This is a genomic window from Streptomyces sp. NPDC002926 (assembly GCF_053591755.1).
In genome coordinates, this window is the sequence record NZ_JBSFUK010000008.1 from 173,015 (window position 1) to 230,685 (window position 57,671).

General features: G+C 70.6%; 39 protein-coding genes and 6 pseudogenes (2 of these 45 running past the window's edge). 25 read left to right on the forward strand and 20 right to left on the reverse strand.

Annotated elements, in window-relative coordinates:
• Positions 1-1,019: the 3' portion of an AMP-binding protein gene (locus tag ACWDZ6_RS16665; RefSeq protein WP_451503426.1), read on the forward strand. 241 nt of this gene lie to the left of the window's left edge; 1,019 of the gene's 1,260 nt are visible here — the last part of the coding sequence; its start codon lies beyond the left edge, outside the window; it ends in the stop codon at positions 1,017-1,019.
• 96 nt (positions 1,020-1,115) lie between these two features.
• Here ACWDZ6_RS16665 and ACWDZ6_RS16670 read toward each other — a convergent pair whose 3' ends face one another.
• Entirely contained in the window at positions 1,116-2,588 is a 1,473-nt protein-coding gene (locus ACWDZ6_RS16670; protein ID WP_451503427.1) for an aldehyde dehydrogenase family protein, read from the reverse strand.
• A gap of 234 nt (positions 2,589-2,822) precedes the next feature.
• Between ACWDZ6_RS16670 and ACWDZ6_RS16675 the strand changes: the two are divergent.
• A pseudogene (locus ACWDZ6_RS16675) lies at positions 2,823-3,314 on the forward strand (IS110 family transposase); the annotation flags it as partial.
• A 158-nt stretch (positions 3,315-3,472) separates the two neighbouring features.
• Here ACWDZ6_RS16675 and ACWDZ6_RS16680 read toward each other — a convergent pair.
• From ACWDZ6_RS16680 to ACWDZ6_RS16725, 10 genes are all read right to left on the reverse strand, one after another.
• A complete protein-coding gene (locus ACWDZ6_RS16680) occupies positions 3,473-5,209 on the reverse strand; it encodes a thiamine pyrophosphate-binding protein (RefSeq protein ID WP_451503428.1) in 1,737 nt (578 codons plus the stop codon).
• Positions 5,206-6,570: a (3,5-dihydroxyphenyl)acetyl-CoA 1,2-dioxygenase DpgC gene (gene dpgC / locus ACWDZ6_RS16685; protein WP_451503429.1), complete on the reverse strand. Its 1,365-nt coding sequence runs from the start codon at positions 6,568-6,570 to the stop codon at positions 5,206-5,208. The genes ACWDZ6_RS16680 and dpgC overlap by 4 nt, the downstream gene beginning before the upstream one ends.
• 26 nt (positions 6,571-6,596) lie before the next feature.
• The gene (gene dpgB, locus ACWDZ6_RS16690; RefSeq protein ID WP_451503430.1) at positions 6,597-7,304 is read right to left on the reverse strand and encodes an enoyl-CoA-hydratase DpgB; all 708 of its coding nucleotides are present in this window, start codon (positions 7,302-7,304) and stop codon (positions 6,597-6,599) included.
• Positions 7,305-7,382: 78 nt separating this feature from the next.
• Positions 7,383-8,468, reverse strand: a complete 1,086-nt coding sequence (gene dpgA / locus ACWDZ6_RS16695) for a 3,5-dihydroxyphenylacetyl-CoA synthase DpgA (RefSeq protein ID WP_451503431.1) — start codon at positions 8,466-8,468, stop codon at positions 7,383-7,385.
• 129 nt (positions 8,469-8,597) lie between these two features.
• Positions 8,598-11,420 carry an AAA family ATPase gene (locus ACWDZ6_RS16700; RefSeq protein ID WP_451503432.1) on the reverse strand — a complete coding sequence of 941 codons (2,823 nt, stop codon included), beginning with the start codon at positions 11,418-11,420 and terminating at the stop codon, positions 8,598-8,600.
• A gap of 183 nt (positions 11,421-11,603) precedes the next feature.
• Positions 11,604-13,124 carry an MFS transporter gene (locus tag ACWDZ6_RS16705; RefSeq protein WP_451503433.1) on the reverse strand — a complete coding sequence of 507 codons (1,521 nt, stop codon included), beginning with the start codon at positions 13,122-13,124 and terminating at the stop codon, positions 11,604-11,606.
• 60 nt (positions 13,125-13,184) lie between these two features.
• Positions 13,185-13,844 (reverse strand): isochorismatase family protein, encoded by a 660-nt coding sequence (locus ACWDZ6_RS16710; protein WP_451503434.1) that lies wholly within the window; start codon positions 13,842-13,844, stop codon positions 13,185-13,187.
• Positions 13,845-13,868: 24 nt separating this feature from the next.
• On the reverse strand, positions 13,869-14,396 hold the full coding sequence (locus ACWDZ6_RS16715; RefSeq protein ID WP_451503435.1) for a flavin reductase family protein: 528 nt from the start codon (positions 14,394-14,396) through the stop codon (positions 13,869-13,871).
• A gap of 220 nt (positions 14,397-14,616) precedes the next feature.
• Positions 14,617-16,302 carry an NAD(P)/FAD-dependent oxidoreductase gene (locus tag ACWDZ6_RS16720; protein ID WP_451503436.1) on the reverse strand — a complete coding sequence of 562 codons (1,686 nt, stop codon included), beginning with the start codon at positions 16,300-16,302 and terminating at the stop codon, positions 14,617-14,619.
• Positions 16,303-16,338: 36 nt separating this feature from the next.
• The gene (locus ACWDZ6_RS16725; protein WP_451503437.1) at positions 16,339-17,616 is read right to left on the reverse strand and encodes an NAD(P)/FAD-dependent oxidoreductase; all 1,278 of its coding nucleotides are present in this window, start codon (positions 17,614-17,616) and stop codon (positions 16,339-16,341) included.
• A 294-nt stretch (positions 17,617-17,910) separates the two neighbouring features.
• Here ACWDZ6_RS16725 and ACWDZ6_RS16730 point away from each other — a divergent pair, with 294 nt between their 5' ends.
• Both ACWDZ6_RS16730 and ACWDZ6_RS16735 read left to right on the forward strand, forming a co-directional pair.
• Positions 17,911-24,441, forward strand: a complete 6,531-nt coding sequence (locus ACWDZ6_RS16730; protein ID WP_451503438.1) for a beta-ketoacyl synthase N-terminal-like domain-containing protein — start codon at positions 17,911-17,913, stop codon at positions 24,439-24,441.
• Positions 24,442-24,463: 22 nt separating this feature from the next.
• A pseudogene (locus ACWDZ6_RS16735) lies at positions 24,464-28,342 on the forward strand (type I polyketide synthase); the annotation flags it as partial.
• Here the strand turns inward: ACWDZ6_RS16735 and ACWDZ6_RS16740 are convergent.
• Positions 28,331-28,876 carry a 4'-phosphopantetheinyl transferase family protein gene (locus ACWDZ6_RS16740; protein ID WP_451503439.1) on the reverse strand — a complete coding sequence of 182 codons (546 nt, stop codon included), beginning with the start codon at positions 28,874-28,876 and terminating at the stop codon, positions 28,331-28,333. The pseudogene ACWDZ6_RS16735 and the gene ACWDZ6_RS16740 sit on opposite strands and share 12 nt — an antisense overlap.
• Before the next feature lie 209 nt (positions 28,877-29,085).
• On the opposite strand from ACWDZ6_RS16740, the gene dpgD reads away from it, so the two are divergent.
• The 3 genes from dpgD to ACWDZ6_RS16755 all read left to right on the forward strand — a co-directional run bounded on the left by dpgD (position 29,086) and on the right by ACWDZ6_RS16755 (position 31,715).
• Positions 29,086-29,889, forward strand: a complete 804-nt coding sequence (dpgD, locus tag ACWDZ6_RS16745; RefSeq protein WP_451503440.1) for an enoyl-CoA-hydratase DpgD — start codon at positions 29,086-29,088, stop codon at positions 29,887-29,889.
• A gap of 167 nt (positions 29,890-30,056) precedes the next feature.
• Positions 30,057-31,361, forward strand: coding sequence for an MFS transporter (locus ACWDZ6_RS16750; RefSeq protein ID WP_451503441.1), 1,305 nt, complete (start codon positions 30,057-30,059; stop codon positions 31,359-31,361).
• Between the two features lie 195 nt (positions 31,362-31,556).
• Positions 31,557-31,715, forward strand: a complete 159-nt coding sequence (locus tag ACWDZ6_RS16755) for a hypothetical protein (RefSeq protein WP_451503442.1) — start codon at positions 31,557-31,559, stop codon at positions 31,713-31,715.
• A gap of 542 nt (positions 31,716-32,257) precedes the next feature.
• On the opposite strand, the pseudogene ACWDZ6_RS16760 reads toward ACWDZ6_RS16755, so the two are convergent.
• Positions 32,258-32,762: pseudogene (locus ACWDZ6_RS16760) on the reverse strand (GNAT family N-acetyltransferase).
• Positions 32,763-33,080: 318 nt separating this feature from the next.
• Between ACWDZ6_RS16760 and ACWDZ6_RS16765 the strand changes: the two are divergent.
• The 4 genes and pseudogenes from ACWDZ6_RS16765 (at position 33,081) to ACWDZ6_RS16780 (ending at position 38,643) form a co-directional block, all read left to right on the forward strand.
• Positions 33,081-34,494, forward strand: a pseudogene (locus ACWDZ6_RS16765) (NF041680 family putative transposase).
• 674 nt (positions 34,495-35,168) lie between these two features.
• Positions 35,169-35,693 (forward strand): hypothetical protein, encoded by a 525-nt coding sequence (locus ACWDZ6_RS16770; protein WP_451503443.1) that lies wholly within the window; start codon positions 35,169-35,171, stop codon positions 35,691-35,693.
• A 281-nt stretch (positions 35,694-35,974) separates the two neighbouring features.
• Positions 35,975-36,805 (forward strand): hypothetical protein, encoded by an 831-nt coding sequence (locus ACWDZ6_RS16775; protein ID WP_451503444.1) that lies wholly within the window; start codon positions 35,975-35,977, stop codon positions 36,803-36,805.
• Between the two features lie 1,586 nt (positions 36,806-38,391).
• On the forward strand, positions 38,392-38,643 hold the full coding sequence (locus ACWDZ6_RS16780) for a hypothetical protein (protein ID WP_451503445.1): 252 nt from the start codon (positions 38,392-38,394) through the stop codon (positions 38,641-38,643).
• Between the two features lie 215 nt (positions 38,644-38,858).
• Here the strand turns inward: ACWDZ6_RS16780 and ACWDZ6_RS16785 are convergent, their stop codons facing one another.
• The 5 genes from ACWDZ6_RS16785 to ACWDZ6_RS16805 all read right to left on the reverse strand — a co-directional run bounded on the left by ACWDZ6_RS16785 (position 38,859) and on the right by ACWDZ6_RS16805 (position 44,546).
• Entirely contained in the window at positions 38,859-41,543 is a 2,685-nt protein-coding gene (locus tag ACWDZ6_RS16785; protein WP_451503446.1) for an ATP-binding protein, read from the reverse strand.
• A gap of 83 nt (positions 41,544-41,626) precedes the next feature.
• A complete protein-coding gene (locus ACWDZ6_RS16790; RefSeq protein WP_451503447.1) occupies positions 41,627-41,977 on the reverse strand; it encodes a YciI family protein in 351 nt (116 codons plus the stop codon).
• Positions 41,974-42,909 (reverse strand): Vgb family protein, encoded by a 936-nt coding sequence (locus ACWDZ6_RS16795; RefSeq protein WP_451503448.1) that lies wholly within the window; start codon positions 42,907-42,909, stop codon positions 41,974-41,976. The genes ACWDZ6_RS16790 and ACWDZ6_RS16795 overlap by 4 nt, the downstream gene beginning before the upstream one ends.
• 117 nt (positions 42,910-43,026) lie before the next feature.
• Entirely contained in the window at positions 43,027-43,968 is a 942-nt protein-coding gene (locus ACWDZ6_RS16800) for a GNAT family N-acetyltransferase (protein WP_451503449.1), read from the reverse strand.
• A gap of 8 nt (positions 43,969-43,976) precedes the next feature.
• Positions 43,977-44,546, reverse strand: a complete 570-nt coding sequence (locus tag ACWDZ6_RS16805) for a dihydrofolate reductase family protein (protein WP_451503450.1) — start codon at positions 44,544-44,546, stop codon at positions 43,977-43,979.
• A gap of 268 nt (positions 44,547-44,814) precedes the next feature.
• Here ACWDZ6_RS16805 and ACWDZ6_RS16810 point away from each other — a divergent pair.
• Positions 44,815-45,365: pseudogene (locus ACWDZ6_RS16810) on the forward strand (DNA glycosylase AlkZ-like family protein); the annotation flags it as partial.
• Here the strand turns inward: ACWDZ6_RS16810 and ACWDZ6_RS16815 are convergent.
• Positions 45,366-45,518 (reverse strand): hypothetical protein, encoded by a 153-nt coding sequence (locus ACWDZ6_RS16815; protein WP_451503451.1) that lies wholly within the window; start codon positions 45,516-45,518, stop codon positions 45,366-45,368.
• Between the two features lie 342 nt (positions 45,519-45,860).
• On the opposite strand from ACWDZ6_RS16815, the pseudogene ACWDZ6_RS16820 reads away from it, so the two are divergent.
• The 6 genes and pseudogenes from ACWDZ6_RS16820 to ACWDZ6_RS16845 form a co-directional block, all read left to right on the forward strand.
• Positions 45,861-46,438 (forward strand): annotated as a pseudogene (locus tag ACWDZ6_RS16820) (DNA helicase); the annotation flags it as partial.
• A 279-nt stretch (positions 46,439-46,717) separates the two neighbouring features.
• A complete protein-coding gene (locus tag ACWDZ6_RS16825) occupies positions 46,718-47,578 on the forward strand; it encodes an SDR family oxidoreductase (protein ID WP_451503452.1) in 861 nt (286 codons plus the stop codon).
• A 274-nt stretch (positions 47,579-47,852) separates the two neighbouring features.
• On the forward strand, positions 47,853-48,080 hold the full coding sequence (locus ACWDZ6_RS16830) for a methyltransferase (protein ID WP_451503453.1): 228 nt from the start codon (positions 47,853-47,855) through the stop codon (positions 48,078-48,080).
• A 253-nt stretch (positions 48,081-48,333) separates the two neighbouring features.
• On the forward strand, positions 48,334-49,539 hold the full coding sequence (locus ACWDZ6_RS16835; RefSeq protein ID WP_451503454.1) for a beta-1,3-glucanase family protein: 1,206 nt from the start codon (positions 48,334-48,336) through the stop codon (positions 49,537-49,539).
• A gap of 54 nt (positions 49,540-49,593) precedes the next feature.
• Positions 49,594-50,010: a cysteine/serine endopeptidase inhibitor gene (locus tag ACWDZ6_RS16840; protein WP_451503455.1), complete on the forward strand. Its 417-nt coding sequence runs from the start codon at positions 49,594-49,596 to the stop codon at positions 50,008-50,010.
• Positions 50,011-50,097: 87 nt separating this feature from the next.
• Positions 50,098-50,826: a chitinase gene (locus tag ACWDZ6_RS16845; protein ID WP_451503472.1), complete on the forward strand. Its 729-nt coding sequence runs from the start codon at positions 50,098-50,100 to the stop codon at positions 50,824-50,826.
• Positions 50,827-50,953: 127 nt separating this feature from the next.
• Here the strand turns inward: ACWDZ6_RS16845 and ACWDZ6_RS16850 are convergent, their stop codons facing one another.
• Complete coding sequence (locus ACWDZ6_RS16850) at positions 50,954-51,178, reverse strand: hypothetical protein (RefSeq protein ID WP_451503456.1); 225 nt, start codon at positions 51,176-51,178, stop codon at positions 50,954-50,956.
• Positions 51,179-51,180: 2 nt separating this feature from the next.
• Between ACWDZ6_RS16850 and ACWDZ6_RS16855 the strand changes: the two genes are divergently transcribed.
• The 7 genes from ACWDZ6_RS16855 to ACWDZ6_RS16885 all read left to right on the forward strand — a co-directional run.
• Positions 51,181-51,531, forward strand: a complete 351-nt coding sequence (locus ACWDZ6_RS16855) for a hypothetical protein (RefSeq protein ID WP_451503457.1) — start codon at positions 51,181-51,183, stop codon at positions 51,529-51,531.
• 279 nt (positions 51,532-51,810) lie between these two features.
• Complete coding sequence (locus ACWDZ6_RS16860) at positions 51,811-53,229, forward strand: sulfatase family protein (RefSeq protein WP_451503458.1); 1,419 nt, start codon at positions 51,811-51,813, stop codon at positions 53,227-53,229.
• Positions 53,230-53,389: 160 nt separating this feature from the next.
• Positions 53,390-54,877 carry a sensor histidine kinase gene (locus ACWDZ6_RS16865; RefSeq protein ID WP_451503459.1) on the forward strand — a complete coding sequence of 496 codons (1,488 nt, stop codon included), beginning with the start codon at positions 53,390-53,392 and terminating at the stop codon, positions 54,875-54,877.
• 180 nt (positions 54,878-55,057) lie between these two features.
• A complete protein-coding gene (locus tag ACWDZ6_RS16870; RefSeq protein WP_451503460.1) occupies positions 55,058-55,933 on the forward strand; it encodes a helix-turn-helix domain-containing protein in 876 nt (291 codons plus the stop codon).
• Positions 55,934-56,030: 97 nt separating this feature from the next.
• Positions 56,031-56,435, forward strand: a complete 405-nt coding sequence (locus ACWDZ6_RS16875; RefSeq protein ID WP_451503461.1) for a winged helix-turn-helix transcriptional regulator — start codon at positions 56,031-56,033, stop codon at positions 56,433-56,435.
• A gap of 103 nt (positions 56,436-56,538) precedes the next feature.
• The gene (locus ACWDZ6_RS16880) at positions 56,539-57,237 is read left to right on the forward strand and encodes a response regulator transcription factor (protein ID WP_451503462.1); all 699 of its coding nucleotides are present in this window, start codon (positions 56,539-56,541) and stop codon (positions 57,235-57,237) included.
• Positions 57,238-57,362: 125 nt separating this feature from the next.
• Positions 57,363-57,671, forward strand: partial view of an ROK family protein gene (locus tag ACWDZ6_RS16885; RefSeq protein WP_451503463.1) — the 5' end (the start) only. The gene runs 912 nt beyond the window's last position; the window shows 309 of its 1,221 coding nt (coding positions 1-309); it begins with the start codon at positions 57,363-57,365; its stop codon lies off the right edge, out of view.

Consider the following 57,671-nt stretch of genomic DNA (forward strand, 5'->3'; position numbering starts at 1 on the left):
ACTGCGCCGACCACCGGCAGGCGGTCGTGGCCCAGTTGGCGGTCCTCAAGGCGGGCGGTGTGTGCGTCCCGGTGCCCCGCGGCGTACCGGCCGGACAGACCCGCCGGATCGCCGACGTCAGCGGCGTCGACACGGTGCTCTGCAGCCGGGAGACCCAGGAGGCATGGGACCACGGCGGGTGTCGGCGGCGGTTCCTCCTGGACGACCCCGAGCTGTGGAAGCGGATCGGAGTCCGCCCCCTCGACCGGGCGCTGCCGCGCTCCGCACCCATCGAGCCCGCCTACCTGCTGACGGCGGAGGAGGGCGGGGCGTGGAGCTCCGGCCACCTCGTGGACCACCGGGCCTGGCATCTGGCGATGGCCGCCAGGTCCGCGCAGATGGGCCCGGCGGGACGGACGGTCACTGTCGCCGAGCACCCCACGGGACCCGCCACCCTCTCCGCGATGTGGTGGGCCTTCGGGTCCGGCAGCAGTCTGCACGTACGGCCCGGCGGACTCGTCGCGGGCCTGGAAGGGGTCGTTGCGGTGTTCGAGTCGGGGGAGTACGCACGCGTACTGGACTACCTGACGGCGGAGCCCCGCCCGCCGCGGCCTCGGACTGTCCTCCTCGTGGGCGCCCCGTGCCCGCCCGACGTGGTGGCCCGGCACGTCGAGATCCTGCCTGCCACCCCCCTGCGCGCCGAGTTCGCCCCCGGGGGAAGCGTGCTGCCCTGGGCGGTGAGCACGTACCCCGCCGGCCAGGACACGTCCGCCGGTGGGGGCCCCGTCGTTGGGGCGGCCCCCGGCGTACGGCTGAGCGTGCGCGGTGCCCTGGGGGAGAACCTCCGCACCGGGCAGGCGGGGGAGGTGTGCGCGCGGGGACGGACGCTGCCCTTCGACGTCATCGGTCACCGCTCCGACCCGGGCCGGGGAGGGATCCTCCTTCGCTCCGGCTTCGCTGGACGGCGGAACTCGGACGGGGGCGTCGAACTCACTGACCCCCGCCCGGGAATCGTCTCCCTGACTCGGTCTGTACGGTGAACGGGTCCTACAAGATTTTCGTAGCAGGTGATCGTCTCTACCGGGGCATGGGGGTGTCCGGCCCACCCCCTGGGGGCCGGTGCGCGCCCGGCGGCGCTACGTTCCGGATGCGGCCGGGTCCGGCTCGTCGTTCCGGGACGTGACCCACTGCCACTGGGTGTACGCGTCCCAGGCGAACTGCGCCCCGTGCCGGGCGCCGTTGCCCGAGGCGCCGAAGCCGCCGAAGGGCACCACCGCCTGGTGGTTGACGGTCTGGTCGTTGACGTGGACCATGCCCGTCCGCAGACGGTCGGCCAGGCGGAGCCCCCGCTCGACTGAACCCGTCCGCACCGCCGCCACCAGGCCGTACTCGGTGTCGTTGGCGACGGCCACCGCCTCGTCGTCGTCCCCGACGACGACCACCGGCGCCACCGGACCGAAGACCTCCTCGGTGAACGCGGGCATCTCCGGGGTGATCCCGGTGAGGACGGTCGGCGGGTAGAACGGCCCGTCCGGTATGCCGCCCGAGCGCAGTTCGGCGCCTGCCGCGACGCTGTCCCGGACGATCCCGTGGGTACGCCGCAGCTGACGGGCGTCGATCATCGGGCCCAGGTCGACCCGGGCGGTCCACGGATCGCCCATGGTGAGCTGCCGGGCCTCCTCGACTAGCAGGCGCACATACGCCTCGGCGACCGACGCGTGCACGATGTGCCGCCCCGCCGCCATGCAGATCTGGCCCTGGTGGAAGAAGGAAGCGAAGGCCCCCGCCGCTGCGGCCGCTTGCAGTCCGGCGTCATCGAGCACAATCAGCGCGTTATTCCCGCCGAGCTCCAGCGAGACCCGCTTGAGGGTGCGCCCCGCCGTGGCTCCCACCTCCCGGCCGACCGTGGTCGAGCCGGTGAACGACACCATCGCCACCCCCGGTTCGGCCGTCAGCGCGCCGCCGGCGACCGCGTCACCCGGCAGCACGTGCAGGACACCCTCCGGGAGCCCCGCCTCCTCGAAGAGCCGCGCCACGACCAGGCCGCCCGAGACCGGCGTACGGACATCCGGCTTGAGGATCACGGAGTTGCCCAGGGCGAGCGCGGGAGCCACCGACCGTAGGGCCAGCAGCAGCGGCACGTTCCACGGGCTGATCACCCCGACCACGCCCAGCGGCACCCGGCGGGCGAGGCTCGACCGGCCTGGCTCGGAGGGCAGGACCTGCCCGTGCGGCCGGGTGGGCAGGGCCGCCGCCTGGAGGAGCTCCTCGACCGTGTCCGCGATCTCGGTCTCCGCCTTCGCTCGTACGGCACCGCCCTCGCGGATCAGCCACCGGACGACCTCGGCACGGTGTTCCTCCAACACGGCCGCCGCGCGCCGCAGCACCGCCGCACGGGCGGCGGCGGGCAGGGCGCCCCAGGCCCGCTGGGCCCGTGCCGCCCCGGCCGCGGCACGCGCGACGTCCGCAGCGTTGGCGACACTGACCTGGGCGAGCGTCTTCCCCGTCGCCGGTTCGACGACGTCGACGACGGCCCCCGAGGCCGGGGCCCTCCGGCCGTCACTGAACAGCGACCCCGCGAACCCGTCCACGTCGACCAGGCTTGTCATGTGATCCATACCTTTCTTGGTGGGTTCGTTTCCGGTCATTCGTAAGGTCGGGAAGCCCAGGGGCTCTGGGTGTGGCTGTCATGTGGCTGCCGCTTGTGGCTCAGGAGGACTGGCCGCCCGGAGCCCCGCGACGACTCGGCCGCTCATTGGGATGCGCGAACTGAATCGCTGTGTATGGACACGTCGGCGAGGTCGTCTGCTGGGACTTGGAACGGAACGACTTGGGAGGTGACCGTGCCTGACCTCTGGGCCGGTACGGACGCGGGCAAGGCCGAGCATCACTGCACGGTGATCGATGCAGACGCCACGGTGGTGCTCTCGCGCCGGGTGACGAACAACGAGCCCGAGCTGCTGGAGCTCGTCGCGGATGTCCTCGACATCAGCGACGATGTGACCTGGGCTGTTGACCTGAACGCTGGTGGTGCGGGTCTGCTGATCACGTTGCTGGTCAACCACGGGCAGAAGCTGCTCTACATCCCCGGCAGCGCTGTCCATCACGCCTCCGGCGCCTACCGCGGCAACGGGAAGACGGATGCGAAAGACGCCTTCGTCATCGCCGACCAGGCGAGGATGCGCCGGGACTTGCAACCCTTGGCGGCGGAGGAGGAGATAGCGGTTGACCTGCGGATCCTGACCGCCCGCCGCTACGACCTGACCGCCGACCGCACCCGGGCGATCAACCGGATGCGGGCCCAGATACTGGAGTACTTCCCGGCCCTCCCGCGCCGTTACAGTCGGCGACTCGAGATCAGCCCACCCGAACAGGGCGCCGCAGCGGCATAACTCACTCACGATGCGTCACCAGCCTCTCTTGACAACATCATTGGGAGTCCTCCTGATGTTCTGACGGTGTCTTCGGCGCCGGGCCACGCGCCGCGCGCCGGTCACGCCCTGTCAGCATGGCTCGTGACGGGGACGTCGATGAGGACGGGCTCCGCCCGCCCGGCCGCCCACGCCACGGTCTCGGCGAGATGGTCCGTCGAGCGGGCCCGTACCGCGGTGATGCCGAAGAACGCCGCGACCCGGGTGAAGTCGAGTTCAGGCGGCGCGAGATCCAGGCCGTCGGGACGGCCCGCCACACCGTCCGTGAGGCCCAGGCAGTCCCTGGCGGGCGGCAGATCGAGCCGCGGCGGCGTGAGCTCCTGGCCACCGGCACGACGGCGCGCCGCCCGGCCCCGTTCCCGCCGGGCCGCCGTCTCTTTGAGGGTGCGGTACTCGCCGTTGTTCATCACCACGAAGGTGACCGGCACGTCGTAGCGGGCGGCGCTCCACAGCCCCTGGAGCCCGAACAGGGTGCAGCCGTCGCCGAGCACGGCGACCACCGGGCGCGTGGGGTCACCCATCCGGGAGCCGATCGCGGCGCCGATACCGGAGCCCAGCCCGCCGCCCACCGTGTGCACATAGGAACGGGGGCGCTCCAGGGGCAGGACGGAGCGGAGCAGTAGCCCGCTGGTGATCGCCTCCTCCACCACGACGGCGTCCACCGGGAGCCCGGAGACGACTGCGTGCACGGCGGCCAGCGGATCCATCGGGGCATCGCCGTAGCCCGCGAGGGCGCGCTTGCGCACCTGGGCACGGGTGGCCTCGTGGACACGGCCGATCGCCTCGACACGCCCCGGTGCCGCCGGCACCTTCCCGGCGAGCTGGGCGGCGAGCGCCGCGAGCGTGCCCCGGATCCCGCCGGCGAGACCGAGCGCCACGGGGAAGTTCCGCCCAGGCTCGCCCGGGTCGTCGTCGAGCTGGATGACTTCGGTGCCGGCGGGGATCGGTGACCCGGGCTCGTAGTGGTGCGCCATGAACGCCCGCGTGCCCGCGATGAACACCACGTCGTGGCCCTCGAGAGCGGCCCGGATCGCCGAGTTCCGGGCGTCGAGCATGCCCGCGGAGAGGGGATGGACGGTGGGGAAGTCCACGCCGTCGTGCATTGGCTGGTGGAAGACGGTCGCCCCGATTGCCTCGGCGAGCGCCACCATCTCGGCCATGGCGCCGTCGCGTCCCACCCCGTCGCCGGCGACGATCGCCGGTCGCCTCGCGGCGGCGAGCCGCTCGGCCGCCTCCGGCCACCCGGCGGCGGGGCCGAGCCCGCCCCGCACCGACCTCGGCACGGGCGGGTCGATGGGCGCCTCCTCCTCCAGGAGGTCCATCGGGATCGAGAGGAAGACGGGGCCCGCGGGCGGCTGGGCGGCCAGCGCGAAGGCTCGGCGCAGCATCCCCGGGAGGTCGTGCGCGTGCTGGACGTCGAAGGTGTGCTTGACCACCGCCCGGGCGATGCCCACCAGGTCGCCGGAGAGCATGGGGTCCTGTGCCAGATGGCGGCGGTCCTGCTGTCCCGCGGTGACCACGAGCGGCGTACGCGAGCGGCCGGCGTTGAGGAGTCCGACCATGCCGTTGGCGAGGCCGGCGGCGATGTGCAGGCTGACGAAGGCCGGGCGGCCGGTGGCGCGCGCGTACCCGTCGGCCATCGCGACCACGGAGGCCTCCTGGACCCCGAGGACGTACTGGAGGTCGGGGGCCGCCGTGACCGCCTCGACGAAGGGCAGTTCCGTCGTGCCCGGGTTGCCGAAGACCCGGGTTACACCCTCGTCGCGCAGGATCTCCAGCATCGCGTCGACGGGCCTCACGAGCCGCTTCCCGTCCGCCCCGCCGAGGACGTCCCGGCGCTGAACCGGTCCACCTTGTCGATGACGTCGGCGCTGTACAGCCGCAGCGCTTGTTCCAGCGCGAACTCCGCGGCGTACGCGCGGAGGTGGTCCACCGGCTCCTCGGCGAGATTGATCATGTGCCGGTTCGGGACCACGGCCGGGCTCGCGAGCCGGGCGACTGCGGCCTCCACGCTCGCGTCCATCAGCTTGGGGTCGACCACCTCGTCGCAGACCAGCCGCGCCTCGGGCTCGCGCGCCCAGAGCTTGCGGCCGGACAGGATGACCTGCCGCGAAAGACGTCCGCCCGCGAGCGCGGTCAGCCGGAGGTTCGCCATGCCCGGCACGATGCCCTCCTGGGCGGCCGGAAGGCTGAAGTACGCGTCGGCGGCGGCGATGACATGATCGACGGCAAACAGCAACTGCATGCCGCCGCCGATCGCGAAGGTGTCGACGGCGGCCACCCACGGCTTCTCCACCAGGGGCCGGGGCCAGGGGTCGTCTACCCGGACGCCGCGGATCAGCTTGTGGAGATAGCCGAGTTCACGGCGGAGCAGGAAGTCCACGAACGAGATCCGGCCCTGGTGCAGATCGACCAGGTTGATCCCGGCGCAGAAGACCCGGCGGCCCTGGTAGCGCGGATGGGTCATCTTCCCGCCGCGCAACACCCCCACCTTGACGCGGTCGTCGAGCAGCGCGAGGTCGACCGCCGTCTCCAGGTCGTCGACGAGCTGATTGTCCTCGGCGTTGAGGAACCGGCCGTTGCACAGGGTGATGTGGGCCGCCCCGTCGATCCGCTCCAGCCGGACCGTGCCCAGTTCGAGGCTCCCCGTCCGGCCGAACTCGCCGAGGAGCGACCGGGCGCGCCGGGTGGGCCGCAGCAACGCGTCCATCAGATGGGGACCGGCCTCCGGCGACCGCAGCACCTCGTGGAAGAAGATGCCCTGGTCGATCTCGCGCCCGTCCTTGTCGGCTTGCGCGCACTCCCGCTCCGCCGCCATCTGCGCCTCGGTCGGGGTCAGCCCCGGGAAGGCCTCGGAGGCCGCGAACATCAGTTCGGACAGCGAGAGTTGCTCCCGCAGGCCACCGGTGAGCACATGGTAGACCCGCTCGGCGTGCAGCCTCAGGAACGCGCTGCGCACCCGCCGCTGGTCGGCGATCACGTCGGCGGCGAGCCGCTGCTGGTCGGGATTCCGCCCGGACTTGGGGGGCAGGTCCGCGAGGAGCTTCTCCGCGTCGGCCGTGTACGCCATCAGGGCGCCGGCATCGGCCGGCAGCGAGCCGCTGAGGACCGGCACCGGAGCGGACCACCGCTCCGCGCCGGCCACGGGGCGCACCGTCATGTTCCGTGCTCCTTCCGTAGCGGTCATCAGGCGTTGCCGCGAGCGATCGCGAACTCGTCCCTGGTCCGGCGCAACGTCCGGTCACAGGCGGCGAGATGCTTGCCGAGGGCCTCCTCGAAGGCGGTCACACCGGCGTCGAGGACGAGCTGCCGCCGGATCGCGAGCTCGGCGGGGTCGAGCCGGGCGAAGCGCGTGGCAAGCCGCGCGGCGACGGCAGCCGGATCCTTGGCCGTCTGGTCGATCAGTCCGACGTCCAGCGCCCGCTGTTCCGAGAGCTCGGCGCCGAACAGGACGAGCCGGCGGGCGAGGAGGCCGCCGAGCTGGTTGGTGAGGCGGTGCACGGCCATGCCCGCCCAGACGCCGCCGTTGTTCACCGGCACGGTGATACGCAGCCCCGGCGCGCCGATGCGGTGGTCGGCGGTGAGCAGGACGTCGAGGGCGGGACCGCTGCAGGCCCCCTCGACGGTCACGATCTTGGCGTACCGGCCCTGTTCGAGCCGCCGCAGGGCCCGCTCCCAGTGGCTGACCACATCGATGCCCACATCGCCGGGCCAGTTCTCCGCCGGGCCCGTGCCGTGCAACCGGATCACGGCGCTCGCCGTGCCCCCGGCGTCCTCCAGGCGGTCGCAGAGTGCGGTGACGTCCGCGACCAGCAGGGGGCACAGCGGACGTGTGCTGTCGATGTCGAGGAGAGTGTCGGGGGACTGGGCCTGCGCGAGGTCCGAGGAAGGCATGTGTGAGTCCTGATCGTCGGGACGGAAAGGGCGAGTTCGGTGCGGGGATGCGCTGCGGGAGTTCGGCCCTGGGGTCGGTCAGTAGCGGACGAGTGCCGTCTCGAGGGTCGAACCGGGGCCCATCGTCATGAGGACGCCGTAGTCGCCGGGGCGCGTCACGCCTTCCCGCAGCAGCTGCTCGTACGAGAACAGGAAGGAACCGCTGGAGAGGTTGCCGTAGTCGCGCAGCACATCGGTGGTGTGCCGCACGTTGTGCCGGGTGAGGCCGAGGTTGACCGCCACCGAGTCGATGACCTTCTTGCCTCCGGAGTGCACCAGCCAGTGCGCGATCTGACTGCGCCGCAGGCCGGTCCCCTTGAGCAGGTCCGTGATGACCTCCTCGGCGTGCGCGCCCACCACGTAGGGCACGTCGCGGTCGAGGAAGAAACTGAACTTCCCCTGCTCGTCGTCCCAGTCGTAGCGCATGGCGTCGACCGCGTCGGGGACGATGCGACTGGCGTACTTCAGTACCTGCGGGCCGGGCTGCTCCGGGGCGTGCGAGACGGCGATCGCCGCGGAACCGTCGCCGAAGAGGCTGTTGACGACCGAGGTGCGCATCGTGCCGTCGAAGACGTACGCGGCGGAGCACACCTCGATGCACACCATCATGGCGATCTTCCCCGGGTTGGCCGAGGCCCAGCCGGTGGTCGCGTTGAGGGCGTTGAGGCCGGCGTTGCAGCCCATGCCGACGATGTCGAGTCGGCTGCAGTCGGTGGGAATGCCCAGCTCCCTGATGAGGAGGGCGCTGAAACCGGGCGTCAGCAGACCCGTCGAGGTCACACAGACCAGATGGTCGATGTCGCTGACCGCGGCGCCGATCCGCTTGAGGCAGGACTGCAGCGCCCGGGCGCCCATCTCCGTGCCCCGGACCTTGTGCTTGGTGAGCAGTGCGCCCTGGGTCTCCATCCGGGGCCGACCGTCGTCACCGTACGGCGGAACGTTCAGAAAGCGCCGGTCTATCGCGCTGTTGAGGAAGACCGAACGGATGCGCCTGTCCTGGATGCCGTACAGGTCGAGGATATCCTCCTGGGAATAGGAGGAATCCGGGTTCGCGGTGCCAACTCCCAATACGGTCGGTCCGCTCCGCGTGGCGGCCCAGGGGGCCGTACGTTCACTGAGGATCATTCTGACTGCCCCTCGCTCAAGTCGGTGGAAAGGCTCTCGATGCTCTGTGAAAGAGTCGCTGAGTCAGCCTAGTCACGGAATGCGAAGCAGTGGACACCCCTCCCTCTGTGAAGGTGGTCACCGCACTCTCTAGGGGGAATAGGGGGCGGAATTCGAAAAGGCGTCGGCGAGTAAGGGGTCCGCCCCGGAGTTGACGCCGGGATTCGCCCCAAACGCGTTTTCCTCTTCCTCCAGGAACACCGGAAGGTCGGTACGGTTCCGCACCCCGAGCTTGCGATAGACCTGCGTCAGATGCTGCTCGACCGTGCTCACCGTGATGCACAGCCGCTGCGCGATCTGCCGGTTGCTGTGCCCCTGTGTGGCCAGACCCCCTACCCGCCGCTCGGCGGCGCTCAGCTCCGCCGTCTGATTGCCGCCGAGGAACGGTCCACCGGAGACCCCGGAGGGGGACCCTGCCGACGGCGTACCCGCGGCGCCGGGTCGCAGAGTGCGGGCGAGCCGCTCCGCGTGGCACTCCTGCGCCGCCCGCCACGCCCGGCGCAGGAGAGGCCTGGCCCGCCGTGAGTCGCCGGTCGCCGCAAAGGCGTTGCCGAGGTCGGCGAGCGTGTGCGCGAGCTCCACCCGGTCACCGGCTGCCTGCAAGGCCTCCACGGCGTCGCCGAGCAGCGGCGGCCGCTCGTGCGGCTCCAGGGTCGCCGCCAGCTGCCGCAGTGCCCGGCCCAGGGTCCGCTCGTCGTCGACGGGAAGGCCGTCGAGCTGCTCCTCCAGGAGCGTGTGCGCGTCGCCCCGGCGGCCGAGGCGCACCATGGCTTGGGCGGCGTCGATCCGCCACGGCAGCTGCCGTGGGCCGTCGGCCTTCCAGTCCCGCAGGAGCCGGCCGCAGGCCCTGAAGTCGCTCAGCGCCGCGTACGGCCTATCGATCGCCAGGTGGTACTGCCCGCGTGCCCGCAGGTACCGGAGTCCGAACGGTGTCTCGAGCAGCGCGCCCGGCAGCGGAATGTTCAGATACGTGGCGGCGTCCTCGTACCGCCCGGTCTCCACGGCGGTGACGAGCAGACAGGCCAGCGGCGCGCCGGCCAGCACACCCCAACTCGCCGCGGAGGTCTCGTCCAGGGCCTCCGACGCGAACTCGCCCGCGGTCGGCAGCTCACCCCGGAGCAGCGCCGCGTCGGCCCGCGCCGCCGTGACCAGGCCCCGCCAGTCCGGGCCTTCGTGTCCCGCGGCGTCCGCGAGCACCGGCAGGCACCAGGGCGCCACCGTCGCCAGCCGCTCGGGCCTGGCCAGGGCAAGGAGGCCCAAGGCGATCCGGGAGAGCGGCTCGTCCGTGCGCAGGCCCTGCCAGAGGTGGTCGCCCGACACCGCCCCCTCGCCCCGCACAGCCGCGAGCACGGTGGTGACCAGCGAAGGGGCACCGGAGGGCGGGTCCACAGGCGTGGGTGCCGGGGCGCGGGTGCTCCGGTGGTGGCGCTGGGCCGGGTAGCAGAGTTCCAGACAGGCGCGTACGGCACCGAGCTCCGCCGCCTCCCGTCCGGTCGCCGTCGCGGCGAGCCGGTCGAGCGCCGTGGCCGCCTCGTCCACCCGGCCGTGCCAGAGGAGGTACTCGAGCACAGCGAGGGAGTGGCGGCTTGTGAGCAGTCCTCGGTTCAGCGCGTCCGTGAGCTGGCCGAGATGGCGTACGGAGCGTGCGGGATCGAGGCGCCATTCGGCCTCGGCGAGCACCGCGCGGCTCACGGCGCGCTGCTGCCCGTCGTCGGCGAGGGAGTGGGCCAGTTCGAGGCAGTCGAGGGCGAAGTCGACCTGGCCGCCGGCGGTCGCGCGGGCGGCGGACTCCCGGAGCACGGCTGGCGCCCATGGTTCGTCGGTCTCTCCGGCGGCGATCAGCTGGTGGGCGATCGAGGTGGAACGGCCGCCCTCGGCGTGCAGCATCGCGGCGGCCCTCCGGTGCCACGCGATGCGCCCGGAGGCCTCGAAGTCCCTGAGGACGGCGGCTTGCGCCGCGGGGTGCCGGTAACGGCCGTGGTGCAACAGGCCCGATGCTTCGAGGAGTTCGACGAGCGCGCGGGTCTCGATCGTGCCGAGTCCGCCGAGCCGGGCGACAAGATCCGTGTGGGGCGTCTCGCCGACCACGGCGATGGCGCGGGCCACGGCGAGCGCGTCCGGTTCGAGTCGGTGGAGGCAGCTCACGACCCGTTCGGCGAAACGGTCGCCCACCACCAGCGCGGTGGGGGGCTCCGTCCCCGCCGATCGCGCGTACGCCTCCCAGTCCTCCGCAAGGGCTCGTACGAGCAGCGGATTGCCGCCGGTGACGGCGAAGGCGCCCGCGGCAAGACTGTGCGCCACATGGGCGTCGAGGTCGTGCGCGAGCAGGGCCGCGACGCCGTCGTAGGAGAGCGGGTCGAGCCGGATCTGCGTGCAGTACGGATGGCGCGACAGCTCGCTGTGTACCTCCGCGTGCCGCGAGCCGGAACGGTCCTGGTCGCCCAGGACGAGCATGATGCGGGAACGGCGCAGCCGCCGGGCGAGGAAGAGCAGACACCGCAGCGAGTCTGCGTCCGCGTGGTAGACGTCGTCGATCCCGATGAGCAGCGGCTCGCCGGCGCTCATGTCGAGAAAGATCCGTGCGACCCCTTCGAGGACCTGGGGCCCGGCCGCGCTGTCCTGACGGGCTTCGCCGCCGATGAGGGCCGCGGCCCGCTCCGCGTACAGGGCGTCGGCGCCGTGCAGGAGCTGACTGAGGAGGCCGAAGGGCAGGTGCCGCTCTTCCGGCGAGGCAGAGGCTTCGAGGAAGCGTACGCGGGCGCCCGCCACCCGCTCCGCGAAGGTGTGCAGCAACTCCGTCTTGCCGACCGTCACCGGCCCCCGGAGCACGACGATGCTGCCGGCTCCGTCCAGACACTTCTCCAACAGGCCGGAAAGCTGCGTGAGTTGAGGCTCCCGCTCGACCAGCACCATCCCTGTGCACCTCCTCGGGCCACGACGGCTCCAGTGTGCGCACGGCCGTCTGAAGGAGTGCTGGACGTTCTCTCCCCGAGGCCGGGGCGAGGGTGACGGGTGGCGGTGCGCGGGGAGGCTGCGCACATGACGGACCGGCCGCGCGGGAGAGCCCGTTCGCGGCCGGTCGGGTGGTGGGTGAGGTCAGTTGCGTCCTCCCCTCTCCGCCGGAGTCGCCTCCCCGCTCCATCCGTCGTGCCGTGCGCCGGGTCCGGCGTCCGGGCGGGGCGACGGGCCCGGCACGGGGCTCGGGTTCCGGCGGGGGAGGAGGAACAGGGCGACGAGGACGGCGAAGATCAGCAGGGCGCTGTTGGCCGCGAACACCATGCCGTACCCGGAGGTGAGCCGTTCGCCCACCGAGTCCGACACGGCGGCGCTCGACGTGGCGGCGGCCGCGACCGCGCTCATCGAGGCCAGGCCGATGCTGCCACCCAGCTGACGCGCGCTGTTGAGCAGGCCCGACGCCATGCCGGCCTCGTTCGGGGCGACCCCCGCGGTCGCCGCGTTGGCGATCGGGACGAGGAGCGGCCCGATGCCGAAGCTGGTCACGAGGGACGGCCCCAGGATGTCGACCAGGAAGCTGCCGTCCGGCCTGATCTGACTGAACCAGTACATCCCGAGAGCGCCGATGATCCCGCCCACGATGAGCAGCTGGCGGGCCTCGAACCGGGCGAGCAGCTTCACCGCGTACAGAGACCCCACGACGAGGCCCAGGCAGAACGGCAGGAACGCGAGGCCGGCGCTGAGCGCGCCCATCCCGAGGACCTGCTGGAGGTAGAGGGAGACGAAGTAGAAGGAGGTGAAGATCGTGATGGAGACCATCATCATGTAAAGGTTCGCGCCGGACACCGACCGGTTGGTGAGCACACCGAGCCGCAGGAGGGGTTCCTTGGCGTAGGTGCCCTCGTAGACGAAGAATCCGGTCAGCAGGATCGCCGCGACGATCAGACTACCGATCGTGGTCGTCGAACCCCATGGCTCGGTGTCGGTCCTGACCAGCGCGAAGACCAGTAGCGATGTGCCCAGGGTGGCCAGGATCGCACCGACCACATCGAGTCGGCGTGCGGTGTCGCCCACGCCGGCCGCCGGGACGTGACGGCCCGCGAGCCAGGCGCCGACGAGCGCCATCGGGACGTTCACCAGCATGACCCAGCGCCAGTTGATGTACTCCGTGAGCAGACCGCCCACCACGACGCCGACGGCGGCGCCGCCGGCCGTGACGGCGCTGTACACGCCGAGGGCCTTACCGCGCTGTGGCCCCGCCGGGAAGCTCGTCGTCAGGACCGCGAGCGCGGCCGGTGCGATCAGCGCCGCACCTACGCCCTGCGCGGCGCGCGCGGCGATCAGCTGGCCCGGGTCCTGCGCGAGACCGCCCAGGAGCGAGGTGATGCCGAAGAGCGCGAGGCCGATCAGGAGCAGTGGCCTGCGGCCGAATCGGTCGGCGGCCCGCCCGCCCAGGAGCAGCAGTCCGCCGAAGGTGAGTGTGTAGGCGTTGACCACCCAGGACAGTCCCGCCTCGTCGAAGCCGAGCGCCGTCCGCATCGACGGCAGGGCGACGTTCACCACCGAGACGTCGAGCGAGACCATCAGCTGGGCGACGGAGACCGTCGCCAGGATGCCTCTGGGGCTTACGGCCCGTTCCTCTCGTGCCGAGTTTTTATACATGTAAAAATAGTAGCCACGCGGGATGTCCTTGTCGAGCGACAAGGGCGCGGGCGGGTGGTGTCAGCCGCCGTGCGTGCGGGCTCCGCCGAGCAATTCCGCCGTCAGCTCGGCGGTGGCTTTCGCGACCGCGCAGCAGCTCGTGGCCCAGGTGAGGGCCGCCCGGTGCTTGTGGGCGCTGAAGTCCGCGACCGCGTCGGCCGCGAGGAATACCTCCAGGTTGTGGCTGAACGCGTCCAGGGCCGTGGCGACGCCGCTGAGATGCGCGTACACACCGCAGATCACCAGCTGGTCGCGGCCCTCGGACCGCAGCTGTCGCTCCAGGCCCGAGCCGAAGAAGGCGCTGTAGCGCCAGGCGGACAGGACGCAGCCGCTCGCGTCCGGGGCGACTTCGTCCGCGATGGCCGCGTCCTCCAGGGCGTCGTCGAGGCCCTTCCCCCAGAAGTCCGTGAGCAGGCCGCGCTCACCCGGCGCCTGGGTGCCGGGCTGCACGGTGTGGACGACCGGTACGCGCAGCCGACGGCATGTCGTGAGGAGGGCCGAGCAGTTGGCCAGCAAGGGCGTGAGCGGCGACGTGCCACGGGTGTACGGCCGGAGGAAGAAGCCCTGCATGTTCAGGACGAGCAGGGCGGACCGCTCGGGGTCCACGGTCCAGTCGACCCGGTTCTCGGCGAGCAGGTCCGGGCCGGGCATCGGGTAGGGATCGATCACGGTGACGACCATGGTCCGCCGTTCCCTCTGTCGCCGTCAGGAGATGAAGTCGTACGACAGAAAGCCATTCTCCGTGTCCTCCGCCCAGGACCCGTACCGGCGCATGCCGTACAGCAGGGGCATCGGCCCGCGCAGCGCGGTGACCAGGGTGACGCGCGCCATCACCACCGTGTGGTCTCCGACGGGCTGTTCGGCGGTGACCGTGCAGTCGGCGATCGTGTGCGCCGCCTCGACCAGATGGGCGCCGCCGTTCGGCGCCGGCACCCATGGCAGGCGGTCGAACCGGTCCACGGCCCCCGAGCCGAACAACTCGGCGGTGGAGCGGGCGTGTTGGTGCAGGAGATTCACCGAGAACGACCCGCTGTCCAGCACTGCGCCGAGGGTGGGGCTGCCGGCGCGCAGGCAGACGAGCAACGTCGGCGGGTCGAGGGCGACGCTGCACAGGGAGGTGCACGTCATCCCCCAGGGGACACCGTCCGGGGCCAGTGCCGTCACGACCGAGACGCCCGTGGGGAATCCGGCCATCAGACGGCGCAGATCGGCTTCGTACCGCTGGTGCGACATGGGTCCTCACTCGCCTCGGTCACGGGGACGCGGACAGGGAACGGACAGAGAAGGGGCGGGGCAAGGGAACGGACAGGGAAGGAAGGGGTTACGGACCCGGGCCGCCGGACGGCCCCGCGACGCGTGGCCGCGTACGCGAGGTCGTCCGGCGGGGGAGCACGGGGTTCAGGACCGCTTCAGGAGACCTGCCCGGCGGACCGGGCAGGTCGGTGCACCGGGATCAGTAGCCCCCGGAGCCGCTCCCGGACTCCGACTCCTTGGCGAGCGCCATTCCCCGGGCGGCGTTGAGCATGCGCTTGCCGATCTCCGGCGGGGCCTGGGTGCGGGACCACTCCTCGGCCGCCTCCATCCGCTCCCGCGTCATGTTGAAGAGGCGGTTCTCGGGCAGTCCGAACTTGTCGGCGTGCGCGATGAAGTTCACTTCCTTCTGGATGTACTCGTGGATGCGCGCCGCGGCGTCGGCCGGTTCGACGGTCCCCGCCTCGACGGCCTCGCACAGCTCACGGGTCAGCGAACCCATCCGGACGAAACTCTCGCTGATCGGGAGGGGGGATCCGGGGTGACCGGACCGCTCGGTCTCCAGGAAGACCTCCGGGTCGCCGGTGTTGCTGAACCGGTAGTAGGCGTCCTCGACCATCATGTTGCCGCTCATCGTGCCGAGCATCCAGGTCCGGTTGACGGCGTTCCACAGCTCGTAGTGACCGAAGCCGACGAACGAGCTGTAGACCAGGTCGTCGTGGAAGTCGAACAGCCCCTGCTGCAAGGCCTCCACGTGGGCGAACCGCTCCTTCGACCAGTCACCGTCGCGGGAGGCGGCGATGAGCCGCCAGCCCAGCGCGTTGACGAGCTCGAGGGTGTTGGCCAGGCCGCGCGAGTACAGCGCGTCGATGAACCCGGCGGCGTGCGACGTCAGGCAGTAGCGGTCGCCGACGACCGTCTCGGCCGAGTACTGGAGCCGGCCGGTGGAGACCCACGGGCGGACCGCCTTCGCCCCCTCGAACTGCCAGGCGATCTCGGGGAAGCGGGCCAGGAAGTCCTCGAACTCCTGCTCCGGGGGCGTGTCGCCCTTCGGGTACTTCCTCGGGTCGAGGGTGAGGCCGACGCTGCACAGCGGGTTGCGGGCCGCGTCGTGGTTGTCGAACGGGATCACCCAGAGCCAGCCGCCGTCGAAGACGTGGTGCAGCGTGCCGTGGTGCCACGGACTCGGCTGGTCGTGGTCCTGCGCGGTGGGTGAGTCGTCGAACGGCTTCACCCCGATCATGTGCGTGAACAGACAGCGCGAGTGGGTCCGGGCCCGCGTGGGCGTCTCGCGCAGCTCGAACTTCTCCGCGAGCGGCGAGCGGAACCCGCTGCCGTCGACCACGTAGGAGGCCCGGAACTCCTCGCCGTGCTCCGTGCGCAGGACCGCGCCCTCGTCCGGGTCTATCTCGATGTCGGTGACCCGGGTAGCGAGCCGCGCGTCGGCACCGTACGTGATCGCCACGTGGAACAGATGCGCGTCGACGTCCTGCCGGAACAGATGGGTCTCGGTGCGCAGGTCGACGGGGACGACCAGCTGGTTGATCTCCCGCGGATTCTGCGGCTGCCCCTCGCGGTGGTAGACGAAGCCGAAGTTCTGCTTCTGGCCGCAGTTGGGGGAGATCTCCTCGATGGTCCCCTTGTAGTTCGACAGGGCCTTCAGCTCGGGCACGTCGTAGCGCTTGGAGATGAGCCGCGCGAGGCCCGAGGTGTACGGGATGGTCGACTCGCCCACCGCGAAGCGCGGGTGGGTGCCCGCGTCGAGGATGAGGGTCCGCACCCCGTTGCGGGCGAGCACCGCGCCCAGCATGCCCCCGGCCATGCCGCTGCCGAGAATCGCCACGTCGTACCGGTCTGCCGCCTCGGAGGCGGAGTTCTTGCCTGGCACCAGTTTTCCCTTCCCTTTGACGTTCGGCCGGTCGGCTCAGTTCTCGGCAGTGGCGGAGAGCTGGGTCTCCGGGACGAGGTCGTCGACGGTGATGTTCAGTGCGAGGTGCTTGCCGCGCAGGCCCGCCAGGAGCGTGACGAAGTCGTTCGCCGGAGTGTTCTTCTCTTCCGGGTCGATGATCGACTGGGCGAGCTTGTGGTATTCCTCCTTCTTCAACGACCGGTCGTAGAAGCGCTCCACGAAGGAACGGACCTCGTTGAAGAAGCTCAGGTAGGCGGTGGCGTAGCGCTTGAGTGCCACCTCCTCGATCTCCGGGTACTGAAGGATCTTGTCGATGACCCGGGACAGGATGCTGCCCGCGGTCGTCGCCAGCGCGACGCCGGTCGAGATCAGCGGGTCGACGAACGCGGCCGCGTCACCGACGGCGGCCCAGCCCTGCCCGTACACCGTCTGATTCGTGTACGACCAGTCCCGGGCGCTGCGGAATCCGGCCGACTGACGCGCGTCCCGCAGCATGTGCTTGAGCTTCGTGGTCTTCTCGACCTCGTCGCGGAAGAGCTGTTCGAGATTCTGGTCGCTCTCGCCGGCCACCGAACTCGGCGTCACGAAACCGACGCTGACCGTCCCCTTGTCGAGCGGAATTCCCCAGAACCAGCCGTTCTCGATGCCCTCGATCAGGATGTTGGTGTACTGGTCGCCGGGCAGCCGCTCGCAGTTGTCGAAGTACGTCCACACGGCGACGTTGCGGAGATTGTCGTGCCAGTGGATCTCCGAGTATCGGCGGGTGAGGACACGTGCCTGGCCCGAGGCGTCCACCACCATGGCGGCCTTGACCTCGTACGTCTCCTTTCCGCCGCGCACGGCGAAGCGCACGCCGGTGACCCGGCCGTCCTCCTCGACGGGCTCCTTCACCGTGGCGTCCTCGACGACGAACGCCCCCAGCTCCCGCGCCCGGTCCAGGATCATCGCGTCCAGGTCGGCGCGCCGGGTGTGGTACGCGAACGGATAGTCGCCGCCGTCGACGAAGGAGAAGTCCCAGGCCGCTTGTTCGCTTCCCCAGACGAACGTGCCGCCGTACTTGCGCTCGAATCCGCGCTGTTCCATCCGCTCGGTCAGCCCCATTTCCGCCATGGGGGCCATCACGACCGGAATCAGGGATTCGCCCACGTGGTATCGGGGAAAACGCTCGCGGTCGAGAATCAGCACCTGGTGTCCGCGCTTGGCGAGAAGCCCGGCGGTGGTGGCACCGGCCGGCCCACCACCGATAACGATGACATCGAATTCAGTGGGTATGCCGGTGAGAGTGGACGGCATGCTCGACCTTCCCGGTCCGAAACGTGCCACATCCCGCTGGAGCGGGAATCCGTGGCACTGCGTTGGCTGGACTCAGCCAGGTTCGAGGAGACGGGCTGAACGCCTTCTGCATAACCTCTGGACGACTTCTTGGGGAATCGGGAATTGGCGCTGAATCGGGGGAAGAATTAGGGGTTGTATTCGTCGACCCGCGCTTTCTAGCGTTACGCCAGGTGTGCTCGCCGGCCAAGGCCACGACAGGGGCAGGGGCAGGGGCAGGGGCAGGGGCGAGCTCGAGCAGGCAGGAGCGTACGAGTGACGCAAGTCGATGACATCCGGCCACTTTCAGCGGTACTACGAGCCCATGCGCTCGACCGCCCGGACAAGGTCGCGTTCGCCGACGAGGAGCGCCACGTCACCTACGCCCGGCTCGCCGAGCGTACGGGGCGGCTGGCCGGCCACCTGGCCGGGCACGGGCTTGGGCACGGCGACCGGGTCGCGATTCTCCTCGGCAACAGCGTCACGACGGTGGAGAGCTACCTTGCCGTCACCCGTGCCGCGGCCGTGGGCGTACCGGTCAACCCCCAGTCGTCGGACGCCGAACTCGCGCATCAACTGGACGACAGCGGAGCCCGGTTCGTCATCACCGACGGTGCCCACCTGCAGCAGGTCGAGCGCATGCGGGCGACGCGTGAGGGGCTGCTCGTCGTCCTCGCGCGGGGGAGCGGGCCGGGCGCCGGGACGCTCGTCTTCGAGGAACTCGCCGAGAGCGAGCCGGCGCAGGGACCCCGGGACGACCTCGGCCTCGACGAACCGGCCTGGATCCTCTACACCTCCGGCACCACCGGGGCGGCCAAGGGCGTAGTCTCGAACCAGCGGGGCTGCCTGTGGTCGGTCCACTCCGCCTACCAGGGGGTCCTCGGTCTCGGGCCCGACGACCGGCTGTTGTGGCCGCTGCCGCTCTTCCACAGCCTCGCGCACATCCTCTGCGTCCTGGGCGTGACCGTCACTGGCGCCACCGCGCGCATCCTCCCCGGCTTCGGCGCCCGCGACGTGCTGGAGGCACTGCGCGCCGAGCCGTTCACCGTGCTGCTCGGCGTCCCGTCGATGTACGTGCAACTGGTGGAGGCGGTCGAAGCCGTCGAGGAAGCCGGCGGGCCCGTCCCCAAGCAGCGGATGTGCGTGGTCACCGGCGCGGCGACCGGCGCGGGGCTCGCCTCGGCCGTCGAGCGGGTGCTGGGCGCGCCACTCGTGAACAGCTACGGCTCCACCGAGACCTGCGGCGCGATCACCCTGAGCCGCCCCGACTCCGTGCGGCCACCCGGCACCGTCGGGACCGCGGTGCCCGGCAGCGAGCTGCGTCTGGTCGACCCGCGCACTGGCCTTGACGTCCGGACCGGCGACGAGGGCGAGGTCTTCGTCAGGAGCCCGGGCCTGCTGCTGAGGTACCACGACCGGCCGGAGGAGACGGCGGCCGCGCTGCGCGACGGCTGGTACCGCACCGGAGACCTGGCCCGGCGCGACGCCGAGGGGCGCCTGACGATCACCGGCCGCGTCAAGGAGCTCATCATCCGGGCCGGCGAGAACATTCAGCCCGGCGAGATCGAGGACGTCCTGCGGACCGTCCCAGGCATCGAGGACGCGGCGGTGACCGGCCGCCCGGACGAGGCACTGGGCGAAGTCCCCGTCGCCTACGTGGTACCCGCTGCCGAGGGATGGTCGCCCGCAGAGGCGCTGGCGACGTGCCGGGAACGGCTCAGCTACTTCAAGGTCCCCGCGGAGCTCTACGAGATCGCCGCCCTGCCGCTCACCGGATCGGGCAAGGTCAGCCGCCGCAGGCTGGTGCGAATCCCGGCGCGGCTGCGGGGCGTTGGCACCAGCCACCACGACCAACTGTGGCACACGAGGTGGGTTCCGTGGGAACCGGCCGACTCCGAAGGAGCGCCCCCGGCGCCGGCGGACGCCCCGGCGCCGCGCTGGGCCGTGATCGGAGCCGGGCATCCGGCGTTCGCGGAGGCCGTCCGCAGGTCGGGCGGCGTCACCGAGACCTTCCCGGACAGAGCGGCGGCGCGGGCCGCCGGGCCGTTCGACGGCTACCTGCTCGCGGCCGACGGGCCGGACACGGGCTCGCTGTCCGCCGTGTGCGCCGCGCCGCCCCCCTGGACGGCGGACGGATCACCCGAGGCCCGGACCGTCGTCCTCACCCGGGGCGCCGTGTCCTGCGGCCCCGGGGAGCCGGCGGATCCGGTCGGAGCGGCCTCCCGCGCCCGGCTCCTCGCCCAGAGTGCCGGTCACCGTCGCACGATCCTGGTCGACCTTGACCCGGGAGACAGGCCCATGGACGACAGGCCCATGGACGACACGCCCATGGACGACACGCCCACGGACGACGCGACCGCATACGTCACCGCCTGGCGCAGGCTCCTGGAAGCACCCACGGGCGAGACGGAGTTCGCCGTCCGCGCGGGGGAGGTCCTCGTACCGCGGCTCGTCCGCGTACGGGCGACGACCCAGCTCGCCGTGGTCCCGCCGGAACCGGGCGGCACCGCGCTCGTGACGGGCGCGGCCACCCCCCTTGCACGCGTCCTCGCGACCCATCTCGTCGTCGACCACGGTGTCCGCGGCATCGCACTGACCGATGCCGATCACGCGGCGGCCGCCTCCTTGGCCGCGGATCTGACAGGGCTCGGCGCCACCGTGACCGTACGCACCGAGCTTCCGGACACGCCCGAGGGCGCCGCCGCCCTGCTTGCGGCCCTCGGCCCGGACCGCTCGCTGGACACGATCGTCCACCCGGTGATCGTCCCCAGCGACGCGAAGGTCGCGGGCCGGTTGCTCACCCTGACCCGTGACAGCGGCCGCACGACGCTCACCCTCTGCGGCACGCTCACCCACCCCGACGCCCAGCCCGTCGACTCCTCCGCGGCGGCGGCCACGGCCTACGCCGCGGCGCTCACCCACGACGCCCCCCACGCCACGTTCCTGGCCTTCGGCCCGATCGCCGCCGACGGGGCCGCCCCCGACGCCGGACCGCCGGGCCTCGCGACGCTCACCGCACGGGAGGCGGTCGACGCCTTCGATGCCGCGCGGACCACGGCGGGCGGCCCGGCGCTCGTGATGCGTACCGATCCCTGGACGCTGCGGTCCCCCGGGGCCGCCCGGCTTCGCCAGCTGCTTCCCGCGTACGGGGACGGTGGGGGCGCGACCGCCGACGAGGGCCTGCGGGCACGGCTTGGCGGGCTGCCCGGCCGGGCGCGTGAACGGGCGCTGACCGAACTCGTCCGGGAGGAGGCGGCACGGGTGCTCGGACTCGACGAGTCCGAGCGGATCGATGCCGGTCTCGCCTTCACCCACCTCGGGCTCACCTCGCTCACCGCCGTCGCGCTGCGCGACCGGCTGGCCGCTCGGACCGGCCTGCACCTGCCCGTGACGCTCGCCTTCGACCATCCGACACCCGCTGCCGTGGCCGCCGTCCTGGACGGCGAACTGTTCGGCGTACGGCCCGACGCCGACGTCACCGGGCAACGGCCCCCGGGCGCCGACCACGACCCCGTCGTCGTCATCGGCATGAGCTGCCGCTACCCCGGCGGCGTCGCATCCCCAGAGGACCTGTGGCGGCTCGTCGCCGAAGGACGCGACGCGATCGGCGCGTTCCCCACCGACCGCGGCTGGGACCTAGAGCGGCTGCTGCGCGGAGACGGGACAGAGCCCGGCACCTCGGCCACCGGCTCCGGCGGATTCCTCGACGCGCCGGGCGACTTCGACGCCGCGTTCTTCGGCATCAGCCCGCGCGAGGCCCTCGCCATGGACCCGCAGCAACGCCTGCTTCTGGAGGTCGGCTGGGAGGCGATCGAACGCGCCGGCATCGACCCGACCGTCCTGCGGCGGACGGACACCGGCGTCTACGTGGGGCTGATGTTCCACGACTATGCCAAGAACACCGCCGACCTCCCTGAGGACCTGGAACGACTCCTCGGCACCGGCACTGCCGGCAGCGTCGCCTCCGGACGCCTCGCCTACACCCTGGGCCTCAACGGCCCCGCCCTCACGATCGACACCGCCTGCTCCTCCTCGCTCGTCGCAGTCCACCTGGCCGCGCAGGCGCTGCGGCGCGGTGAGTGCTCGCTAGCCCTGGCCGGCGGCGTTGCGGTGATGGCCACCCCGAGCACCTTCGTGGAGTTCAGCCGGCAGCATGGCCTCGCGCCCGACGGCCGGTGCAAGGCCTTCGCCGCGGGCGCCGACGGCACCAGCTGGTCCGAGGGCGTCGGAGTCATCGCCCTGGAGCGCCTCTCCGACGCACGCCGCAACGGCCACTCCGTGCTCGCCGTGATCCGGGGGAGTGCGGTCAACCAGGACGGCGCGAGCAACGGCCTGACCGCGCCCAGCGGACCGGCACAGCAGCAGGTGATCCGCCGGGCCCTGGCCGACGCGGGCCTGACTCCCGGCGACGTGGACGCCGTCGAGGCGCACGGCACGGGCACCGTACTCGGCGACCCCATCGAGGCCAACGCCCTCCTCGCGACGTACGGCCAGGGCCGGAACCCGGAACGCCCGCTCCTGCTCGGCTCGTTCAAGTCCAACATCGGCCACGCCCAGTCCGCGGCGGGCGTCGGCGCTGTCATCAAGATGGTGCAGGCGATCCGGTACGGCGAACTGCCCCGTACCTTGCACGTCGACCGGCCGACCACGGCCGTGGACTGGTCCACCGGCGCGGTCCGTCTCCTTCAGGAGCACACCGCCTGGCCCGAGACCGGAGACCGCCGTCGCGCCGCGGTGTCCTCCTTCGGCGTCAGCGGTACGAACGCCCACCTCGTCCTGGAACAGGCCCCCGACCCCGACACCTTGTTCGCCGCCCCGCCGTCCGCCCTCCCCGACACCGTGCCGGTCCTGCTGTCGGCCCGTACCGGACCGGCGCTGCGCCGGCAGGCCGAGCGCCTCCTCGACGTGGTCCGCGCGGACCCGGGACTGCCTGTCCCGGACCTCGCGGCCGCCCTGGCCACCACCCGCACCGCCTTCCCCCGCCGCACCGCGTTCGTCGTGGAGGGGCGCACGGAACTGGAGCGCCGCCTGCGGCCCTTCGCCGCCGGCGAGGACACGGCCGCCGAGCCGGACAAGGCGCCCGCGGAGGCGTCACTGGCCATCGGATTCACCGGGCAGGGGAGCCAATACCCGGGAATGGGCAAAGAGTTGTATGCCGCCTTCGCCGTCTTCGCCGAAGCACTCGACTCGGCCTGGGCCGCCCTCGACCCGCACCTCGACCGCCCACTGCGCGACGTCATGTGGGCCCCCGGAGGCACCTCGAGGGCCGCGCTCCTCGACCGTACCGACTTCACACAGGCCGCGTTGTTCGCCCTGGAGAGCGCCCTCTTCCGCCTCGTCGAGTCCTGGGGCCTCGTCCCCGACCTCGTCATGGGGCACTCCGTCGGCGCGCTGACCGCCGCGCACGCGGCCGACGTGCTGTCCCTCCAGGATGTGGCCGCGCTCGTCGCCGCTCGCGGCCAGCTGATGGCCGCGCTGCCGCCCGGCGGCGCCATGGCCGCGCTCGAAGCGAGCGAGGAGGAGGTCCGTACCGCACTCGCGTCCACGGCCGGAGCCCTGGCCGTCGCCGCCGTGAACGGCCCGCGCTCTGTCGTGGTGTCCGGTGACGAGAAGGCGGTACGGGCCGTGGGGGAGGCGTTCCGGGCGCGGAAGCGCCGGGTCACCGGACTCCGGGTCAGCCACGCCTTCCACTCGCCCCTCATGGACCCCATGGTGGACGAGTTCAGGGCCGCCGCGGGCAAGGTGTCCTACCGGCCGCCACTCCTCCCGATGATCTCCGACCTCACCGGACAGCTCGCCGACACGGCCCAACTCCGCTCACCCGACTACTGGGTTCGCCACGTCCGGGAGACCGTGCGCTTCGCGGACGCCGTACGCGCCCTGCCGGCCGAGGGGATCACCTCCTTCCTCGAACTCGGACCCGACCGGCAGCTCACCACGATGGCGCGCGCCTGCGTGTCCGGCTCCGGGCCGGCGCTGTGCGGAGGACTGCGCCGTGGACGCTCCGAGGTGCGCTCCCTGCTCGACGCGGTGGCCCAGGCCCATGCGGGCGGCGTCCCCGTCGACTGGCGGGAGTTCTTCGCCGGAGGCCCCAGGCGCCCGGTCGAGCTGCCCGTCTACCCCTTCGAGCACCGGCGGTACTGGCTCGCGTCCGGGCCGGCGCGGACCGGCACCCCCGCGTCGGCCCCGGCTCCGGTACCGGCCGCTTCGTCCTCGCCGGACGAGCCCTCGGCCGCGGAACGGCTCCGTGCCGACCTGGCACGCCTCTCCGACGAACTGCGGGAACGGAGGCTGACCGATCTCGTACGAGGGGAGATCGCCGACGTCGCGGGCTTCGACGGCCCACACGAGATCGAGGCGCACCGCAGCATGACCGACCTCGGGCTCGACTCCGTCTCCGCCGTGGACCTGAGCAATCGCCTCGGCTCACGGACCGGACTCGACCTGCCCGTCTCCCTGGCCTTCGACCACCCGACGTCGACGTCCATCGCACGCCACCTGCTCACCGCGCTCCACACCTCGGGCCTCGCTGGTGAAGGCGGGGAGGGCGGGGAGGTCCGGGCCGCGGAGGGCACGGTCTTCGGCGAACTGGCCCGCCTCGAAGCATCCGTGGAACGCGACCGCCCCGACGCCGCCGCGCGCGACCGGCTCGTCGAACGACTGCGCGCCCTGACCGCGCTGCTCGCCGAAGACGCGGCCGGGTACCCCGGGAGCGCGGAGGAGACCTCGATCGGCGACCGGATCGGGGAGGCCACGACGGTCGACCAGCTCTTCGACCTCATCGACAACGAACTGAAGGGACCGTGACGTGACGGGTACCGAGGAGAAGCTGGTCGACTACCTCAAGAAGGTTACCGCCGAGCTGCACGAGACCCGTCGGCAGCTGCGCGGCGCCCTCTCGGCGAGCCGCGAGCCGATCGCCATCGTCGGCATGGCCTGCCGCTACCCCGGCGGCGTCCGTTCGCCCGAGTCACTGTGGCGGCTCGTCCTCGAGGAACAGGACGCGATCTCCGGATTCCCGACGAACCGGGGCTGGGACATCGACGGCATCTACCATCCCGATCCCGACCGGCCCGGGACGTGCTATGCCCGTGAGGGAGGCTTCCTGCACGACGCCGCCCTCTTCGACGCGGAGTTCTTCGGGGTCTCGCCCCGCGAGGCGCAGGCGATGGACCCGCAGCAGCGGCTCCTTTTGGAGACCGCCTGGGAGGCGTTCGAGCGGGCCGGGATCGACCCGACGTCGCTGCGCGGCAGCGACACGGGCGTGTTCACCGGTGTCGTCCACCACGACTACGCGACCGCGCAGGTGCCGGACGCGCTGGAGCCCTATCTCGTCACCGGCCTCTCGGGCGGTGTGGCCTCGGGCCGTATCTCGTACACGTTCGGCTTCGAGGGGCCTGCGGTCACCGTGGACACCGCGTGCTCGTCCTCGCTGGTCGCCCTGCACTCGGCGGCGCACGCGCTGCGCTCCGGGGAGTGCGAGCTGGCGCTGGCCGGCGGAGTGACGATCATGGCGACACCGCGCGCCTTCCTCTCCTTCAGCCGGCAGCGCGGCCTGTCGCCCGAGGGACGGTGCCGGGCGTTCGGCGCGGGGGCCGACGGCACCGGTTGGGCCGAGGGCGCCGGGATGCTGCTCGTCGAGCGGCTGTCGGACGCCCGGCGCAAGGGCCACCCGGTGCTCGCCGTCCTCCGTGGGTCGGCGGTGAACCAGGACGGCGCCTCCAATGGCCTCTCGGCACCCAATGGCCCCTCCCAACAGCGGGTCATCCGCAAGGCCCTGGCCCACGCGGGCCTCACGGCGCGGGATATCGACGTCGTCGAGGGGCACGGCACCGGCACGAAGCTCGGGGACCCGATCGAGGCGCAGGCGCTCCTCGCCACGTACGGCCAAGGACGCGATGCGGGCCTGCCACTCTACCTAGGGTCGATGAAGTCGAACGTGGGCCACTCGCAGGCCGCGGCCGGGGTCGGCGGCGTGATCAAGATGGTCGAGGCGATGCGGCACGGCATCCTGCCGAGGACCCTCCACGCGGACGAGTCGACCCCGCACGTCGACTGGTCGGCGGGAGCCGTGGAACTCCTGACGCAGCGGCGCGCCTGGCCCGAGACTGGCCGGCCGCGCCGGGCGGCGGTGTCCTCGTTCGGGATCAGCGGCACGAACGCTCATGTGATCCTGGAGGCCCCGCCCGAGGCGCCCGAGCAGGACACCGCCACCCGACCCGCCACCGGCCGCGACCCGCGGGACGTCGTACCGGCCCCGGTGCCCTGGCCGCTCTCTGGGCGGGACGCCGGCGCGCTACGGGACCAGATCACCCGGCTGCGGGCGCGCCTCGACGAGGCGCCGGCCGACCCCATGGACGTGAGCCTCTCGCTCGCGAGGCGCGCGGTCTTCCGGCACCGGGCCGTCCTCCTCCCGTCCGCGTCGCCTGGCGGCGCCACCGTCCGGGAGATCCGGGGCGTTGCCCGGCCCGGCGGCACCGCGCTGCTGTTCTCCGGCCAGGGCAGCCAACGCCAGGGGATGTGCCGGGAGTTGTACGAGGCCTACCCCGTCTTCGAGGAGTCGTTCGACGCGATCGCGGAGCACACCGGGCTGCCACTGAAGGACGTGGTCTTCGGTGAGGCGCGGGACGGGCTCCTCGACCGGACGTGCTACGCACAGGTGGCGCTCTTCGCCGTGGAGGTGTCCATGTACCGGCTGGTACGCGCCTTGGGCGTCGACGTCCACGCCGTGGTGGGCCACTCGGTGGGTGAGGTCGCCGCCGCCCATGTGGCGGGAGTGATGTCCCTGGAGGACGCCTGCCGCCTGGTGGAGGCGCGCGGCCGTCTGATGGAGGCGCTGCCGCCCGGCGGCGCCATGGCGGCGGTGGAGGTCTCCGAGGCCGAGGCGTCGGCGGCACTGGTCGGCCTGGAGGACCGGGTGGCGCTCGCCGCGATCAACGGCCCGACGTCCACGGTGCTGTCCGGCGAGGAGGCCGAGGTCCGGAAGCTGGTGGACGCCTGGCGCGAACAAGGCGTACGAACCACTCGTCTGACGGTCAGTCATGCCTTCCACTCGCCGCTCATGGACCCCATGCTGGATGAGTTCCGTGAGGTCGTGACAGGTCTGGAACTTCATGAACCCGTGCTGGCCGGGCTGCCCGCCGAGGTCGTGGACCCCGAGTACTGGGTACGGCATGTCCGCCGCCCGGTACGGTTCGCCGACGCCGTGGCACGGGCCCGCGAGGCCGGAGCCGTACGCTGGCTGGAGGTGGGCCCGGGTGGGGTCCTGACCGCCCTGGCGCAGAAGATCGTGCCCGACGCCGAGGACCAGGTCTTCGCCGCGGCCCTGCGCGCGGACCGCCCCGAGGCCGACGCGCTTCTCGCGGCCCTGGCCCAGGTGCACGTCGACGGAGCCACGGTCGACTGGAGCCCGCTGTCGGACGGCTGCGGCAGGCTCGTGGACCTCCCCACGTACCCCTTCCAGCAGCGCCCCTACTGGATCGAGGACCGGCCCGGCCCCGCGACCACCTCGCCGCCCGAGCAGGGGGGCGCCGAGCTTACCGGGAGGGCGACGAACGACGTCAGCAGCCCTCTCACCGGACCGACCGGATCCGAGCACCTCTCCGATCTGACCGGGTCCGAGCGTCTGGCGGCCGTGCTGGAACTCGTACTCTTCGAGGCTTCGGAGGCCCTCGGCCACACCGGCACGCTGATCACCGCGGACCGTACCCGCCAGGAGTTGGGCTTCGACTCGCTCACCGCGATCGAACTGCGCAACCGGATCAGCCGCACGCTCGGCGTCCGCCTGCCCGCGACGCTCGTTTTCGACCACGACGACCTGGGCGCGATCGCGGCCTTCGTCGACGCCCGACTCGAGGACGTCTCCTCCGGACGCTCCACGGGCCACGGCCAGTTTGGCGAGGACGGCTCGGGCCTGCTCACGGAGCTGTTCCGGGAGGCAGCCGGAGCCGGACGCCTGGACGACGCCGTGGCCTTGACCGAGGCGGCCGCACGGATGCGGAAGACCTTCACCGACCCCGCGGACCCGGCTGTCCGGCGCGCCCCGGTCTGGCTCGGCCGAGGGCCGGCGCGCCCGACGGTCGTATGTCTGCCGTCCTTCAGCGCGATCGCCGGCGTGCATGTGTACGCCCACTTCGCGGACGGGTTCAGCGACGCGTGGAGGGTGGCCGCCCTTGCCCATCCGGGGTTCGTCCCGGGCGAACCGCTGCCCTGCTCGGTGGACGTCCTGGCGGAGATGCATGCCCGCACGGTGCTGGAGATGGTGGGGGAAGCCCCGTTCCTCCTGGTCGGCCGCTCCGCGGGCGGCTGGGTGGCCCACGAGGTCGCGGCCGTCCTGGAACGGATGGACAAGGCGCCCGACGGAGTCGCACTGCTCGACACTCCGGGACGCGCGGACGACCCGCGCGGACACGCGGTGATGGTCGGCGGCATGCTGGAGCGCGACCGGCTCGTCATGATCGACGACTACCGGCTGACCGCGATGGGGGCCTACTCGCGTCTCTTCCGGGAGTGGAAGCCCGAACCGATCGCCGCCCCCACCCTGCTGGTGCACGCCGCCACGCCTTACGGGGCCGACGAGGCGCAGATCGCCTCGTGGCATCTCCCGCACGAGGCGGCCAGGGTGACGGGTGATCACTTCACGATGCTGGAGGAGCACTCCACGACGACGGCCGAAGCGGTCGAGAGGTGGTCACGGTCACTGCTGTGACGTGGCGACGGCCGCCGCGGCCGACGCGAAGGAGGGCGCGACCCACACGTCGGTCAGCGACCAGCCCGGCCCGGCGGCCGGGACCGGCCCCATTTCCATGTACGTCCGCTCGAGCCCGCCCGCCAGCCCTTCTTCCGTTCCCTTGAGGTAGGCCTTCTTGCATACCCAGCACCGCGCGAACGCGGCCGGCCGGACCTCCGGTGGCAGCCGGGCGAACTCGTCCCGCTCCAGCGGGTGCAGGTTGTCCGTCACGAGATGCGACACCTCGGCCTCCGGATGCGCCTCGATGTCCACGCCCACCGGCCTCGCGGCGAAACCTACGAGCACCAGGTCCTGGCTGTGCGAGAGCGAGAAGTGAATCCCGCCGCCCCGCACGGCCGGCCAGCCGTGCGGCCCTCCGCAGCGGGGACAGTCCTCCCTGACGAACACCACCTCGTCCGCCCGCATCCCCAGGTAGTGCCCGAGCAGCCGCCGCAACCCCCGTGCACGGCGCGGTACCGCGCCCGGTGGTCCTCCCGTATCAGCGCCCTCCACCGCCGCCGTTCCTCGGCGTCCAGGAGGCCGTACGCCTCGGGGTCTTCCGCCACCCGCATCAGCCACAGCGCCACCGTCCCGTCGGCGAGGGGCGGCACGGCCGACTCCGGCACATCGCCGGCTCGCAACACCGGCACGGGGATGATCTCCAAGGTCATGCCGCCAATGTCACCGACCCGCACCCGACCGGGATAAGAGAGGAACGACGGATGCTTGACGCCTTGCGATGCGTTCGCTACGAGAAGCGCGATCACGTCGCGTACATCACCCTGGACCGTCCGCGGGTGCTGAATGCCATGGACCTGCGGATGCATGCCGAACTGGTCGACGTCTGGGATGATTTCGAGGCCGACGACGACATCTGGGTGGGGGTCCTCACCGGCTCCGGCGGGCGGTCGTTCTCCGTCGGCCAGGACCTGAAGGAGCTGGTCGACCGGGTCGGCGAGGGCGGCGCACCCGCCACCTTCGGCAGCCGCGACAAGCCCGGCTGGCCCCGACTGACGGAGCGGTTCTCGCTGTTCAAGCCGCTGATCGCCCGGGTGAACGGATTCGCCCTGGGCGGCGGCTTCGAGCTGGCCATGGCCTGCGACATCGTGATCGCCGCGGAACACGCCGAGTTCGCGCTGACCGAGGCGAAGCTGGGGCTCATGGCGGGTGCCGGAGGCGTGTTCCGACTGACCCGGCAGGCGCCCTTTCGCATCGCGATGGGGCACTTGCTGACTGGGCGCCGCATGACCGCGTCCCGCGCGTACGAACTGGGCCTGGTCAACGAGGTGGTGCCGGCCCATAGCCTCGACGACTGCGTGGAGGGCTGGCTGGAGGACGTACTGAGCTGCGCGCCGCTGTCGCTGCGCGCGGTGAAAGAGGCCGCGACCGTCTCGGCCGGCATGCCGCTGGAACGGGCTTTCGCCACGCGGTACGTCTGGGAGGAGCGGCGCATGGTCAGCCGGGACGCGGTGGAAGGCCCGCGCGCCTTCGTCGAGAAGCGCTCCCCGAAATGGACCGGAACTTGACGGAACCACCCCGAGGAAAGGTCAATGCCATGCGTCTCGATTCCGCACCGGGCTCCGGACGGGCCGAGTCACCACAGCCGAGCGTTCAACAGAAGAGCGTTCAACAGAAGAGCGTTCAACAGAAGAGCGGTCGACTGAGCGTTCAGGAATTCATCGACTCGACCCCGATGGGGCTGAGGCAGCGGCTCGTCGCCCTCCTCGGGCTCACGGTGATGGTCGCCGAAGGACTCGACATCAGCATCGCGAGCTTTGTCTATCCGCACTTCATACGCGACTGGGGTACGTCGATGAGCGCGGTGACCACCACCGTGACTGCCGGCGTGCTCAGCATGGCGGTCGGCGGTGCGGTGGCGGGACCGCTGGCCGACCGGTACGGGCGCAAAGGCGTGACCGTCGCCGGCATCCTTGTCTTCGGGGTGGCCACAGCGGCGATGGCACTCGCCACGACCATCGCACTCTTCGCGACCCTGCGCGTCGTGGCGTGCGCCGGACTCGGTGCGGTGGCCCCGGGCGTCATGGCGATCGTCGCCGACTCGACGCCGGCCGCGCGCCGCGCACCGGTGGTGGCCCTCGCCTTCTCGGGCGTCGCGGCTGGGACGGTGGCGGGGGGACTCTTCGCATCGACCGTCATTCCGGCCCTCGGCTGGCCGGCGGCGCTCGCGCTCTGCGGCCTCGCGCCTCTCCTACTCGTTCCCCTCGTCGTGGCCTACGTCCCGGAATCGGTGAGCGTCCTTCTCGTCCGCGGCCGACCGGCCGAGCAGATCCACGAGACCCTCGCCCTCCTCGCACCGGGCCGGGACACCTCCCAGGTCGACCTGACCGGCGCCCGGGACGAGGAGCGGCAACCGAGACAGAAGGTCAGCGCGATCGTGCTGTCCCGCTCCTTCGTGCTGACGACGCTCCTGATCTGGCTCTGCTACTTTGTCCTGCTGGGCGTGGTCTTCCTCCTCCTCAACTACCTGCCGCTGATGGGGGAGCGCGCGGGTCTCACGGCGGCCCGCACCGGAGTCGGTGTCGGTCTGTTCGGCGCGGGGACCCTATGCGGCCAGCTCCTGGCGTCGTTCGGCCTCAGGAAGTACGACCGCTTCCGCGCCCTCGCGCTGGCGTCGGCGCTCAGCGCCCTGGTCGTCGGTCTCACGGCGGCCGCGGACACGGGCCATGCCGGGATGTTCGCCCTGTTCTCGGTGCTCGGAGTGTGCCTGGGCAGCGCCATGGGCGCACTCCAGGCGGTCGGGGCGCTGGCCTATCCGGCGACCTTGCGTGCGACGGGCATGGGATGGATGAGCGGAATGGGTCGTCTGGGCACGCTCGCCAGCGGCCTGCTGGGCGGTGTGCTGATTGGTGCCGGATGGGGCATCTCGCAGATCTTCTTCCTCCTGTGCGTGCCCCTCGCGTTCACCGGCACGGCGGCGCTGGCGCTGCGCAAGGAGGTCGCCGCGAGAGGCGGAGGACCTGACGTTCCACGTACCTGAGCGTGTGCCGGAGCGGCACACAGGGCGTGCGACGATCCGCGGCGCTCGTATGCCTGCCGTACGCCGAGGCGCCGTGCGCAACTGGTGCGGCCGCCAGTGCTGCTGGTTGCGGTACCCCGCTGCTGTACCCCAGCCTTGACCGCTGCCGCAACGCCTGCGCGAAACATCGCCCGCACCGACCATCACACGGCACGAATGACGGCCGCAGCACAGAACCGGCGGGTCCAGGCATCCTCCCCACTGATCTCCGAACCACTGGCCGAGCGGCTGCGGTCCAAGGCCGAGCACCTGGAGGAGCTGGCCGACCAGCACCGGGCCGCACGCATCACCCTTGAGCAAGGGGAGGACGAATGAGTGGGGACCATACCGCCGAGCGCCAGAACATCCAGGCGGCCATCGACCGACTGCTGGCCGGCACCCCGCTGCGGTCCGACGGTGCGCTGACTGTCGTCTCGCTCGCAGCCGAGGCCAACGTCAAGCGGCAGCTGCTCACCACCGGCACACCGACCTCAAGGACGAGTTCTACGCCCGCATCCGGGCCCAGGGCCAAGTCCCCGCCAGTGACCGCAAACTGCGTCAGGAACTGGCCGAGACTAAGAAACGGCAGGCCGAGGTACAGAGAGAGAACAAGCAGCTCAAGGCAGAGGCAGACGTCTTCGAAACCTGACCTATGAATAGTCCGCCGCTTCAGGACACGGCCCACCAGAGCTATCGGAGGGGTACACGCCGGGAGAGGCATCGCTTCAGACTCCCTTGAGCTGGTCGTTCTCCATCTCCAGGAACGTTGATGATGCGGACTCAGGAGGCCCTCCTCGCATGCGCCGAGCACCCGACGACCACCCAATCGAGACGGCCGTTCGAGCACCAAGTCCCCAGAGCATTACGACAAAAGCTACTTACGCGTCGGGGTGCTCCGGCAGGGCGAGCCAGTCCGACCAGGAGATCTCGCGGCCGAGGAAGCGCGGCTGCTCGAACGGCCAGTCGGCGGCGATCCACTGCGGCACCAGCTCGTCGAGGGCCTGCTCGACCTTGCTGCCCACCAGCTCGTCCACCACCCACCAGGAGATCTCGCCGTCCGCGCCGGCCCTCTCCGGTGGGTCGATGTAGACGCAGCCGAGCAGAGCTGTCTCCGCCGCGTCGACCAGCGCGTAGTTGTAAAGACTGGTGTGCGGCGATCTCCTTCTCGTGCCGCAACAGGTCGGCCTGGTCGGCCTCGTAGGTCATGGTGGCCGCGGGCCAGCCCCAGGCTGGGCCGAAGATGGTCCACAGCCGCTCGCGCGAACCCATCACAGCCGGATAGTCGAGCGGGGTGTCCGCCTCCCGGATCGGCCGCAGGTGATGACCACTGCCCGGCAGCGGTACCAGGACGGGATGGACGAAGTCATCGGGGAGCCAGCTCATAGCGCCCGACCGTAGCAGCGCGCGGCCGTCCGTTCCCCTGGATTTTCCCCGTATACCGCCAGGCCCTGCTCTCATGCCGGGCAGTGCCCGCGATCACCCGATCGAGACTCCCGTTCGATCGACAGACTCCATGATCGGTATGGCAACGGCTTCTGAGCTTGGCGTTTAACCTCAACCGTTCACCTGACCCGCTGATCTTGGTTCGTTCCCGGGACAGCAGGGCGGCCGTTCTTCACGCTTCGAGGTGTCGAGCAACGTCGCGTGAAGGAACGGCCGCTGGTGAAGAGTCTCGCCGCTGAACAGTCCGCTGACGCCGCGTTGGGCATCTTGTCCCACTTTCGTGTCCAGTTCTACGACTGCCTCTACTCCCGGGCGGATGCGCTCTTCGAGCTGGCCGACGCGGTGCTGTGCTCGGACGGCCCGGTGACGTCGCTGGTCGAGCTGACGCTCACGGCCGAGCACCGGCGCGGGCACGGAGCGATGTACGACGCGGTCAACCACGGCTGGCTGGAGCCGCGCCGTCTGCGCAGGCTGCTGGCCTCCACGCCGCTGCCACGTGCCGCCGACGGGCGGATCGTGCTCGCGGTGGACGTGAGCAACTGGCTGCGTCCCGACGCCCCCACCAGCCCGGAGCTGCTGTTCTGCCACGTCTACGGGCGGGGCCGCAGCGCGGATCAGTTCATCCCCGGCTGGCCCGACTCCTTCGTCGCCGCACTGGAGACGGGACGCACGTCCTGGACGGCCGTGCTGGACGCGATCCGGCTGGGGCCGTCCGACGACGCCACCGAGGTGACCGCCACCCAGCTACGCGAGGTGGTCACCCGGCTGGTGAACGCCGGGCAGTGGCGGCCGGGCGACGCGGACATCCTCGTCGTCATGGACACCGGCTACGACGTCACCCGCCTCGCCTACGTCCTGGCCGACCTGCCCGTCGAGCTGGTCGGCCGGCTCCGCTCGGACCGCGTCATGCTCCGGGACGTCGGCCCACGCCGATCCACCCCGCGCGGCGGACAGCCCCGCAAGCACGGCGGCGTCCTCACCTTCTCCAAGCCGGAGTCCTGGCACACACCTGACCAGGCCACCACTTGCGATACCACCCGCTATGGCCGGGCCGAAGCCCTCGCCTGGGACCGGATGCACCCCCGCCTGCAGGCCCGTGGCCCCTGGCTCGACCAATGCGGTGAACTCCCTTTGATCCACGGCACGTTGATCCGGCTGAAGGTCGAGCACCTGCCCGGTGACCGCGACCCCAAGCCGGTGTGGCTGTGGTCCTCGCGCACCGGGATGACCGGCCGGGACGTCGATGTCCGCTGGCAGGCGTTCCTCCGCAGGTTCGATCTTGAACATACCTTCCGGCTGTTCAAGCAGACCCTGGGCTGGACCGTCCCCAAGGTCCGCGATCCGCACACAGCCGACCTGTGGACGTGGCTGATCATCGCCGCCCACACCCAACTCCGCCTTGCCCGGCCCCTCGCCGAGGACCTTCGTCGGCCCTGGGAGCGGCCGGCGCAGCCTCGCCGGCTCACCCCTGCCCGAGTCCGCCCGGGGGTTCCGCCACCTCCGTGTGAAGACCGCCCGTCCCGCCGACGTGCCCCAACCCTCCAAGCCCGGACCCGGACGCCCACCCAGCTCGAAGAACCACAGGCCAGCCCCACGTCACGAGCCCGGGAAGACCGTGAAACGAATCGAAACCCTCACCGAACACGTCCGCCTGAAACAGCAGCGAGGTTAATGATCAAGCTGAGTCGGACGACCGCAAGCACGTGGCCCAAACCTCCACGGGTTGCGCGGACTTGCGCATAGGCACAGGACCGCTGCGTGGTCTTGTGCCTACTATGAGTTGCGGCGTCTGGGTAAGAAACGTGGCGTCTGGGTGTGAAGGTCCAGTGACATTTACCGGGGGGCGTGACATGGGGTGGCGGGGGGAGGGCTGCAACGTTGCTTGCGGCAGCAGTGGCGTTAGCGCTGGCCGGGTGCGGAGCTGGGGGCGATGGTCGGGATGCGGCCCCGAGGACCAACGGTCCGACTCTCGAAGTGCCGACGGCGCCTGGCTCGTCCGCCGGTCCCGGTCCCACAACCGGCCGCGGCCCGACAAACGGCCCCGGTGGTTCCATCTGGCCCGGCGGCACAGGCGGGCCGCAGGGCAGCAGCCAGGGCGGGACATGGACGCCCGGTACTGCGTCCGCATGGACGCCCGGCTGGACACCGAGCACATCTCGCGGGACCCACCAGCCTAAGGAGGACCTGGCCTGGACCCCGTTCGGTCCGAAGTCTCCGTCGAACGACGGCGAAAACTTCGACTACGTCTACGACCTGGTGCAGAGCAGGGACTGTCAAACGGCGGAGGTCCGGTTCAACAGAGCGGGCAAACATCGCAAATGGGAGCAAGATCCCGTGCGTTGGAGCGTGATCAGAGGACTCATCGCCGCCTGCTACATCGCCGAGGGCCGGGGCGCCGACTGGCAGACCGTCACTGCTGCGTACGCCGATGTCCAGGGGCACCCGTCAGGCAGCTGCAAGTACAACGCCGCCTTCAAAGTGCTGAAGCGGCTCGCCACCTTCCGGACGGAGCATCCAGACGGCAAAGTCGTATTCCGGAACGCCCCCACGGGAAGTACCGCGTGCAAGATCGAAATCACCGAATACAGATCATCGGGCGAGTCCGGCATTCCCTCTCCGTACGTACATCAGGGCGGCACCTTCACGGTCGAGGGAACCTGGCCGGTGCCGGTCCTGCTGTACTTCGATGAGATCGTCGTCCCGCCCTTTTACCCGCGGGATACGGACACTCAATCCGGCCTCAATGCGAGCGTGACCGAACGTGTTCCAGACGACCTGCCGTTGGGGCAAGCGAAGGTCTCCTTGCGAGGCAAGTACAGCCAGTTCTACCTCCCAGGACCAACCGTTACGATCCGTCCCCCCACCCCATGACATGGGGCGCGGGGCTCCTGGCACGAGTCCGCCGACGGGTCGGCCCTGGCCGAAACAACCCGGACCCGGGACAGGACCCGACCCCAGAGCCGCGACCGGCGTCGGACCCAGCCCCAGACCCCTCGCCGCCTCAGCCCCCCGCACCCGACCCGTCGCCCCAGCCACCGGCTCCAGTGCCGGATCCCGCCCCCGCACCGCCACCGACACCCTCACCCACTCCAACCCCGGATGATGCCCCCGCAAGCCCCGTCACCCCCGGCTGGCTGGAACTGGCCGGGGCCGTGGGCTCGCTCGTTACGCTGCTGACCGCCGTACTCTTCTATTTCGGCTGGGCGAGCAGCGACGCCGAGAGCCGCGCCCTCGGGCTCCAGGACTCGCTCTTCCATCTCTCCACGAGCGACTATCTGCTGCGCAGCGTCCAGGCGCTGTTCCTCCCGACGTGGCTGATCGCCGGAGCAGCACTCGCCGCGGCAGGCCTGCACTACTGGAGCACCCAAGAGCCCGGCAGAACAGAGACGGTCGCCCGCTGGCTGCGGTTCGCCTGGCTTCCACCGCTCGCCCTGCTTCTGCTCTATCCCCTCCAACCCGACCTGTTCGAACTGGTCACCCCGCTTGCCGCCATCGTCGGCTTCCTGCTCACCACCTATGCTCGCACCCGCCCGCCAACCGTTGCACCGGGAGCATTCGGCCCCACACGAGACACTGATGTCGACAAGCGCCATCGGCAGCGCCTGTGGGCGCTGACGATGTTGATCAGCGTCCTTTTGCTGTTCTGGGCCGTGTACGCATATGCCAGCGTCGTCGGCCGGGGCCGAGCCGCCGAGACCGCTCGAACCGTCGACACCGAACTCCCTGCCGTGGTCGTCTTCAGCGAGAAGGACCTCATGATTCGAGGCGGGGGCAGCTGTCACTTCAAGGTTCAGGAGAAGGACAGCGCCTACGGCTTCCGGTACTCAGGGCTGCGCCTGTTCCACATCGCTGGTGATCGCGTCTACGTCGTTCCGGTCGATTGGAGTCCACGCGAAGGGACCGTGTGGGTGCTGGAGAAAAGCAACACCGCGCGCGTGGAGTACATCAGCGGACCCGCGGGGCGGGCCGAAGTGTGCAAGTAGGTGGGCGGTGGCAGAGCCAGCTATGACGCCGGCCGCGGCGACATCGACAGCGTCTGCTGGCTGGTCACCCGCTGGTTCGACGGGCCCTCGACGTGCGACGCATTTGCTCCCGTACGCGACGGTCGCAGCGGGCGGGCGGAGGCCCATGCGGCAGCCGCGGGCCTGTGCCGGACCATTGCAGACTTGCGAGAGAAGGGGTGGGTACACGCTGGCTTCCAGCAGCGGACTGAGCCGTCAGCGGCACCGCACTGGTGGACATCAACGGGGTGCCGTTCTTCAATGAGGCCCAGTTCCAGCGGAAATCGCCTCGGACACGACGCCCCCGGTGGTGTGGTGGCTTGCCGTGGTATCCCGCGGACTCGTGAGCGAACCCAAAGGCGTCCTGCGTCTTCACCAAACCGGCCCGCGACTTCGCCACCCGGCACGATCTGTGCCTCATCGACGTCAACCTGCTCGGCTTCTGGAACAGCGGCACCGCGCTGACTTCCTTCCTGACACTGGACATCGGCCGCTCCGGCACCCCCTCGACGGGCTGCTGTGGACCGACGGCAAACCATTGGACGACTGGTCCAGGAAACTCAAGGAATCCTGGAGCAGCCTCGCCGCCCAAGCGGACCTCCACGGCGATGCGGACCAGTGCACCGCCGCCCACCTCGCCTCCCGCGCGGTCCGCGCCCTGCTCCTGTACGGCATCGGCTCCTTCGCCCAACGCCCCCGCATGGTCACCGGCACCACCCCCCGCACCATGGAGCGCGACGTCCCACCCGACGCCGAAATCATCGGCTTCGACAACGACACCATCACCTGGCAGCGCCCCACCGGCTTCACCCGCGACCCCAACGCCCACCCCGAATGGGCCGCGAGTATCTGGTCCGGCGCCCGCGCCGCCCTCCTGTCCCAGCGCATGCGCGAGGACAACACACACGTCGGCGCCCTGCACGCCCCTGCGGGCACCGTCGTCGCCTTCCGCACCGACGCCGTCTACCTCACCCAGCACCACAACTGGCCCTACCACGGCCAGCCCGGCGACTACCTCCGCAAAGGCCAGCTGAACGGCCCGGTCCCGCCCCCACCACGGAAGACGAACTCCTCGCCCTGCGCGACAGGGGACGTGCCGCCCTCCAGGCCGCCCACGCCACCGGGGACATGTGATGCCACCGCGCAACCGCCGCCCCGCAGCACGCCAGTTGAACGAGGCCGCACGCCTGGCCGACCAGCTCCAGGCCGCAGGCCTCACCAAGCGGGACGCCCGCATCATCGGCCGCGACGCCCCTCCCTCGTCTCCCAGTTCTACACACGAAACAGAGGCGCCGCCTTCGCCCCCGCCCCCGTCCTCGCCGCCGTCCAGACCGCAGGCATCACCGACGTAGGCGAACTCGCCGACATCGCCGCCCCCCGCATCACCCGCCGCACCACCGCCTCCGGCACCCGAGCACGCGTACGCACCCAAAGCCGTCCTCATCGCCCCCGCCGGCACCGGAACCGGCCGCGCCGGCACCCCAGCCATCGCCTCAGGCTCCGCCCGCCTGCGCCCCCTCATCGCCGAAGCAGCCCGCCAAGGCCTGCGTCTGGCGTTCACCGTCCGCATGCCGAAAACCAGCTACATCCTCGCCTCAGGCAGCCGCACCGACTCACCCGGCATCCGCCGCGACGTCATCCAACGCGCCGACCACACCGAAGAACGCTCCTACGGCTCCGCCGCCACCGGCGGCTTCGACGCCGCAGACTTCGCCCGCCGCGTCGACGCAGCCGTCCACCAATGGCTCGTGGAGACAGGCCGCATCCACGAAGGCGCCCACATCGCCCACCTCGAGATCCGCACCTGGCGTCCTCGCTGATGGGCGCTGCAGACAGCCCTGTTTCGCTATTGCCCGGTGGCGGGCACTGCTTGGAACGGCGCCGTCCGCTGGGTCGGCGGGTCTTGGCACAGGCCTTCGGAACGAGACGGGTTCCCCCCGGGCGGATCTCTCTCGGTCGCAGCTGGCGTCCCGGCTCAGCCCAGCTTGTGCCTGTGGTCGGGAAGGGCGCCTGGCCTGCCTCCTCTTCTGCGCCGTCAGTTCGTGAGCAGGTCGGCGAGTTCTGTTCGGGAGCTGATGCCGAGCTTGGGGAACGCGCGGTAGAGGTGGTGGCCGACGGTGCGTGGGCTCAGGAACAGGTGCGTGGCGATTTCGCGGTTGGTGGCGCCGGTGGCCGCGAGGCGGACGACTTCGCGCTCCTGGGCGCTCAGGCGGCTCAGGGGGGAGTCGGTGGCGTCGGACGGGTCGTGGGTTTCGCCGGCTGCCTGGAGTTCCGTGCGAGCGCGGTGGGCCCAGGGTCGGGCGTTCAGCTGATCGAAGATTTTCAGTGCGGTGCGCAGTTGGTCGCGGGCGTCGATTTTGCGGCGCGAGCGGCGCAGCCATTCGCCGTAGAGGAGTTGGGTGCGCGCCCGATCGAAGTCGTTGCCGTCGGTGTGCAGGTTCAAGGCGGCCAGATAGTGCTGCTCGGCCTGTGTGTCCGGGCTGGTCAGGGCCGCGCAGCGGTGCGCTTGGGCCGTGAAGTGGAGCTGTCCGAGGTCGGCCGCCCATGTCATGAGCTGATCCGCGGGTGCCCGCGCCCCTTCCGGATGTCCGGCGCGCACGGCCGCCTCGATCAGATCCGGCAACAGGTGCCGGGCCAGGAAGGGGTGGCCCGCCGCCTGCCGGGCCGCCTCCAGATGGCGCAGCGCGTCCTGCGCCCGCCCGAGGCCGAGGTCGAGCAGCCCCAGCGCCCACAGCGCCTCCGCCGCGCCCCGTCCGACCTCGCGCGGGCGGGTGTACTCCAGTGCCTGTTCGGCCATTTTCCGGGTCTGCGCCTCCTCCCCTTGGACGGCGGCCAGCACCGCCAACAGGGCGCGCAGATGGGCTGCTCGGTGTTCCAGGTCGTAGCCGTCGGCCAGCCGGAGCGCTTCGGTGGCGTGTGCGTGCGCGTCGTCGAGCCGGCCGAGCGCCAGCTCCACCTGGGCGCGCAGATGCAGCGTGGTGGGCAGCCATCCACCGATGCCCTGCTCGCGGCACTGGGCGACCGCCGCGGCGGCCAGTTCGTGCGCGGTCGCGTGATCGGCCATCAGGTGGCAGTAGATCGCGGTCACCAACTGGTCCATGAGCCCGACGTCGGCGAGGCGTCCGGCCCGTACGAGAGTGTCCAGGGCCCGGCGCGCGCCGGGCAGGTCGCCCGCCAGGAGGTGGGCGGGCACGGCCAGGATCGGCAGATGGGGTGTGCGGACGCCGAGCTCGACCATGAGGGGTGCGTCGCCCGCGCAGAAGGCCGCGTGGATGGCGTCGGTCAGCAGCGGCGCGAGCTTGTCGGGGCGGTCGGCCGAGATCGTGTCCGCGCAGTCGGCCAGGATGCGGGCGGCCCGGCGGGGGCTGCCGTAGCCGAGCTCGACCACGGAGCGTACGCGGGCGAGGTCCGCCGCCATCCCTGGGTCCCGCAACGGCAGTGGCACCTGGTCGGTGAGAGCGCGGCACCGTTCGTCCTGGCCGGCCTCGCTCGCCTTCTGCGCGGCGGTGATCAGGCGGCGGGCGTGCCGGTGCGGATCGGCGGTCAGGCGGGCGGCCCGCTCGTACGCCGCGGACGCGGACGCCATCGCCTGCCTGCTTCCGGCCCACTCGGCGACCCGTTCCAACTCCGCGGCGACCTCTTCGTCCGGGCCGGTCGTCGCGGCGGCCAGGTGCCAGGCGCGCCGGTGCGCGTGCTGGGCGCCGTCCAGGTCCGCCGCCAACGCCCGGTGCGCCGCGATCCGCCAGGCCAGCGGGGCCTGTTGGTAGGCGGCGAACCGGATGAGGGGGTGCCGGAAACGCAGTTTCTGCGCGGATACGAAGACCAGTCCGGCACGCTCGGCGGGCTCTAGATCCCTGGCCTCCCCGTCGAGCCGACGCGCGGCTGCCAGCACGGTGGGAAGGACCCCGGTGTCGTCGGCCGCGGCCACCGCGAGAGTGCGCTGGGTCGCGTCGGGAAGGCGGCGGATCTGCTGTGCGAACGTGTCCTGGAGCTGATGGGGCGGCTCGGGCCGCGCCTCGGCCGGCACCAGCGGCCCCAGCTGTCCGGCGCGCTGCGCCGGGGTCAGCGCGGCGGCCAACTCCCGCAGCGCCAGCGGGTTTCCCTGTGCCTGGTCGAGGATGTGCTCGGCGACCGGGGGAGCGAGGCCGGGCAGCAGCGCCACGGCCGACCGCCGGTCGATGCCGGTGACGTGTACGCGCGGCAGCGCCCTCGATCCGCTCTCCGGCGAGGTGCCGCGGGTGGCGTAGAGCATGACTATGCCTTCGTCCCGCAGCCGCCGGGCGGCAAAGGTCAGCGCGTCCCCGGACGGCCGGTCGAGCCATTGCAGGTCGTCGACCAGGCACAGCAGGGGGTCGTCCGTGGCCGCCTCGGACAGCAGCGACAGTGTGGCGAGCCCCAGGGTGAGACGGTCCCGTACGGGCTCGTCGCTCAGGCCGAAGACGGCGCGCAGAGCCCCGGCCTGCGGTCCCGGCAGCCGGTCGAGTAGATCGAGCACCGGCAGGAAGAGCTGATGGAGCCCTCCGAAAGCGAGCTCCATCTCCGACTCGATGCCCTCGACCCGCAGCACGCGCATGCCGTCCGCGTGGGCGGCCGCATGTTCAAGGAGAGTGGTCTTGCCGATGCCGGCCTCGCCGTGCAGCAGCAGTGAACCGCTCGCTCCGTGCCGAGAGTTGGCGAGCATCCGCTCAATGTGGCGTCGTTCTTCTGCGCGCCCCTGCACCGTCCGTCCCCCCCCCGCCAGCAACCGAGCATCATGATCGACACTGTACGTCGGGGGAGGGGCGATGCCGCAACGGACCGTCCTCAGGCGCCTTCGAGCACCGGCCAGATCTCGATGGTCTCCAAAGTGCCGAGCCCCTTGGCGAGTTCCACGGCTTCCTCACGGTCGGCCACGTCGATGACGAACCAGCCGCCCAGGGTCTCCTCGCCCGGGTGTGCGGGCCCGTCGGTCACCGTGGCGGGCGCTGCTTCGGTGGTCTTGCGCACGGTCGCCACGGAGGCCGACTCGGTGTCCAGGGCATCACCACTTATCAGTTTGCCTGCCGCCGCGATCTTGCCGATCCAGGTCTCGTACGCCGCTCGGTGAGCGGCCCGGGCGGTCCGGATCCGGTGGCGCGACTCATCGGTCTCGAAGATCACGAGTGCGTACTTCATGAGCATTCCCTTTCGTTCCCTCGTTGTTCGTTGCTGTGTTGCGTGCGGACACGGACGCCGACGCGGGCGAGTGCGCCGATTTCCAGCGCTGTCCACAGAGCTCCGTCCGGGCCCAGGGCGATCCCGTGCGGCTCCGAGCCCGGGGTCGGCAGGTCGTGCACGGTGACGGTGCCGTCGGGGGTGAGGGAGCCCACCCGGTTGCCGGCCCACTCGGTGAACCACAACGTGCCGTCGCTGCCGAGGGTGATGGCATGCGGCCGGGACGTGCGGTCGGGCAGCGGGAACTCGGTGATCCCGCCGTCGGGAGTGATCCGCCCGATCTGCCCTGCACCGATCTCGACGAACCAGACCGCCCCGTCGTGCCCGGCCGCGATGCCCACCGGGGCGGCGGACCTGGTCGGCAACGGGTGCAGAGTGACGGCTCCGTCCATGCCGATCCGCCCGATCGCGTCGGCCTGGTTCAGGGTGAACCACATCCCGTCGTCGGCGCCCGCGGTGATCGCGGAGGGGTAGGTCCCCGTGGCCGGCAGCGGGAACTCGGTCACCCGGCCGTCGGTGGTGATCCTTCCGATCCGGTCGGCGGCGGTCTCGGTGAACCACAGCGCTCCGTCCGGCCCGGCAGCGATTCCGAACGGACCGCACTCCGCAGTCGGCACGGTGAATTCCTCGACCTTGCCGTCGAGGGCGATCCGGCCGATGCGGTGCGCCCGGTGCTCGGTGAACCACAAGGCGTCGTCCGGCCCGACAGCGATGATCGTCGGCCCGCAGTCCGGATCGAGTTGATGGTGCGTGAGTACCCCTCCGGGCACGAGACGCCCGATGCCCCCGCGGTGAACCAGCGTGAACCACAGCGCCCCGTCCGGGCCCGTGGTGAGCGCGTAGGGACCGCTGTCGCTCCCGGCCAAGGTGAACTCTTCGATGAAAACCGGCATCAGACCGGCTCTCCTCTCTTCATACGGCTCATACGGCTCTCTTCATACGGCGCGCCCGCTGCCGCCCGTCATCAACCATCCGTCTCCCTCGGGCGAAGGGGCCTCCGTCTCTCCGCCCTACGCCACCGGCGCCGAATACAGCATGCGGATCTCCGAAGTCCGGTATCCGACGCGGGCGAAGGCCGCGGCCATGGGGGCGTTGCCGGTGTCCGTGGTGGCTGTGATCAGTTCGGCACCGGATTCCGCGTGGATGAGGGTGATCTCGGTGAGGAGGTCGTCCACGTACCCATTGCCGCGGAACTCGGGGACGACGCCCAGGTAGCCCACGTTGCGGGCATACGGTGTCGCGGAGGGGAGGGCGAGGCCCGCGACCTGCCCGTCCGGGGTGTGGGCCACGCGCCACCACTCGCGCCGACCGGGGCAGCCGAGATAGAAGTCCATCTCGTCCCTGGCTGTGGCTTCGGCGCCCTTGACGGCGATGTTCCTGCGGGTCTCGTCGTCCAGGCTGCCGACGGCTGTCCGACGGAACAGCCGGAGGAACTCCTCGTCCGAAGCGGGGGCGAACGTCAGCCGGCCCCTGGACGCGGGGAGGCCGACGTCGGCCGTCCATTGCAGGCGCAGCCGTTCCACCTCGTGCGTGAGGCCTGCTGCCACGGCGGCCCGGCGCCGCCACTCCACGGCGGCCACCGCGGCCGGGGTGTCACGCCAGCCGACGGGCAGCGTCAGGTTGTACAGCGGAGTTTTGGGCGCACCGGCGTCGGCGAACGCCCGCAGCGCGGCGGTCAGCAGCCCGGCCGCCACCTCCGCGCGGTCGGGGAGCGTCGGGTCGACATGCAGACAGTCCAGGGCGACGGGGTGAGCGCTGTCCTGCTGTCCCCACCACAAGGAACGGCCCACGATCCGCCCGTCGTCCTCGGCGATCCAGGTCCACTCCGGCCGGTACATCCCCTGCTTCAACTCGTCCAGGTAGCGGTCGGTGTCGATCCAGCCCACCGGTTCATCCACGATGACTGCTGCGACACGCTCTTGATCGGCCTCGGTCGTGGGGCGAAACAACACTTGTGCTCCTACTGCTTGGTGTACGTAGTGACAGTCGCGCCGGTGGCGAAGACCCGGAAGTCGGTCAGCGTGAAGGCGGCAGGGTCGAATGCCGCGTGGAACAGCGGAACGCCGGCCCCGAAGACCACCGGGCGGCGGTGGACCACGAGCTTGTCGACCTCGCGCAGCAAGCGCCCGGCCAGCACCGGGCCGCCGCACAGCCAGATGCCCATGCCCGGCTGCCGCTTCAGCCCGCGGACGAACTCCGCCGGGTCCCCGGCGACGACATCGACGCCTGGCGCGGGCCGTTTCAGGGACGAGGAGACTACGTACTGCCGAAGCCAGGGATACGGGCTGTCGGCACCGGCCGCCCGAGCGGATTCGTAGACGTCGCGCCCCATGACGACCGTGTCGAACAACCTGTTCGCCGTGCTGACGACGCCCAGCGGCCTGCGGGCATGGTCCGGGACGGTCTCGGGGTACTCGGCCAGAACGGCGGCCTTGAGATCGCCGTCGAAGCCGAAGGGGTCGCACTGTCCGTCAGGACCGGCGGGGAAGCCGTCGACACTGCAGCCGACGAGGTACGTGAGCAGACGCATGCGGGTCCGATTCCGATCCGTTGCCACCAGGGACGAGATGACACTAGGCACCCCGATTCAGGAGGGCATCGGTCATCGCGACGTAACGTGACCCGCCTCGCCCGGGACGGCATCGGTGTCGGTGTCGGGGTCGGTACCGGCGGGCCGGAGTGTCAGGGGCCGCCCCTTGTCCCACGCCTCCCGATCCCCTTTGTACCGAGGGCGCTCCGCGACGATCGACCGGGTCTGGGCCGTGCCACGGCCCAGGTGCCAGCGCACCGCGCGGGAGGGGGCGGCGCTGGGGGTGGCCACGGTAAAGGATCTCGCGGACTACCAACGGCTGGCGGTGGAACAGATCCACTCGGCGCTGCCCGACAGCGGGCTGGTCGAGGTGCCGGTCGCCGGCTGGGGCAAGGACGGCCGTACGGCTGCCGCCTGGGCCGACACCGCCGCCCTGGCGGAACAGCTGCGCGGCCGCCACCGCACCACGCTGCTCTCGCCCTTCGACTCACTGGTGTGGGACCGGGCGCGCACCGAACGCGTCTTCGACTTCACCCACCGCCTCGAGGCGTATGTCCCCAAGGACAAGCGGGTGCACGGCTATTTCGCAATGCCGCTGCTCTCGGGCGGGCGTCTGGTGGGCAGGGTGGATCCGGAGCGGGCGAGGGGCAGACCCTGGTGGCGCGTCAGATCTCGCTGACCGGCGCCAAACACGTACCGGCTGCGGCGAAAGCGCTGCGGGAGGCCGCCGAGTGGGTCGGCTGCACGTACGTACGCGCCGAGCGGGTGCTGCCCGAAACGCTCGCCGCGCCGCTTGCCACCGCGCTCGCCTCGGCCTGATCAGCCTATTTCGAGAATCTTCTCGCGCATCGCATAGACCACGGCCTCCATGTTCTTCGGCGCGGTATCCAGCAGGACGACGGCGTCTTCGGGCTGAAGGCGGTTGACAGTCCGCAGCCGGCCGAGCCCGCCAAGACTGTTCCGGGAAGTCACTAGGATCCCGTGATGACCCGGCGGCACCAGAGGCTGGACCTGAGCGAGCGCCGAGGCCGATGTCTTCCGTGCCGGCGACCATCTGGCCCTCCAGGCGGGCGCGGGAACGGGCAAGACGAGCACGCTCGTCCTGCTCGCGTCAGGCACCAAACGCCGGGGCCGCTAGTCGCCTTCAACAAGGCCATCGCCCACGAGGCCGCCGCCCGTTTCCCGTCCATGGTGGCGTGCAAGACCGCTCATTCCCTCGCGTTCGCGGCGGTCGGTCACCGTTACGCCCGCCGACTGAACGGACCCCGCCAGGCCGGCTGGAAGACCGGCATGGCTCTTGGCATCTCTACCCACCTCGCCGCCGGGAGCCGGGTGGCGCTCGCCGGGGGAGGGGAGAGCCTGCGAGCTCTGGCCACCGCTGCTCGCGACCTCCAGGAGGGACGCCGCACCTGGCACCCCGAACTGCTCCTGTTCCCCTCCTGGGACGAACTGCAGGATCATGCCGAACACGACCCGGCAGGCAGCGATCTGAAGCCGTTCGTCGACCTGATTGACCAGCACGGCACCGAAGCCGTCCTCACGGCGGTGGACCGACTCACCCCCGAGACACATGCCGACGTCACCATCTCCACCGCTCACCGAGCCAAGGGCCGTGAATGGGCAAACGTCCGGATCGCCGCCGACTTCACCCCGCCCAAGACACCGACCAGCAGGACAATAACGGCCGACCCATCCCCGCAGCGCTGCTGTCGGTCACAGACACCGATTGGGCAGCGTCAATCACCACGGCGCGTGAGCAAGGTCCGGGCGGCGTCTATCTGCTGGGGCACTCCGACCCGGCGTTCACACTCCGGACGTACACGCACTTCATGCCGCAGGCCGGCGCTCGTGGGCTGTACGCCATCGAGGCGTGGTTCACGGACCTCGGCTGAAAGTCCCTGAGAAGTCCCAGAGGGCGAAATCTCCCGCCGGGTGCCCGTAAACATGCAGGTCAGAGCATGATCGCTCCCTGCGTGGGACAATACCCGGCGCACAGCCCGACTCGTCTGCCTTCACCCTCCTATCTTGCCGCCCTGCATCTCCCTGACCTGCTTACTCTCCTTTGGGGAGTGGGCTAACTAAAAAGTGGTCACTTCCCAATGGGGAGTTACTTCTGTGTACTGCTGGCGGGGCGCTCGAGCCCTCCCAGACCTACGTACCAGGAGTGAGACATGTCGATCGCCGTTACCGGAGCGACCGGGCAGCTTGGCTGGCTCGTTGTGGAGGAGTTGCTGCGGCGCGGAGTGGCGTCGCAGGACATCGTCGCCACCGGGCGGAACACCGACCGGCTGGCCGATCTGGCCGAGCGGGGAGTTCACGTGCGTCGGGCCGACTTCGCCGATTCTGGGAGTCTGGTCCAGGCCTTCCAGGGGGTGCGGAAGGTGCTCATCGTGTCGACGACGACCGTCGGTGAGCGGTACGACAACCATGTGCGGGCCATCGACGCCGCCAAGGACGCCGGTGCCGAACTCATCGTCTACACCAGCACGCTCAACGCCCGCACTGCCGGCATGATACTCGCCGACGCTCATGCGAAGACCGAGCAGTATCTGCGCGACAGTGGCGTTCCCTTCGTCGTCCTGCGCAACGGCTGGTACCTGGAGAACTATACGTCGCAGTTCCCGCTCTACCTGGAGACCGGCGTCGTGCCGGGCAGTGCCGGTGGCGGCCGGGTCAGCGCCGCCTCCCGGCGTGACTACGCGGAGGCCGCGGCGGCCGTTCTCGCCGGCGAGGGGCATGCGGGGTCCGTGTACGAACTGGGCGGGGAAAACGCCTTCACGCTCGCCGAGTTGGCCTCCGCGCTGTCCGACACCTCGGGCAGGCATGTCATCTACAGCGACCTTCCCGCCGAGCAGTACCGTGCCGCGCTCCTCGACGCCGGGCTGCCCGCCGAACTCGCCGAAGTCCTCGCCGACTCCGACCTCGGGCTCAAGCGCGGCGAGTTGTTCACCAGCAGTGGGGATCTGCGTCGGTTGATCGGTCGGCCCACGGTCGGTCTCGCCGGTGTGCTCACCGGCGCGACTGAGGCCTGACGCGGCGCCAGCCCGGGTCCGGCAGGTAGTGCTCCCCGAGCAGGCGGGCCAGCAGCTGGCCGCGGCTGCGGACACCGACCTTGGAGAAGATCGACTTCAGGTGGTCCTGAACAGTGTTGGGCGGGTCCGTGTGGTGCGGGTCTGTGTGGTCGAGTTCGCCTACGGCGGGCCTGGGCTCTCGCCGCCACCTGGTGGATGGCGTACGGCAGTTCGCCGCCGTGCCGGGGCAGGGTGGGCATCAGCTCGTCCAGTCACCGGCGGGCGGTGTCATTGATTGTCAGGGTCTCGTTGCGCGGCCCGAGGATCAGGACGCCCGGCGATCCCGCCCGGCGACGCGCCGCACCCCGCCAAGTTCGTCGACCTGACCATGCTGGCCATGCTGACCGGACGGGAGCGCACCGCCGAGGAGTACGAGGCGATGCTGGACGCGGCCGGATTCACCCTGGACCGAATCGTCGCCACCCCCACGCCGTTCTCGTTCATCGAGGCGACCCTGCGCTGAATCCCGGCCCACCCTTTTCACACGCATTCCCCTGGGCTGTGCCTGCCCGACGCTTCGTCGAAAACGTCGGGCAGGCGCAGCCCTCTTTTCCGTTCGCGGTCCGCGCAACAACTGTCCGCGCAACAACTGTCCGTCCCGCAGCAACTTTTGATGACCGTCGCGCGTCACCGCTGGCTAGGTTTGACCGCGTTCACGCAAGGAGCGTTCGAGAAAGGAACGGACATGCCCCGTGGTAAAGAAAGGGAATTTCCGCATGGTGCCGCTTGATTCACCGGTGTTCTCCCGCCGCAGTGCGCTTACCTCGCTGGCCGGTGCCGCGGTGGCCGGCGCCGCGCTCGCCGCGGGCGCGCGTCCGGCCCTCGCCGCGGACGAGGACGGCCCGGCCCTCCCGGAGGAGCGCGCCGGCGGCCTGCCTCTGGTCATCCACAACAACAGTGGTGAGTACGCCAACCGCAACGTCCACCTGTACATCGTCGGCAGCCGGGGCGACCGTCACATCCGGGTCACACCCCGCGGCACGGTCGAGCCGGTCAAGGTCTCCGACAACCAGGACAACGGCTTCACCGACTACGCCATCCCGCTCGACGCCCGCGGCACCGCGCGGATCCGGCTGCCGCACATGTCCGGCCGGATCTACGTCTCCCTGGGCGGCAAGCTCAAGCTCAAGGCCGTCCGGGACGGGGCCGGGCGGCCCGCGCTCCAGCACCCGGCGAGCTGGGTGAAGTCCGACCCCAACTTCCCCGTGCTGCACGACTTCGTGGAGTTCACGCACAACGCGTCCGGCATGTTCTGCAACACCACCATGGTCGACATGTTCAGCGTGCCGCTGATGATCCGGCTGTCCGGGAACCGGGACCAGACCACCGGCAGGATGCGGCAGGGCGGCCGGGCCCGGATCTTCCGGGCCATGGAGAACACCCCCGGCTTCGGAAGGCTGGTCGTCGGCGGACGGCGGGTCATCGCGCCGAGTCACGGACTCGACGCGGGCCGGTTCGGCAAGCACTACTTCGACCCGTACATCGACAAGGTCTGGCAGGCCTACCGGCAGCAGCCGCTCCATGTCCGTACCGTCGGGGGCGCGTTCACCGGCCGGGTCGACAACGGCAATCTCACCTTCCACGGCCCGGCGACGGTCTCCTTTGCCAAGCCCTCGACCCGCGACGTGCTGTTCTGCGACGGCGCCCTCGCCGCCCCCAACGACGGGGTCACCGGTCCCGTGGCCGCGATCCTGGGCGCCGGCTTCAACCGCTCCACGCTGCTCAGCCATCCGAAGCAGCCGACCACCCGCGCGGCGGCCTTCTACAAGCCGGAGATCACCAACCACTACGCGCGGGCCATCCACGCCCAGATGGACAACGGCAAGGCGTACGGCTTCGCCTTCGACGACGTCGCCGAGTGGGCGTCGTACATCCAGGACACCCAGCCGAAGACCATGCACCTGACGCTGACCCCGTTCTGACGGGCCGGTACGGCCGCTCTCCTCTTCCGATCCTTTGACGAAAGGCGATCTGTCATGCCCGTTTCCCGTCGTACGCAGTCGGTCCTCACCGTCACCCTGGCGGCGGCCGTCCTCGGTGTCGCCCAGGCGTCGCCCGCCTCCGCCCTCCCGTTCGGCAAGGACCGCCAGGGCAAGGCGACCTACTACAACGAGGCCGGCACCGGCGCCTGCGGAGAGCCGCTCGACGCCGCGACACAGATGCTCGTGGCGGTCTCGCCGAAGTGGTGGAAGGCCGCCAATCCCAACAACGACCCACTCTGCAAGGTCAAGGTCCGGCTGACCTTCCGCGGCAAGACCATCACCGTTCCGGTCAGGGACAAGTGCATGGAGTGCGGGCCCAAGCACATCGACCTCAGCCAGCCGGCTTTCGCGAAGCTGGCCAATCCCTCCAAGGGTGTTATTCACAAGGTCACCTGGAAGTTCGTCCGTTGACCAGCCCGTTCCTTCGTCCGCTTTACCCACCGATGCATTCCATCGGTTAACAACCCATTCCATCGAGGAGTTTCCACCATGCCGAAGATGCGTACCGCTCATGCCCTTCTGACCGCCGTGCTGCTGGCGACGACAGGGGCTGGCCTCACCGCGGCGACCGCGTCTGCCGCACCTGCCGCGCCCACCGCCCAGGGTGACTTCGTCGTCAGCAAGGCGGAGTACAACAAGATGTTCCCCAACCACAAGCCCTTCTACAACTACGAAGCCCTGGTCAAGGCGATGAAGAAGTACCCGGCCTTCGCGGGCAAGGGCAACGCCGGGACCAAGAAGCGTGAGGCGGCCGCCTTCCTCGCCAACGTCCACCATGAGACCGGCGGCGGGCGCTACATCGTCGAGCAGAACAAGGCCAACTGGCCGTCGTACTGCGACACCTCGCAGCCGTACGGCTGCCCGGCGGGGCAGTCCGCGTACCACGGTCGCGGGCCGATCCAGCTCAGCTGGAACTTCAACTACAAGGCCGCCGGTGACGCGCTTGGCATCGACCTGCTCCACAAGCCGGGGCTGGTGCAGAAGAACCCCGTCGTGGCGTGGAAGACGGGACTGTGGTTCTGGATGACCCAGTCCGGCCGCGCGGGCACCATGACCCCGCACAACGCCATGGTCAAGGGCAAGGGCTTCGGCCAGACGATCCGCAGCATCAACGGCGCCATCGAGTGCAACGGCGGCAACCCGGCCCAGGTGCAGAGCCGGGTGAAGACGTACAAGAAGTTCACCAAGATCCTCGACGTCAAGCCGGGCAAGAACCTCAGCTGCTGACCCGCTGAGCCGGTGCCGGACGCCCGTGAGCTCCCCGGGCCTCCGGCACCCCAGTGCGACGCCCATGCCGTAGCACCACCCCCCACCTTCTTCGGAGCCGAATCCATGAGACGTACCGCGATGCTGGTCAGCGCCTCAGCCTCGCCGCACTGGCCGCCACCGTCGAGCCGGCGCAGGCGGGGACCGCACCCGCCGACAGTGAGACCCGCGCCATCGCCTTCTCCGACCAGGAGCAGGACACCGCCCTGGAGTTCTGGACCGACGCCCGGCTGAACGCCGCCAAGGAGATGGCCGCGCCCGCCGCCGCCCCGGAGGCGCCGGCCGTCACGTCGTCCGCCATGTCGTCCGTCATCGATGACGGCGGTCGTGGGTGGTGCGCAGGGCATCAAGTTCAATGCCCCGAACGGGCGTTACGTCCATTCCTTCGGCTACGGCGGTTCGCGCGCCGAGGGCAACGGCGAGCGGCTGAACCACTGCCAGGGCAAGGAACACCGCGACCTCGGGCGCCCCGGCTCCACCATGTGGGGCATCGACTGCGTGCAGACCTGCGGATCCAGCAGCGGTGCCTTCCTCGCCGAGTTCAAGGCAGACGAGGGTGTCGGTGTTCTGGTCGGCAACATCGCCGTCGGCATGGACGCCAGCGAGTACCACCCGCGTCTCGGCGACCGCGCCCGCAAGCTCTACAAGGCCGCGAGCAGGGCCTGATCCCCCGCCCGGGGGGCGTTCCCCTCCCTTCCGCCGCCTCTGGGCTCCCCGGAACACCGGGCGCCGTCACGGGTTTTCGTGCCGGCGCTCGGTGTTCCTTTTTGCCTGCCGGATTAATTGGCCGCAGAGCCGGAATAAATCCCCCAGCAATTATGGGCGTTGACCGGCGCGGAATCCGGCTGCCACGCTTTCGGTATGATTCGTACTCGTCAATTACTGGCCCTGATAGTCTGCGGAGTGTCACTGGCTCTGGCGGCCCCGAGTGGAATGGGCGGGGCAATGAACAGTCCCGCCGTCACCACACGGCCCGTCGCGGCCGCGGCGGAAAATCCGAACGTTGTCTTCGTCCTCACCGACGACATGTCCTCGAACCTCCTGCCGTACATGCCCGAGGTTCAGAAACTCCAGTCGCAGGGCATGACGTTCAGCGACTTCGTGGTCAGCAACTCGCTCTGCTGCCCGTCCCGGGCGTCCATCTTCACCGGCCGGTACCCCCACAACACCGGAGTCCTCAGCAACGAGGGGCCGAACGGCGGGTTCGACGCCTTCCACGGCGGCGGAGAGGAGCGCGACACCTTCGCCACGGCCCTTCAGGCCAAGGGCTACCGCACCGCCATGATGGGCAAGTACCTGAACGGCTACAGCCCCAACGACACCGTCGCGGGCCAGAAGCCGTACATCCCGCCGGGCTGGAACCAGTGGGACGTCGTGGGCGGCGGCTACCAGGGCTACGACTACAAGCTCGCCCACAACCACAAGATCGAGTCGCACGGCGACAAGCCCAAGGACTATCTGACCGACGTGCTGAGCAAGAAGGGTACGGCGTTCGTCAGGAAGTCCGCTGCGGCGAACAAGCCGTTCCTGCTGGAGATCGCGCTCTTCACGCCGCACGGCCCCTCCACGCCAGCGCCGCGCCACGAGAACGCCTTCCCCGGCCTTGAGGCTCCGCGCAGCCCTGCGTTCGACAAGCTGCCGACCAACGCCCCGCCGTGGCTGGCCCGGCAGGACCGGCTGACCCAGCGCGAGAAGAACACGATCGACCGGAAGTTCCGCAAGCGCGCCCAGGCGCTCCAGTCGGTCGATGGGATGATCAGGAAGCTGCGCAACGCCCTGACCAGGGCCGGCGTCGCCGACAACACCTACATCGTCTTCGGCTCCGACAACGGCTTCCACCTGGGCGAGTACCGCCTCAAGGCGGGCAAGCAGACCGCCTTCGACACCGACGTCCGGGTACCTCTGGTGATCGCCGGACCCGGTGTCGCGGCAGGCAGGACGAGCAACGCCCAGGTGTCGAACATCGACCTCGCGCCCACCTTCCAGCGGATCGGCGGCGCCCCGGTGTCGTCCCGGGTGGACGGGCACAGCCTGCTTCCGCTCCTGGACGGCGGCTCCGACGCCAACTGGCGCACGACCAACCTGATCGAGCACCGCCACGCCGACAAGTCGCCGGGCGACCCCGACAACAACGGCGGGGAGAGCATCAGCCCGCCCAACTACCACGCCCTGCGCACCAACTCCTACACCTACGTCGAGTACGGCAGCGGTGCGAAGGAGTACTACGACCTCCGCACCGACCCCTACCAGCTGCACAACACCGTGGGGCAGCTCGGCGGAGCCCGGCTGGAGAACCTGCGGGACGCACTCAAACGCCTCAAGAACTGCCGTGGCGACGGCTGTTGGAGCGCCGGGAACCTGTAGATCCTCTCCCGGAGACGCCCCTGCCGCGTAGTGTTGGCGGGGGCCGTCCGCACGTACTGGACGGGCCAGGGTCGGCGGAGTGCGGGTGACGAGGGCTGATGGTCGACGAAGGATTCGTCCTGCGTACGGATGCCGGTGAGCGGAAGACCGGTGGCGGCCGGTGAAGCTCTCCAGCCGGCTCGCCTTCACCGTCGGCGGCGGCGTACCCGTGCTGATCGTGGCCTGCGGATGGCTGCTGCTGAGCCTGATAACCGATGACCTTCGCCAGCAGCAGGACGCCCAACTGCAGGCCCGAGCCACCGTCGTGGCCAAGAACACCAAGAACTACCTGGACGTGGCCGGGACCGGCCAGCCGGTTGTCGAGGAAGCCCGCCGACAGCGGCTCATCAAGTCCACCAGCGGCATGGGCGTACGGATCACCGGACCCACGGGCACGCTGCGAGGCGGTCCCCAACTCCCGCACGCACAACTGCCGTACAGCGCCCCGAAACCGCTGAAGATGACCGTCGAAGGCCGCGACTGGCTGGTCCTGTCGTTGCCCGTCGCGATCGACCGGAAGCGGAACCGGCCCAACCTCTGGCTGTTCTCACCGGACACCGTCGAGGAGGAGCTGGCGCTGGTGCGCCAACGTGTGTACGCCGGGGCCGCGCTGGCCCTGCCGCTGGCGGGAGCGGCGGCCTGGGCCATCGCGAACCGGGCGGTGTTGCCGCTGCGCCGGCTGCAACGGCGTACCAGCGAACTCGACCCGCGCACCAGCTCCGCCCGGCTGGAGCACCGCCCCACCCGCATCGCCGAGGTTGACGACCTCGCGCTCACCCTGCAGACAGTGCTCAACCGCTACGACGAGCAGGTGGCACGTACCGGGGAGGCTTTGGCCACGGCCCGGTCGTTCGCGGCGGCGGCCTCCCACGAGCTGCGTTCGCCACTGACGAGCATCCGCGCCAACCTGGATGTCTTGGCAGGCCCGTTCGAGCTCGACACGGCGGAACGCGCGGAGGTGCTGGCCGAGTTGGTGGCCGAGCAGGAGAGGCTGGTCGGCCTGCTCACGATGCTGCGGACTCTGGCGCAGGGCGATCTGGTCGAGGCGGAGGCGTTCGCGGCACTGGACCTGGGGGAGTTGGTGCACTCCTGCGTCGCCGGACTGCGCCGCGCCCACCCCGAGACGGAGGTGTCCGTGCGGGCGGCGTCGGGACTGATCGCGCACGGCTGGGCGGAGGGGCTGGGCTCGGCGGTGGACAACCTGCTGACCAACGCCCGGGTGCACGGGAGGGTCGGCGAACGTACCGCCACCATCGCGGTGACCCTGCGGCAGTCCGACCGGCCGGGCGAGCGGATCGCGGTACTCACCGTGGACGACGACGGCCCAGGCGTCCCGCCCGAACGCCGGGAGAAGATCTTCGAGAGGTTCTGGCACGGTCCGGACAGCCCCGGCTCCGGGCTGGGCCTCACCCTCGTCGCCCAGCAGATCACCCTGCACCAGGGGCAGGTCTCGATGTCGGACCGCCCGGACGGGCAGCGCGGCACACGCTGCGAGGTACGGCTGCCGCTGACCGGCGTGCGGGAGTTCGAGCACACACTGCCGTTGCTGCGCCGCGACTGGCTGAGCGGCACGGCGGAGGCGTCCGGAATCAATCCCGCCCGAGGCTGATTCCTTCTGGCTCGAATTCACCTCACCCGGGGTCGGCGATTCAGGGGTCGGCATTTCCTGTACTGAATTAATCCCGCCCGACGTCGATTATTCCCGCAGGGATTCCTTGAAAACGGCACCTCCTCCTTGTCATGGTTCCGGAGAGAGCTGTCGGACCCGAGGAAGAGAGGAACACCGACGTTGGATGGAACCACTGCGGTGGCCCACACGATGTGGCGTGCGCTGCACGTGTGGAAGCGGACGCTGGGCAAGGGCGTGCACACGCTTCCGGTGCCGCCGTCGACGGGAATCGGGCTGAGTGTGCACGTGAGCGGCATCCTCGCCGTCCACGGGGGCCGCGGGGACACGCGGGAGACGATCCTGCTGCCGGAGGACGTCTGCGTCACCCCCGCGGAACCGAACCAGCCGCTGGTGGTGTCCCCGAGAGGGAACAGACCCGCCGTGATCGCGTCCCTCGCCATTCCCGAAATCATGGTGCTCCGGCTCGGCGGAGAGGAATTCCGGATGGGGGAGCGCCAGTCCCGGCACCCCTGTCCGGCTGTCACCTCCGACCCGGTGCTCGCCGAAATGGTGAAGGCCGTGGTGGCCGCCAGTGAACTCGGTGCCGGCGACGATTACGCGGACTCGGCGGCGCGTTTCATCCTCGCCCACCTTCGTATTCCGCGGTCGCGCGCCGCCGCCCCGAAGGAGCCGGCGGGCGGTCTCACCCAGCGGCAACTGGAGACCATCACCTCGTATATGAGGGCCAACTTTGCGCGGCCCATCACTCTGGACGATCTCGCCGCCCTGGTCTCCTTCAGCCGCTTCCACTTCCTGCGCTGCTTCAAGAACGCAACGGGCGCCACGCCCTACCGGTATCTCACCGAGTTGAGGATCGCGTCGGCGCGAACGCACCTGGAGAACGGCACCGAGACCATCGCGGCCATAGGCCAGCGCTGCGGCTTCTCGGGCTCCGAGCACTTCTCCCGGAGCTTCCGCCGGGTCATCGGCTGCACACCGTCGCAGTACCGCACGATGCGGCCCGAGTCGGCCGCGGCCAGGCACTCTCCGGCGTAGAGCGCCCGTCGCTCCGGAGAGTTTCCTCCCCTGGATACGCTTACCGCGGCTGCGGGACGTGCACGCGACGTGGGGTGAGGGCATGACGGGTGAGGGCATGACGAAGGAATCGGGCACCGAGTGGGACCCGTACGCCGGCGGCTGTCCGTCCCGCGACGTCCTGCACCGCATCGGCGACAAGTGGACCGTGCTCGTCCTCGGGGAGCTGGCGGAATCCGGAGCCAAGCGCTACACCGCTCTGCGCAGGAAGCTTGAGGGCGTGAGCGAGAAGATGCTCACGCAGACACTCCGCGCGCTGGAGCGGGACGGTCTGGTCCACCGGACCATCCACCCGGAGATCCCACCCCGCGTCGAGTACGAGCTCACCGAACTGGGCGCCACTCTGCGCGAGCCGCTGGTGGCGTTGAAGACCTGGTCGATCAGTCATATGAGTGACGTCATGGAGGCGCGGGCGGCCTACGACAGCCGCGGCGATACGGCGTCCCGCCGGTCCGCGGGCTGAGTGGCGAGCCGCCCCGGGCCAACGGGGCATGAACCCGGAGGCAGTTGGCCCACGGGTAGCATCGCGCCCGCGGGCGCAGGCAACGTCTTGAGAGGAGCGACGCATGGCCGGCAGGGCCGGACGAGTTCTCGTGGCCGACGACGACGTGAGCACGCGGCGTTCGCTGGAACGCGGACTCCGGCTGGGGGGCTTCGAGGTGGCGCTGGCCGGTGACGGCCGTTCCGCGATGGAGTCGATGAACAGACTTCGTCCGGACATTGTGGTCCTCGATGTCTGCATGCCCGACCTGAGCGGCATCGACGTGTGCCGGACACTGCGCGAGAACGGGGACGACGTGCCCGTTCTCATGCTCTCCGGATTGGACGAAGTGGCCGACAGGTTCGCCGGGTTGCAGGCTGGCGGCGACGACTACCTGGTCAAGCCCTTCGCGCTCCAGGAACTGACGCTGCGCCTGCACGCCCTCCTGCGGCGCCGCCCTCCCACCGCGACGGACCGGGTCCGGGTCGGCGGCCTGGCCGTGGAACCGTCCGCCCGCCAGGCATGGCTGGACGGACAGCTCCTGCACCTGACGCCCCGCGAGTTCCACCTCCTGGAGATGCTGGCCCGGAACGCGGGCCTGGTCCTGACCCGCGGCCAGCTGCTCGAACACGTCTGGGGCTACGACGCCCGCGTCCGTACGGACGCCGTGGACACGTTCGTCAGCCATCTGAGGCGCAAGACGGAGGCAGACGGGCGTCCCCGCATCCTGCACAGCGTGCGCGGTGTCGGATTCGTGCTGCGCGTGGACAACGGCCCGGCCTGACCGCCCGTTCACTGCGCCGGGAGGGGCGGTTCAGGAGGGGCGGCCCCGATCACAAAGATTCCACAAGAACTGTCCCTACTTTCCTCCTTGCGGCAGGCCGGGTCTGCCGCAAGAAGGGGGCAGAAGTGCCGAACGCGACACGCAACAGCACATGGGCACGGGGAGAGAACGGGGATCAGATGCTGCGCTTGCTGCGCCAGTTCGGCCCCCTGACACGGAGCGAGCTGGGGCAGTTGTCCGGGCTGTCACGCACCACGCTGTACGAGGTTGTCAGCAGGCTCGTGGACGGTGGCCAGGTGATCGCCGCGGTGCCGGACAGCACTCCGCGCAGGCGGGGGCGCCCGGCGGAGAAGCTGGTTCTGAACCCGGAGGCCGGCCGTGTCCTGGGCATCGACTTCGGGCGGCGGGCCGTTCGCGTGGTCGCGGTGGCGGGG

What these genes read in the sequence shown, in the direction of transcription:
- ACWDZ6_RS16875 (WP_451503461.1), top strand. Translation starts at nt 56,031, where the DNA reads ATGACGAAGGAATCGGGCACCGAGTGGGACCCGTACGCCGGCGGCTGT.
- ACWDZ6_RS16805 (WP_451503450.1), bottom strand. Translation starts at nt 44,546, where the DNA reads ATGCGTCTGCTCACGTACCTCGTCGGCTGCAGTGTCGACGGCTTCCCC.
- ACWDZ6_RS16725 (WP_451503437.1), bottom strand. Translation starts at nt 17,616, where the DNA reads ATGCCGTCCACTCTCACCGGCATACCCACTGAATTCGATGTCATCGTT.
- ACWDZ6_RS16790 (WP_451503447.1), bottom strand. Translation starts at nt 41,977, where the DNA reads ATGAAGTACGCACTCGTGATCTTCGAGACCGATGAGTCGCGCCACCGG.
- ACWDZ6_RS16780 (WP_451503445.1), top strand. Translation starts at nt 38,392, where the DNA reads ATGCCGAAAACCAGCTACATCCTCGCCTCAGGCAGCCGCACCGACTCA.
- dpgC (WP_451503429.1), bottom strand. Translation starts at nt 6,570, where the DNA reads ATGACGGTGCGCCCCGTGGCCGGCGCGGAGCGGTGGTCCGCTCCGGTG.
- dpgA (WP_451503431.1), bottom strand. Translation starts at nt 8,468, where the DNA reads ATGATCCTCAGTGAACGTACGGCCCCCTGGGCCGCCACGCGGAGCGGA.
- dpgB (WP_451503430.1), bottom strand. Translation starts at nt 7,304, where the DNA reads ATGCCTTCCTCGGACCTCGCGCAGGCCCAGTCCCCCGACACTCTCCTC.
- ACWDZ6_RS16880 (WP_451503462.1), top strand. Translation starts at nt 56,539, where the DNA reads ATGGCCGGCAGGGCCGGACGAGTTCTCGTGGCCGACGACGACGTGAGC.
- ACWDZ6_RS16860 (WP_451503458.1), top strand. Translation starts at nt 51,811, where the DNA reads ATGAACAGTCCCGCCGTCACCACACGGCCCGTCGCGGCCGCGGCGGAA.
- ACWDZ6_RS16795 (WP_451503448.1), bottom strand. Translation starts at nt 42,909, where the DNA reads ATGCCGGTTTTCATCGAAGAGTTCACCTTGGCCGGGAGCGACAGCGGT.
- ACWDZ6_RS16670 (WP_451503427.1), bottom strand. Translation starts at nt 2,588, where the DNA reads ATGACAAGCCTGGTCGACGTGGACGGGTTCGCGGGGTCGCTGTTCAGT.
- ACWDZ6_RS16750 (WP_451503441.1), top strand. Translation starts at nt 30,057, where the DNA reads ATGGGGCTGAGGCAGCGGCTCGTCGCCCTCCTCGGGCTCACGGTGATG.
- ACWDZ6_RS16700 (WP_451503432.1), bottom strand. Translation starts at nt 11,420, where the DNA reads ATGGTGCTGGTCGAGCGGGAGCCTCAACTCACGCAGCTTTCCGGCCTG.
- ACWDZ6_RS16825 (WP_451503452.1), top strand. Translation starts at nt 46,718, where the DNA reads ATGTCGATCGCCGTTACCGGAGCGACCGGGCAGCTTGGCTGGCTCGTT.
- dpgD (WP_451503440.1), top strand. Translation starts at nt 29,086, where the DNA reads ATGCTTGACGCCTTGCGATGCGTTCGCTACGAGAAGCGCGATCACGTC.
- ACWDZ6_RS16835 (WP_451503454.1), top strand. Translation starts at nt 48,334, where the DNA reads ATGGTGCCGCTTGATTCACCGGTGTTCTCCCGCCGCAGTGCGCTTACC.
- ACWDZ6_RS16840 (WP_451503455.1), top strand. Translation starts at nt 49,594, where the DNA reads ATGCCCGTTTCCCGTCGTACGCAGTCGGTCCTCACCGTCACCCTGGCG.
- ACWDZ6_RS16845 (WP_451503472.1), top strand. Translation starts at nt 50,098, where the DNA reads ATGCGTACCGCTCATGCCCTTCTGACCGCCGTGCTGCTGGCGACGACA.
- ACWDZ6_RS16855 (WP_451503457.1), top strand. Translation starts at nt 51,181, where the DNA reads ATGACGGCGGTCGTGGGTGGTGCGCAGGGCATCAAGTTCAATGCCCCG.
- ACWDZ6_RS16715 (WP_451503435.1), bottom strand. Translation starts at nt 14,396, where the DNA reads ATGTCGCACCAGCGGTACGAAGCCGATCTGCGCCGTCTGATGGCCGGA.
- ACWDZ6_RS16755 (WP_451503442.1), top strand. Translation starts at nt 31,557, where the DNA reads ATGACGGCCGCAGCACAGAACCGGCGGGTCCAGGCATCCTCCCCACTG.
- ACWDZ6_RS16710 (WP_451503434.1), bottom strand. Translation starts at nt 13,844, where the DNA reads ATGGTCGTCACCGTGATCGATCCCTACCCGATGCCCGGCCCGGACCTG.
- ACWDZ6_RS16850 (WP_451503456.1), bottom strand. Translation starts at nt 51,178, where the DNA reads ATGACGGACGACATGGCGGACGACGTGACGGCCGGCGCCTCCGGGGCG.
- ACWDZ6_RS16705 (WP_451503433.1), bottom strand. Translation starts at nt 13,124, where the DNA reads ATGTATAAAAACTCGGCACGAGAGGAACGGGCCGTAAGCCCCAGAGGC.